The sequence below is a fragment of the Campylobacter sp. LMG 7929 genome, from assembly GCF_024723595.1.
GTDB lineage: Bacteria > Campylobacterota > Campylobacteria > Campylobacterales > Campylobacteraceae > Campylobacter_D.
Map to the genome: position 1 here is coordinate 1 of NZ_JANQCY010000005.1, position 57,671 is coordinate 57,671.

Sequence of the window (57,671 nt, forward strand, 5' to 3'; positions counted from 1 at the left end):
GGTGATGTTTTCATTAATGGCTTTTGCCATAGCACCAAGCTCATCATTTGTTTTAACATCTATCATAGCAGAATCTTTAGTTTTATGATTGATGAAGTCAAAGAAAGAACTAAGACCATTTTGTATAGCTTGTAAAGGTGATAACAATCTTGATGAAATAAAATAAACAATAAGACATGATAAAATTAAAATCACAATAGATGTTATAATTTGATCAAATACATCTTCAATAACTAATTTATCTAAATCATCTTGTTTTTGAATTGCACACGCTACATAGTTAACATGAGCATTTGAATTATTAATATTTGCACAAACTCCAAATCTTTTTTCTCTACTATTTATCCCAGTATATTCAAAAGTCTTATAATCACCTACTACTTTATGGTGATTTTTAATCTCATCGATGTTTGGGTATGATTTTAATATTAAAGACTTATCGTTAGATGCAAAAGGTATTGAACTAGTATTGTCAAAAACAAATACACTTCCTGGTAATTTTTCAAATGTTTTTTGTAGAGATGTTAAAAGTAAATCAACACCCAAAACGGCTATAAGTTTTCCATTTTTTTCAATAGGTACAGAATAAGTAAAACTAGGGAATTTTGTTACTGAATCTTCGTACACATCACTTACAAAAACACCTTTATTTTTTAATGCTCCCTTGTACCAATCTCGTGTGGTTGCATTATATTGAGGATCATCATAATAACTTATACCACCACCTCTTTTTCTAAAAGGTATTCCTTTCTTATCTGATTCTGCATCACTAACAAGCATAGTTCCATCAGGGAAACCAAGATATACTGCTAAAGTATTTGAACCGTCTTTAAATACTTTCAAATCCTTAGCAAAATATTCCCCTAGTTTATCAAAATTTTCTGTCTGGTATTTTGGTAATGAATCTATATATTTTTTTATAGATAATAGAATTTCAACATAACTTTCAATATAAGTTTCCACTTGAGCAGTAGTTACTAATAAATAATCTTTATTTGCATTTTTACTATTTATAATAAGATTTTCTCTACTTGAATAAAAAGCCATTGCCGTTACTATAAACAAAGCTAAAGCAACTATAATCCCTGTAGTATAAGAAAGTTTATTTTTTACACTAATAAAACTATTTTTAAAAAGCATTTATTTTCCTTGAATTTTATTATCATTATATTAATAATTCTATCAAAAAATTATAATAATAATTTTAAAAATTCATAAAAAAACAAAATATTTTTTAAAAATGTAAAATAAAGTGATAGATGTAGAAATTTTTTAGTAAAATAGCAGTGAAGTAAGACTTCACTGCTATAAAATTATAGTTTACTTTCGTTTTTGCTTAGATAATCAGCAACACCTTTAGGGTCAGCTTTCATACCATCATCACCTTTGTTCCAGCCAGCTGGGCAAACTTCACCATGTTCATTAGTAAATAACATAGTATCAACCATTCTAATCATCTCATCAATGTTTCTTCCAAGTGGTAAGTCATTGATCACTGCATGACGAATTGTTCCATCAGCATCAAGTAAGAAAGAACCTCTTAAAGCAACTGCCTCTTCAAATAAAACATCAAAATTTCTAGCAATTTGTTTAGTTAAATCAGCTACTAAAGGAAATTTAACTTGACCTATACCACCTTGATTTACTGGCATATTTTTCCATGCAAAGTGAGAAAATTCATTATCGCAAGATACGCCGATTACTTCAATACCTCTATCTTTAAAATCTTGATATCTTTTATCAAAAGCAATGATTTCAGACGGGCAAACAAAAGTAAAGTCTTTTGGATAGAAAAATACTACCGCGCCTTTTGGTCCTATATTTTTATAAAGATTAAAATCTTCAACTATTTGGTTATTTCCTAATACAGCTGGTGCTGTAAAATCAATAGCTTTTTTAGTAACTATCATTTTTTATCTCCTAATTAATAAATTTTATTTGTAACAAAATAATATCATTTGTAAATTTAAAAATTTATTAATTGTGTAAAATTATCCATAATTTAATTTTATTATCAAAATTAATAGATTTTAAGAATAAAATTAACACAATTTTGATAATCTTGCATTCAACATTAATATTAAGGAGTAAAAAATGGCAGTTAAAATTACTGATATTTGTATAGCATGTGGTTCTTGTATAGATGAATGCCCAGTAAGTGCGATCGTAGATGATGCAAATAATCCTGAGGGCGAAGACAGATATTATGTTTATGCAGATAAATGTGTTGAGTGTGTAGGACACAATGATCAACCAGCCTGTGCAAGTGCTTGCCCAACCGATGGTTGTATTGTATGGAGTGATGTAGTAGGTGGTCAACCAAGTCGTGATAACATCGGTAGTGATTTAAGAGACGGTTCAACTCCAGTATTTGCTTAATAAATTTAATGTAAGTATCTTGATTTCAAGTTACTTACAAACCCTTCAATAACTCTAAACTTTTATATAAATTTAAAGCATTTTTTGGTATAATTAGCTCTTTTATAAATATAAAACTTAATTTAAATTAAGGGGACGATTTTGGAAAAAACACTTTCTATTATTAAACCTGATGCAGTAAAAAAAGGTGTTATTGGTCAAATTTTAACACGCTTTGAAAACAATGGTCTAAGAATAGCAGCAACAAAAAAAATACAGCTTTCAGAAAAAGAAGCGCAAGAATTTTATGCTGTACACAAAGACAGACCTTTTTTTAAAGATTTAGTTGAATTTATGATCAGCGGTCCGGTTGTGGTTTCTGTTTTAGAAGGCGAAAATGCAGTGTTAAAAAACAGAGAATTAATGGGTGCTACAAATCCAAAAGAAGCAGCTCCTGGTACTATTAGAGCAGATTTTGCAGATAGTATTGATGCAAATGCGGTTCATGGAAGTGATAGCTTAGAAAATGCAAAAATTGAAATAGAATTTTTCTTTTCAAAAACTGAAATTTTATAATGAAAATTGCCTTTGCAAAACTTAGCTCTGTGGCTTATCCTTTTAAGCTAGATCTTGGTAATATAGTTTTTGAAGGAACTATTACAAAAGTTAATCCAAAATTAGCAAAAATAAAAGCTAATTTCAAAGGATTTACTTATAGAAACTGTGATCGATGTGGCGATGAAATGGAGCTTGAAATCGATCAAAATATAGAGCTTTTTGCAAGCGATGGAATTTTTAAAGATGAAAATAATACTTTAAGTGATACTATGGAGTTTTTTGACTCTCATATAGATTTAATTGAACTTGCCACAAGTGAGTTGCAATCTTATTTAAGTGATTATTTTTATTGTAATAAATGTTTAAATTAATAAAGGAGTAAAAAATGGCAGTACCTAAGAGAAGAGTGAGTAAAACTCGTGCAGCAAAACGCAGAACTCATTATAAAGTTACCTTACCTATGCCTATAAAAGACAAAGATGGTAGCTATAAAATGCCTCACCGTGTAAATCCAGTAACTAAGGAATATTAATAACGATGACAAGCATTGCTATTGATGCAATGGGTGGTGATTTTGGGGAAAAACCTATCATAGAAGGTGTGATTCAAGCTCTAAAAGAGCGTGAATTTAAAGCCATCTTGGTAGGGGATCCTCAAAAACTAAAAACCTTGATTCCTCAAGAATTAAACTCATACATAGAATACGAAGAAGCTTTTGATGTGTTTGCTATGGATGAAAATTCCACAGATGCACTAAAAAGAAAAGATAGTACTATTTACAAAGCCATTGATTTAGTAAGAAATCAAAAAGCAAAAGCTGTTGTTTCTGCTGGGCATAGTGGAGCTACTATGAGTTTAGCTACATTAAGGCTTGGAAGATTAGCAAATATTGCTAGACCTGCAATTGCTACTTTAATGCCAAATATCCATTCAAGAACACTTGTACTAGATGTTGGAGCAAATGTTGATTGTAAAAGTGAGCATTTATTTCAATTTGCTATTATGGGTGAAGCCTATGCTAAAGAGATTTTAAAAATTGCCAAACCTAGAGTTGCTTTACTATCAAATGGCGAAGAAGAATGTAAGGGAAATGAGCTTACTAAAGAAACTCATCAACTCTTAAAGCAACTTCCAAATTTTGTCGGAAATGCCGAAGGTAGAGATATCTTTAATGGTACTATAGATGTATTAGTATGTGATGGATTTAATGGGAATATTTTACTTAAAACCGGCGAAGGTGTAGCAAGTGTTATCACAAAGCTTCTAAAACAAGAAATTCAAAAATCTTTTTTAGCAAAACTAGGCTATCTTTTAGCAAAACCAGCTTTTAATGAACTAAAAACTCATATTGACTATGAAGAATACGGTGGAGCTCCGCTTTTGGGTGTAAAAGAATGTGTCATTATAAGTCATGGAAAAAGTGGTCCAAAAGCTATAAAAAATGCTATTTTTCAAGCATTAAATTTCGCACAATCAAATATAAATCAAACTATAGAAAAAGAACTTTCTAATTATGAAATCAACTAAAGCTTCCTTAAAAAGTATAGCTTCTTATATCCCTACAAAAACTCTGAGTAATTTTGACTTAGAAAAAATGGTTCAAACTAGTAATGAATGGATATTAAGAAGAACTGGTATAGAACAAAGACACATAGCAAATGATGATGAGAATACAAGCGATCTTGGTACTAAAGCAGCTATTAAAGCCATACAAAGAGCTAATTTAAATCCTCAAGATATAGATGCGATCATCGTAGCTACTTTAAGTCCTGATTATTTTACCATGCCATCAACTGCGTGTAAAATCGCTCATAATTTAGGCTTAAAAAATATCACTGCTTTTGATATTTCTGCTGCATGCTCGGGATTTATTTATCTTTTAGAGCTTGCAAAATCTATGGTTGAAAGTGGTGCTAAAAAAAATGTATTAATCATAGGGGCTGAAAAAATTAGTTCTATTATGGATTATACTGATAGAAGCATTTGTGTGTTATTTGGTGATGGAGCTGGGGCTGGAGTTGTATCATTAGATGATAATTTTCCTATTATAGACACTCATACTGCAAGTGATGGGGAATTTGGAGATTTATTAATGACTCAAAGAGCTCAAAAAAGCAGTATCTGCTCTCCACTTTCCATGCAAATGAAAGGAAATGAGGTATTTAAAATCGCAGTGAATACTCTAAGTAATGATGTTATTGAAATTCTTGCAAAAAACGATATAAAAAGCGAAGAAATTGATCTTTTTATACCTCATCAAGCTAATTTAAGAATTATCAAGGCCGTACAAGAAAAATTAAACTTCAAAGACGAACAATGCGTAGTTACTGTCCAAAAATATGGCAATACCTCAGCTGCTTCAATTCCTATGGCAATGAATGATGCTTACGAGCAAGGTCGTTTAAAACAAGGCTCACTAATATTACTTGATGCTTTTGGTGGTGGTTTCACTTGGGGTTCAGCATTGCTTCGTTTTGGTGGAGAAAATAACAAATAAGTAAAAACTTATTTGTTATTAAAAGCTCCAATTTGATCTAATACTGACTTTCTAGTTTGATTATCTGAAGAATCTACGCGGATATAAAATTCAACTCTATTGTTTATTTCATCTTCTTTGTTTGCACTCAAAGGATAATTTTCACCAAAACTAACCACTATAAGTTGAGCTGGATTAATTCCTCTAGCAATCAAATAATCAGCCACAACTTGAGCTCTTTTACTTGCTAAATCAAAATTTCTTTTAGGATCTTTATCACTTGCATCAGTATAACCTCTAAGTTCTATTTGAGCTTGTTTTGGCATTCTTTTTAAAACTTCACTAATACGTTTTAGAAAATCTTGCACATCAGCTGAATCAATTTGTGTACTACCTCTAGCAAATTCAACCCTTGCAGGCAAATTTAAAACGATATTATTTTCTCTTTGATCTAATGCTGCTTTTAATTTTTCTATATTTTCTTGTTGGGTGATACTTAATTTTTTAAGCTTTTCAAGCTCTTCAACATTTGCATTAGATGGTGCACTGTATTTATTATGCACTTCACTTTCTTTTTCTAAAGGATTTGAAGCAGTAAATTCAAAAATTTTAACAAATTCAGTTTTTAAAGCCTCAGTTTTAGCGGGGTTACTTTCAGAAATCGCCCAAAGAGCAATAAAAAGTGCCAAAAGCAAACTTAAAAAGTCTGCATAAGGCACAGCCCATTTTTCACCTGCTGGACATTCTGGACATTTATGTTTTTTTCCCATTTTTTAACTCTTACTTATCAAATTGAGAAATTCTAGGCTCACCTTGTCCAAGGTAATTAAACAATTTAGCCTCTAAATCTCTAGGGTTAGCTCCCTCTGCAATACTTACTATAGCATGTGAGATCACTATCCTTTCTTTAATGAGCTCATGAGCATTAGCTTTGATTTTATGACCCCAAGGTCCAAATAAAGCATAAGCACCAAAAATCCCAGTTACCGTTGCAGTAAATGCTCCTGCAATACCTGCTGCCATAGCTTGAGGATCATCTAAAAGTTGCAAAGCAAGCATAAGTCCCATAACCGCACCAACAAGTCCCATAGTAGGACAAGTCTCACCAAAACGGATCCAGTATTCTGCCGTTTCTTTGTAATATTCTTCCATTTCCTCTATTTGGATTTCCATGCTTTCTTTAATCTCTTCTACGCTCTTGCCATCAACCATCATCATCATGGTTTCTTTTAAAAACTCATTATCAATTTCATTAGTTTTTGACTCTAAAGCCAAAAGCCCATCTCTTCTTGCTATGATAGAGTATTCTACAAGCTCAGCTATCCTTTGACTTAAATTTACCCCCGCACCTTTAAAGGCGAGTTTTAATTCTTTATAAGCTGCTTTAACAAATTTTTTATGAGTTGCTGTCATCGCACAAAAAGCCGCAGTTGGAACCACGATCAAAAATGAACTTAAGTGCAAAACATGTAAAGGGTTACCACCCTCTAAAATATCCCCCACAGAAATACTAACAACAGCTAATACCATCCCAAGTATGGTTGAAAGATCCATTAATTATTCTCCTTATTTTAATGCGCCCCAATTTTTGGCAATACTTGATGAAGTTTTTAATTTAACTTTTAATTTTACAATATTTTCCATAATATCACTAGCATTTTTTGCAAATTCCTCACAAAGTTCATCTTTTACTTCAAAAATAAGCTCATCATGGATTTGTAAAATCAAGCGTTTGTTCTCATCTAAATCTTTTGCAATTTCTATCATTGCAAGTTTTATTATATCGGCAGCAGAACCTTGAAGTGTAGAGTTAATACTCTCTCTTTCATACATTGCCACATGCATAGGCTTTGCATTTTCAAAGTCAAAATAACGCTTACGGCCTAGTAAAGTCTTTATAAAACCATTTTGCTTAGCTTCATTTTTTACCTTTTCAAAATAAGTTTTTATACTAGTAAAATTCTCAAAATATTTTTCAATATATTCTTTAGCTAATTTTGCTTCTATTTTTAAATTTTGACTCAAAGTCTTATAACCCATACCATAAATAAGACCAAAATTTATGCTTTTAGCAATACTTCTTGTCTCATAATCACTACGGTTAAAAATCATAATAGCAGTTTTTGCATGAATATCCTCATCGTTTAAAAACGCTTCTAATAATTTCTCATCTTCACTAAAATGCGCTAGCATTCTAAGCTCAATTTGTGAATAATCAAGTGAGATAAAACTAAATCCTTCTTTTGCTACAAAACAGGATTTATAATCTTTAGCATATTGACCATGCGCAGGGATGTTTTGTAAATTTGGATCTTTTGATGAAAGGCGTCCTGTGGCTGTTCCTGTTTGTAAAAAACTTGAATAAATTCTTGAGTTTTCATCTTTTTTGGCTAATTTTAACAAAGGTTCACAATAAGTAGAAACTAATTTAGCAAGCTCTCTATAAGCTAAAATTTCTTTCACAATCGGATGTTCATCTAAAATAGCATTTAAAACCTTTTCATCAGTAGAATATCCTGTTTTGCTTTTTTTACCACTTGGTAGCTTTAGTTTTTCAAATAAAATATCCCCTACTTGTTTTGGAGAATTAATATTAAATTTTTCACCCGCTAAATCATATATTTTTTCACTAAGTATTTTAATATCTTGATTAAAACTTTGCATTAGGCTTTCAAGCTTTTGAATATCAAGTTTAATACCATTATTTTCCATCATAATAAGCACTTTGATAAATTCAAACTCACTTTTTTGCGCAAGCTCAAATAAAGGCTTTTCTAAATTTTTTAAAAAATACAAATAAAATCTTAAAGTAACATAAGCATCCTCAGCTGCATATTTACAAGCTTTTTCTACATCCACTCCTGCAAAGCTTTCTCCTTTTTTTACCAAGTCTTCAAAATGCAAAGTCTCATAATCAAACAATCTTTTTGCTAAATCATCCATATTTACACGCAAACTTGGCTCTTTAAGCCATGCAAGTATCATAGTATCAGCATAATTTTTTGGAGGAAGTAAATTAAAATTGTTTTTTATAATCTCAAAATCATATTTAAGATTATGACCTATAACCGTGCTTTGATAGATTTTTTCTATACCCTTTTTAGCCACTTGCATAGAAATTTGCTTACAAACTCCTAAATAATCATGCGCAAGTGGTACATAAAAGGCTTCACTTTCATGAAAACAAAAACTAAACCCTACTATCTTAGCTTCTTTAGTATCTAAGCCCGTAGTTTCGGTGTCAAAAGCAACAATGCTTTGATCATCAATTTTTTCTAAAATGTCAAATAATTCTTTCTCATCTAAAATTAATCTTGCATTAAATCCTAAATTTTTATCTTTATTAGTAGGATTAGTGCGTAGTTTTTTTAATAAAGCATTTAATTCATAATGCTCCAAAATATCCATAATCTTAAGCAAGGGCTCATCTTTTGGATACTCACAATTTAAAAGCATATCTTTTACATCTAAATTTTCATACAAAGAAGCAAGTTTTTTACTCAAAAAGGCATTTTCTTTGCCCTCAAGCAACAAATTACGACTTCTTTCATTACGCACTAGTGTTAAGTTTTCATAAATTCCCTCAATACTTTCAAACTCATCAAGTAAATTCTTAGCTCCCTTAGCACCAATTCCTTTTACACCTGAGATATTATCTGAGCTATCTCCACATAGAGCTAAAAAATCTCTTATTTGGCTAGGTTTTACCCCATATTTTTCTAAACACCCTGCTTCATTATAATCATTTTTTGAAATAGGACTATAAATACTAACTTTATCATCTTTTATAAGTTGATACAAATCTTTATCTTGAGTAATAATTCTTATAAAAATATCCTTATTTTCACACTCTTTAACCAAAGATGCGATGATATCATCAGCCTCATATCCTTCGCAAGAAAAACTTGAAAAACCCATTTTTTCTATCATTTGAATGCAAATTGGAATTTGAGCTAATAAATCAGGTGGAGGTGGAGTGCGGTTGATTTTATAATTTGGATCAATTTCACTTCTAAAAGTTTTTCCTTTACTATCAAGAGCAAAAATAATCATATCACTAGGATGATCATTTTTCAAACTATAAATAAAATTAGCAAAACCGCTTATCATATTACTAGCTTCGCCTTTTGAATTTTTCAAACCCTTTAAAGCATAAAAAAGCCTAAAGAAAAAGCCAAAAGTATCAATTATGGTTAAAGTTTTCATTTTTTTCCTATATTAAAAAATAATAATAATTATCGCCCAAAATTATTTAAAAGTCGGTAAAAAGTATTAAATTTCCATTTTAAGCATTTTAGATAAAATTATCATTTTGAAATTTCAAATAAAGGTTTAATCTTGCAAACAAAATCAATCGCGGATGAAAATTTTCAAACTCCACAAGGAAAAAAGGCTTTTAAAAAGGCTGTGTTTTCATGTTGGCTAGGAACTGCCATGGAATATGCAGATTTTGCACTTTATGGCTTAGCTGCAGCTACTGTTTTTTCAGAAGTTTTCTTTCCTGAGCAAACTCCTGTTATAGCATTATTGCTTAGTTTTGTTACTTATGGTATAGGTTTTATTGCTAGACCTATTGGAGCTTTATTTTTTGGATATTTAGGAGATAAATACGGAAGAAAAAATGTATTGATGAGTACCATTGCATTAATGGGCATTTCAACTACTTTAATTGGTTTTATACCAAGTTATGCAGTAATTGGAATTTGGGCTCCTATATGTTTGGTTATTTTGCGTTTTATGCAAGGCTTTGGCGCAGGCGCTGAGCTTTCAGGTGGAACTGTCATGCTTGGAGAATATGCTCCTAGTAAACATAGAGGTTTAATCTCTTCTATCATCGCTCTTGGATCAAATAGTGGAACCTTACTTGCAGCTTTTGTGTGGCTTTTAGTTACAAGCATGGATGATGCTAGTTTTAAAGAATGGGGATGGAGAATTCCTTTTATAGGAAGTATCTTCATAGCACTTTTTGCTGTTTATATGCGTTTAAATGTAAAAGAAACTCCTGTTTTTGAAAAGCAAAAAGAATTAATGCTAAAAATTCGTCATGAAAATGAAGCACATATGAAAAAAGATGAAAGAACTTTTTGGCAAAAAAGTCGTGCATTTTGGACTATGGTGGGCATAAGGATAGGAGAAAATGGACCATCTTATCTTGCACAAGGCTTTATAGTAGGTTATGTAACTAAAATTTTACTTCTTGATAAATCAGTAGCCACAACTGCTGTTGTTATAGCTTCTTTGGTGGGATTTTTGGTTATACCTTTAGCAGGATATTTAAGTGATAAATTTGGAAGACGCATTACCTATAGAACCTTTTGCTTGCTTTTAATGCTTTATGCCTTCCCTGCTTTTATGTTGCTTGATAGTAAAAATGAAATTATTGTAATTTTAACTATCATCGTAGGTATGTCTTTGGCATCTTTAGGAATTTTTGGTGTGCAAGCTGCGTGGGGTGTGGAGCTTTTTGGGGCAAAAAATCGCTATACCAAAATGGCACTAGCAAAAGAATTTGGCTCTATACTTTCAGGAGGAACCGCTCCTATGATAGCTTCAGCTTTGCTTGCTTATTATGGCACTTGGTGGCCAATAGCCTTGTATTTTGTTATCACCGCAGGAATTGGTTTTATCACAACTTTCTTTGCGCCAGAAACTAGAGGCAGAGATTTAAATTTAATAGAAGATGCGATATGATACGCCTTATTTTAGATACTGATATAGGCAATGGAATAGCAGGGGCTAATACCGATGATGGTTTAGCCCTTGGGCTTATTTTAGCCTCTAAAGAAATCAAACTTGAAATGATTAGCACTTTAAGTGGTAATGTACAAGCTTTAACCGCTTATAGCGTTGCTAAAGATTTATTAAATAAGCTTAATCTAGATATACCTTTGTATCTAGGTGCTCATGAAGCTTTATGTGAAGATAGTCATTTTTGGAGACAAAGACTAGATAAAAGCATAGAAGAGTTTAAGCTTACTCATCTTTGGGATCATATAAAACCTATAAAAATCTTAGAAAACATAAGCCCAAATGCTTGTATGAAAATGGGTGAGCTTGTTATGCAAAACCCAGGTGAAATTTCAATTTGCGCTATAGGACCTTTAACAAATATAGCCATAGCTATGAAACTTTTTAAAGACTTTGATAAAAATGTAAAAGAAATTTTTATCATGGGTGGAAGTTTTGATATGCCTTATCATATCAAAGATACAAATTTTGGTTTTGATCCTGAGGCTGCTAGTATAGTTTTAAACTCAAGAGCTAAAATCACACTTGTTCCTTACAATGCAACAATGCAAACTATGCTCACACATGAAGATTTAAATACTTTAGAAAATCAAAATCCACTTTGTGATTTTTTAATACAGACTTTAAGAGTTTGGATTGATTATGCAAGCAAAACAAGAGGTACAAATGGCACATGGATACATGATGCATTAACTATTGCTTATATGCTTGATCCTAATTTAGCAAATTTTGATGAGTATTTAGTAGATGTCATTTGTGATAGTACTTTTGCTAGAGGAAGCACGATAAGGTGTTTTAAAGATGCTAAAATGCCTATGAAAAATCATGAATTAAAAAACACTATAAAAGTTTTAAAAGATATTGATAATGCTAGACTTTTAAATCTTTTAAAATCAAGACTTTTAAATGGAATTTGCTATGAAAATTACAAAAGCATAACGGCTTAATTTACCCAAGGCTATAAAAATACTTGCTTTTAAAAAAGAATACTTAGCAAATCCAAGCCCTAGCGCAAAAAGATCTCCCGCTATGGGTAAAAAAGTAAAAAAAGCATACAAAGAGCCAAATTTTTTAAAGTTTGCATTGATTTTTTCTAATTTATGTAAAGAGTTTTTAAAATATTTTTCTAAAATTTGACTCTCTCCAAAATAAGCTAACGCATAAGTACTTAAACTACCCAAAGTATTTCCCAAACTTGCAACAAATAAAACCATATAAGCATTAAAATCTAATTTCACAAAAGCAAGCACAAAAGCCTCACTTGCCATAGGCAAAAGTGTGCTAGAGAGAAAACATACTATAAAAAGTCCTATATAGCTTATGTCATTATATAAAAAATCAAACATTACAAATTTTCTTAGTATTTATTTTCCAAATTATCATTTTAAAGAATTTTTAATAATAATTATCTTAGAATGTAAAGTCATTTGGCAATTTTTTAAAAGGAAAAGCTATGGAAAGGAAAAAATTTTCTAAACTAAATTTAGAATACTCATTTAACAAAGCTTCTTTTTCTTGGCGTTAAGCCTACTACTACATTTTCAATCATTTTTTATTTTACATTTTTAGTTTTAGTTGATCATTTTTGATTTTATATTGTTAATCATTTTAAGGAAATACTATGAAAAAATATTACGGAAAATTTGGTGGGCAATTTGTGCCAAATGAAGTAAAAATAGCATTAGATGAAGTAGAAAAAGCTTTTTTAAAACTCAAAAAAGATAAAGATTTTAACACAGAATTAAAAGAACTCTTAGTTAATTATGTAGGAAGACCTACACCTTTATACCATGCTAAAAATTTAAGCAAGCTTTATAATCATGAAATTTATTTAAAAAGAGAAGACTTAACTCACACAGGAGCTCATAAGATCAACAATGCCATAGCTCAAGCCTTAATGGCAAAGAAAATGAATAAGAAAAAAATTATTGCAGAAACTGGAGCAGGACAACACGGGCTTGCAACCGCTACTGCAGCAGCACTTTTGGGACTTGAATGTGAGATATTTATGGGAGCTATTGATGTAAAAAGACAAGCCTTAAATGTCTATAAAATGGAGCTTTTAGGAGCAAAAGTTCATGCGGTAGAAAGTGGAAGTAAAACTTTAAGTGATGCGGTGGATGAAGCTTTAAATTTTTGGGTTAAAAACACCAAAGAAGTATTTTATGTAGTAGGAAGTGCAGTGGGGCCTTATCCTTATCCGCAAATTGTTACGCATTTTCAAAGTATTATAGGTAAAGAATGTAAAATGCAACTTAGAAAATTAAATAAAAAAGTAGATTACATCATAGCAGCAGCTGGAGGTGGTAGCAATGCTGCTGGAATTTTTCATGCATTTTTAAAAGATGAAAAAGTTAAACTCATAGGCGTTGAAGCAGCAGGTTTAGGAAAAGATACACCTTATCATGCAGCTACACTTACTAAAGGTAAAGAAGGTATTATCCATGGTATGAAAACTAAGGTTTTACAAGATGATAAAGGCAATATTGCTCATACTTTTAGCATCTCTGCTGGGCTTGATTACCCTGGCATAGGTCCTTTGCACGCATATTTACAAGAAAGTAAAAGAGCAAGTTATCATGCTATTAGCGATGATGAGTGTATCAATGCTTTAAAATTATTATGTAAAGAAGAAGGTATTATACCTGCCATTGAAAGCTCACATGCATTAGCTTATCTAGAAAAACTTTGTCCGACTTTAAAGAAAAAAAGTGTGATAGTTGTAAATCTTTCAGGAAGAGGCGATAAAGATATGCAAAGTATTTATGAGTATAAAAAAGGTGAAATTTATGGTTGAAGGATAACTTCAACCAATTTATTTTTTTGTGTTTTTTAACTCTAAATTTAGATAATACCCCGTATAAGAACCACTTTTTTCATGATTTTTTGCAAGCTCTTCCACGCTACCTTTAGCTATAACCTTACCACCTTTAACTCCACCTTCAGGTCCCATATCGATGATATAATCAGCATTTTTAATCACATCTAAATTATGCTCTATCACAAACACACTATTTCCAAGATCGACTAAATGTTGCAAAACTAAAATAAGCTTATTAACATCTTCAAAATGAAGTCCTGTTGTAGGTTCATCTAAAATATAAAGAGTTTTTCCTGTATCGCTTCTGCTTAATTCTTTGGCTAGCTTAATACGCTGAGCCTCTCCGCCACTTAAAGTAGTTGCATTTTGTCCTAAGGTAAGATAATCAAGCCCAACTTTTACCAAAGTATCAAGTTTTTGCTTTATCTTTGGCACAGAAGTAAAAAACTCACTTGCTTCAATAATACTCATATTTAAAACATCAGCTATGCTTTTACCTTTATATTTGATCTCTAAAGTTGCATCATTATATCTTTTGCCATTACAAACATCACAAGTTACCATCACATCAGGCAAAAAGTGCATTTCTATTTTAATTTCACCATCTCCACTACACTTTTCACATCTTCCACCTTTAACATTAAAAGAAAAACGCCCTGCTTTATAACCTCGCATTTTAGCTTCTTTGGTAGCTGCAAAAAGATTACGAATTTCATCCATAGCACCTGTATAAGTAGCAGGATTTGAACGCGGGGTTCTTCCTATAGGACTTTGATCAAGATAAATCACCTTATCAAGTTTTTCTAAACCTTCTATTTTAGCCCCACTTAGTTTTTTAACTTTTTTAGCACGGTTAAGCTCTTCTTTTGCAAATGGAAGCAAAGTTTGTAAAATCAATGAGCTTTTACCACTTCCTGAAACGCCTGTAATTGCTACAAGATTGCGTAGTGGAAAATCTACGCTTAGATTTTGAATATTATTAATACTCACATCTTTTAAACTAATAAAATCTTTTTGTTCTCTATTTTTTTGATGGGCAATTTGCTTTTTACCGCTCATATAAAGGGCGGTTTGGCTTTTGCTTTTTAATAATTCTTTATAAGTTCCACTAAATACAACCTCACCACCAAATTTACCAGCATTTGGACCAATATCTACGATAAAATCTGCCTCTTCTATAGTCATTTTATCATGCTCAACCACGATTAAAGTATTACCCTTTTGCTGAAGATTTCTTAAAGTTTTAATGAGTTTTGCCGTATCTCGCTCATGTAAACCAATGCTAGGCTCGTCTAAAACATACATCACTCCACTTAAACCACTACCAATTTGAGATGCTATACGAATTCTTTGAGCCTCACCCCCGCTAATGGTTCTTGCATCACGCCCTAAAGATAAATACCCAAGTCCTACATCATAAAGAAAAAACAATCTTTCATTAATTTCTTTAAAAATAGGCTTAGCTATCAATCTTTCTTGCTCACTTAAATACGCAAAATTAGCTTCTTTTGAAAAAAATGCAGTGGTATTTTCTATGCTCATATCTAAAATTTCACCCAAATTTTTCTCAGCTACTTTTACAGCTAAACTCTCAGCTCTTAAACGATGGCCATTGCAATCTTTGCAAGTTTTTTCGCTCATATACTCGCTTAAATCTTTTTCATCTTTTAGCATTTCATAGGCATATTTAACCGCACCTTCAAATTTACGACTTAAGCGATGTCTTTTCCATAAAAAATTAATTTCCTTGGCATTGCCATAAAGCACTAGACGCTTTTCTTCTTCACTTAACTCATTATATGGAATTTTTACCCTGATATCATTTTGTTCACAAAAGGCCATTAAAAACTTATAATAATAACTTTTATTAAACCCATATAAAAGCTTTATAGCTCCTGCTTCTAAGCTTAATTCTTCATTGATAAGTTTTTTCATATCTAGCGTATATCTTATACCAAGACCATCACAACTTGGACAAGCACCTTTTGGAGAATTAAAAGAAAAACTCAAAGGCTCAAGCAAAGGAAAAGAAATTTTACAATCAAAACAAGCATTATGTTCACTATAATGAAAATGTTTTGCTATGTTTAATTCTTCATTATTTAAAACTTCAATTTCCACTTCACCAAAGCTCTCGCTAAGACCTTTTTCTATATCGCTTGCAAGTCTTGCTAGCATATCATCTTGTACTTGGAGTCTATCTATTACAAGTTTTATTGTATGTTTTTTGGTTTTAGCAAGCTCAATATCCTCATCAAGACGCGTTAAAACCCCATCAATTTGTGCTCTAACATAGCCTTTTGCGACTAAATTTTCCAAAAGATCTGCAAAAGTTCCTTTTTTTTCTTTAATCAACGGCGCATAAATGATGATTTTAGCTCCTTTTGGAAGCTTTAAGATTTCACCTACGATATCTGCTGCACTCATAGATGAGATTTTTTGGCCACATTGATGACAATGTTGTGAGCCAATCCTTGCGTATAAAAGTCTTAGATAATCATAAATTTCAGTAATAGTCCCAACAGTTGATCTAGGATTTTTAGAAGTTGTTTTTTGATCAATAGCAATAGCAGGAGTTAAACCTTCTATTTTATCAACATTTGGCTTACCCACTTTATCTAAAAACTGCCTTGCATAAGCACTTAAACTTTCAATATAGCGACGTTGTCCTTCTGCATAAAGCGTACCAAAAGCTAAAGTGGATTTACCACTTCCACTAAGTCCTGTAAAAACTATGAGTTTATTTTTAGGAATTTCTAGGTTGATATTTTTAAGGTTATTCTCTTTAGCACCAATGATATTTATTTTGTCATTATTCATAAAAATCCTCTTTTTACCTAATCAAGCATGTTTTTTAGCAAAATCTTTCATAAATTCACTTAACTTTTGCACCTTTTCAATGCTGATAGAATTATAAATACTAGCGCGAATTCCACCTAAAATTTTATGCCCTTTAAGACCTATCATACCATTTTCTTCAGCTTCTTTTACAAAAACTGGTTCTAAATTTTTATCATGAGCTATGTTAAAACTAACATTCATTAATGATCTATCCTCTTTTTTAGCATGACCTTTATAAAAACCATTACTCTCATCAATCACATCGTATAAAATTTTAGCCTTTTGTATGTTTTGCTCATTGATTTTATCTAAGCCGCCTTGATTTAAAAGCCATTTCATTTCAAGATTAAACATATATATAGCAAAGGTTGCTGGAGTATTAAATAAAGAATTATTTTCAGCATAAACACTGTATTTTAACATACTAGGTATATTTTTGTTTTTACTACGCTCTATCATATCTTTGCGGATAAATGCACAAGCAAGTCCTGAAATTCCCGCATTTTTTTGCACTCCACCAAAAAGCATAGCAACATTAGAAAAATCTATCTTTTTAGAGAAAAAATCACTAGAAGCATCAATTATCAAAGGGCTTTTAGTTTTTGGATAGTTTTTATATTGGGTTCCATAAATGGTATTGTTAGAGCATATATAAGCATAATCTGCATTATCACTAAATTCAAATTGTGGGATATGATCAAACTCACTTTCTTGGCTACTTGCTACTATTTTTGTATTTACTCCTAAAATTTCAGCCTCTTTAATAGCTTTTTTAGTCCAAACACCAGTATTGGCAAATTCACAAACTCCACCCATATATAAATTCATAGGTATCATAGCAAATTGCAAACTAGCTCCACCTTGCATTAAAAGCACTTCATAATCATCATTTACACCATAAAGATCTTTTGCTATTTTAATAGCTTCAAAATGCACTTCTTCAAAAACCTTTCCACGATGAGAAACTTCCATAATAGAAAAGCCTTTACCATGATAATCAAACAAATGCTCCTGTGCTTCTTTTAAAACCTCATCAGGCAGATTTGAAGGACCTGCACTAAAATTCATTACTCTCATTTTGTCTCCTTTTTATAGTATTTGGGCTTCTTTACTCTCATTTATTGAGCAAAGTTTTATAATATCTCCTTTTTTTAGTTTTTCAAGAGAGATATTTTTGCCATCTTTTTGTAAATTTATCAAATTTTTACTTTTATCAAAGAAATTTTTATGCTGAGTTAAAAGCTCTTCAAAATTATTAAGTTTGTTTTCATAATTTAATAATTTTAAATTTAAAACGCTCTTTAGTTGACTTTGTAAAAAATCAAGCTTTTGTTTTCTAAGAAAAAAAGCATTTTCTAAAGATTTCGCTTTGGCTAAATTTTGTAAATGATCGATTTTATTTTGATAAAACTTAAGATGATTTAACATTTGGTTTTTAAAACGCATAGCAAGCTCATCAAGTCCTTGTTCTAAGCTGAGTTTATTTGGAAAAATCATATCAATAGCCGCACTTGGAGTTGGTGCTCTTAAATCTGCTACAAAGTCACTAATAACATAATCAATCTCATGTCCAATAGCAGAAACAATAGGCGTTTTTAAAGAAAAAATACATCTTGCAAGTTCTTCATCATTAAAACAAAACAAATCTTCTCTGCTTCCACCACCTCTTGCTAAAATAATCGCATCTAAATTAAACTCATCAGCTTTTTTTAAAGCATTTATCAAAGAATTTGGAGCGCTTTGTCCTTGAGTGAGGGCATTAAAAATAGTTATTTTGCAAAGATTGTATTCTTTTTGTGAAATTAACTTTAACATATCTTGCAAAGCAGCTGAAGTAAAAGAAGTGATTATGCCTATTTTTTTAGGAAATTTAACAATGCTTTTTTTAGCATTTGTATCAAACAAACCTTCTTTTTCAAGCTTTTCTTTTAGGGCTAAAAATTTAGCTTCTAAATCCCCAAGGCTTGTTTTTTGCATACTTTTAGCGATAAATTGATACCTACCACTTGCTTCATACAAACTCACATAACCTCTTAGATCAAGCATATCGCCAACCTTAGGTTTAGCTTGAACAAATTGATTAAAGCCTTTAAACATCACGCAAGCTATGCTTGATTTTTCATCTTTTAAATCAAAATACCAATGTCCTGAACTATGAATGGTAATTTTAGAAATTTCTCCACTAAGCTCTATATCATCAAGATGAAATTCTAATAAACTTTTAGCCTTTAAATTAAGTTCTGAAACTTTCATTTTTTTCTTGCAATAAACATAGAGCAAACACCAAAGCTAAAGTTTTTGTACTCTAGCATTTCAAAGTGCACACTCAATTCTTTAATAAATTCTTCTTTGCTTAAAAAATCTTCTATAGAATTTGGCAAATACTCATAAGCACTATAATTTTTACTAATAAATCCACCCACTTTTGGCAAAATATTTTTTAAGTAAAAATCTCTACAAGCAGCTATAAAACCACCCTGCTCTCTTTTGGTAAATTCAAGCACAAGTAAAATCCCATCCTTTTTTAACACTCTTGCAAATTCTTTTATAGCTTCTTTCCTATCTACCACATTGCGTATGCCATAACTTATACTTATGATGTCTGCACTTTCATTTTCGAGTGGAAGTTCTTGTGCTTTTGCTTGTACAAAAGTCGCATCAGGAATTTTTTTCCTAGCCACTTCAAGCATGCCCGCACTTGGATCAACCCCTTTTATACTAATGATATTTTTATTTGCTCTTAAGGCTTGATTTTGCCATTCTATAATCATATCGCCCGTACCACAAGCTACATCGATAATATCAAATTCATTATTAGAAAATTTAAAAACATCCAAACAAGCTTTTTTTCTCCAACTCACATCACTTCCAAAACTTAAAATTCTATTAGCCTTATCATAAGTTGGTGCTATATCATCAAACATTTTAACTATTTTTTCTTGTTTTTGCATGTTTTTCCTAACTATATATTTTTAATTTTTTGATGCTTTTTTCAATTTGTTTTATTATATTTTCATCATAAGAATTTTGGTCTAAATGATTATATTTAAAATAATTTTTCAACTTTTTAATGCTTTTTTCTTCAAACATAGTTGCAAAATAGCATAATAAAAATTTTATTTTTTCTAATTCTTCTTCAAGATTTGTTTGAGATTTTACAATTTTTTTCTTTAAAAAAACTAATTCTTTTCTTAGTTTAAAAGCTATTAAAGACTTTAAAATTTGATTTTTTCCTTGATAAAATTCATAATCATTTTTTAAAATAAAATCCATATCAAGAAAAATATCATTAATTTTTTCATCGCTTGAAATAAAAATATATTTTTCTAATTCAAACTCATGGTATTTTTTCATATTAATTTGATTTATCAAAAATGAAAATTGTTGTTTTAGCTTATTTTGAATATTTTTTTCAAAAAGAGTATCAAAAACATCAAAACAAAAACAAATTTGCTTAAGGCTTATAAAACATTGTTCCAAGTTTTTTTCACTTGAATTTTTTAAAAAATTTAATCTGTCATTTTTTAAGTTTTTTAAAAGAACAAAAAGTAAAATTTTACCAGCTGAAAAACTTTGAATTTGATTTGGAAAATGCAAGTTAATATCTTTTTGTTTATCTAAAATTTTAATACATCTAGCACTATCAAAAACTTTAGAAAGATCCCCATATAATGCTAAATTTTTACTATAAAAATTCTCATCATCTGTAATTTCTTTATAATTTTTTAAAAAATGAGGTAAATCAAACCGCTTTGCTTCTTCAACGGTGGAAAAAATCACTTTTAAAATGACCAAATTTTTTAAATTGTTTTTAAAATTATAAAGGAAAAATTGGGTATTATCAATCTCAAAACTAATTCTTGTTTTTTTTATTATATTGGTTATAGCATTTTTACTTTGATGTTTAAATTCTTTTTTAGATATTTTATGAGTTTTTTTATCTAAAATATCATGTAATTTATAAAATGTAAATTGATAATAATCTTGATTGATTTTTTTATATTTGATATCACAAAAAGGATTTATACGTGTAAAAAATACACGTATTTTATCCTTAGAATAAGCAAGTTTTTCTTCTTTTAAAATTTTGATAAAATCATCGTTTTCAATTAAAAAGCGTCTTTGTACTTCACAAATCATTTTACTTGCAAAATTTACAACCATTCACATAAGCAAACACGCCAAGATAGTCAATAATATTACCAATCTTTTTCTCAAGATCTTCTTGGTATTTATTAATCCCACTATCTTCATAGCGCACATCTTCTATGTGATTGCATTTACTACAAATTACATGAATATGTGGATATTCATAAATGTCATAACAAGTTTTTTGATTTGGAGTATTAATTTCTACTACCAAACCTTGTTCTTTTAAGGTATTTAAATTTTTATATACCGTAGCTAATGAGATAGAAGGATATTCTTCTTTAATACTTTCATACAAAGATTCTATATTAGGATGCTCGTGGCGTTTTAAAATTTTTAAAATACAAAGTCTTTGTGGAGTAGCTTTTAAATCACAGTTTTTAAGCATTTGAATAAGTTCCATAGTCTATTCTCCAAATATTTTTACTTATAGTATAACTCTTTTTTTATAAAAAAATGATTATATTAAAAGATATTTTTTATCTTTTAATAAATTTTAATTTTTTGACACAATGAATCAATATCAAGCTCTAAAAATTTTTCCACTTCACTTGTTTTGCCATGGGCTATAAATTGATCTTCAAATTCAAAACTTGCTAGTTTTATATGATAAAGATTTTCTTTTTGTAAAAAATTTGCAATCAAACTTCCCACTCCACCTATTTTAGCACTATCTGAAAAAACAAACCAAGTTTTTGTATCTTTTGCCAACTCTTTTAAAAGCTCTTCATCTAAAGGCTTTGCAAAAATCAAATCTATTAAGCTCGCATAATCTAATCCAAGTTTATCTAAAGCTAATTTTGCCTTAGCCACACCTTGACCAAAACCTAAAAATACTTTATCGCTTTGTACTTTAGATAAAATTTGAGCTTTAGCAAGTTTTATCTCACATGGATTAAAATCATCATTTAATAAAAAATTACCCCTAGGATAGCGAAAAGCAAAAACGCCTTGATGAAAATATGCATATTCCATAATATTTTCCATCATAGCCTCATCTCTTGGAGCTGCTAGAGTAATATTTGGTATAGCACTTAAAAAGCTAATATCAAAAACACCCTGATGAGTTTCTCCATCTTCTCCTACAATTCCTGCTCTATCCATAGCTATAACTACATTTAAATTCATAATAGCACAATCATGAATTACTTGATCATAAGCTCTTTGCATAAAAGTACTATAAATTGCTATAAAAGGTTTAAAACCTTCTTTTGCCATAGCCGCCATAGAAGTAACTGCATGTTGTTCTGCAATTGCGACATCCCAAAAACGTTCAGGATATTTCTCTATTAATTTATCAAGTCCAGTACCACTTGGCATAGCAGCAGTTACACCCACTATATTCTCGTATTTTTGAGCTAAATTTAATAGGGTATTTGAAAAAATTTCTGTGGCGCTTTTTTTACTTATATTTGCCTTTAAACTCTCCCCGCTACTTCTATCAAAAGCACCTACTCCATGCCATTTAGCATTTTTTCCCTCGGCCAATGCATAACCTTTACCTTTGATAGTTTGCGCATGCACAACGCAAGGTTTTTTCATAGCTTTTGCTTGATTGAGCGCATTAATAACCTCATTTAAATTATGTCCATCAATGGGACCAATATACTCAAGCCCTAATTCTTCAAACAAAAGTCCAGGTGTGATAAGTCTTAAGCCCTCTTCAAAACGCTTTGCCATATAAGAAGCGCCTTGAGGAAAGTACTCTAAAAGATTTTCTATGCGTTTTTTAAATTTTTGATAAAACTGCGTTGCCATTGCCTGAGAAAGGTATTTTGAAATAGCTCCAATTGGCCTTGAAATACTCATTTCATTATCATTTAAAATGATCACACAAGGGTATTCTCTATCGCCAAGCTCATTTAAAGCTTCATAAGCCATACCCGCACTTAGCGCTCCATCACCTATTAATACAACAGGCAAACGATCTTCATTTTTTAATCTTATAGCCTTGCAAGCTCCAACTGCTAAAGATATAGAAGTGCTTGAATGTCCTGCTACAAAATAATCTCCCTCATCAGGCTTTGTATAACCACTTAAACCATTAAACTGTCTTAGAGTATGAAAATTATTTATTTTGCCACTTAAAAGCTTGTGTGGATAAGATTGGTGTGAAACATCAAAAATAAAAGGATCTTTTTTTACATCAAAAACATAATGCATAGCTATACTAAGCTCAACTACACCTAAATTTGAACTTAAATGTCCACCATTTTTACTCACTGTGTCTATAATAACTTCACGCAAATTGTTAACTAAATTTTCTAACTCTTTAATTTGCATATTTTTAATATTTAAGTTATTTAAGTCTATCATTCATTAACCATATTTTTGATTTTTTGCAAACGATTATTAAGGTTTGATTCTATATTGCCTGCATCACTTAATATTAAAATACTCCCCTTATTAATCGCATCATCAAGGCTAAATTTGATATTACTTTGCTCTTGTTCTAAATGTGATTTTACATATTCAAAATCATCAGGGCTAAGTTTTAATTCTATTTTAGTAGCATTTTTAAGCTCATTCATAAGCTCTTTTGCTAAATTTAATGCTATAAGTGAGGAATTTTCCTCAAGTTCTTTTGCAATCACTTCTTTTGCGATGATTACAGCTGTATCGGCTAATTCTTTTTCATTTTTAGATAAAAACTCATTTAAATTTTGCACTGTATTTTCAAGTTTTTCTACACTTTTTAAGTATTTTTCTTTTAAAGCTTCTAATTCACTTTCAAAATTTTTTTGAGCTTGCTCATAACCTTCTTTGGTAAATTTTTCTTTTGCATGTTCTAATTCTGTATTTAAGCGATTATTAAATTCAGCCTCTTGGCTTTCTATTTGCATTTGTAATTTAATAATATTTCCTGACATTTCATCAGTTTTTTTAAGCAAATCTTCTACAAAATCAGGTTGGATTTGTGGTTGTGGGACTTGTGGGGTAGTTTCTACTGTTTGATTTTCCACTGCTTGCTGAGTAGCATTTTGAGCCAGAGGAGTTTGATTTATAGTTTGAGTTTCTTCTTGTTTTTGCTCTTCATTAGAAGACATTTCACTCATAACTTTAAAATGATATCCCTCAACTACATGAGCAGAAATGTTTTCAGGTGAAATTACATTAGTTAATTTAGCCATAATCTTACTCTATCATCTCATCGGCCTCACCCACTTGGATAAGACCTTGTTCTGCAAGTTTTTGCACCACTTCTACAACTTTTCTTTGAGCCTCTTCAACATCTTTTACACGTACAGCACCCAAAAAGCCCATTTCTTCTACAAAAGCTTCAGCAGCACGCGTTGACATATTTGCCATAAATTTTTGTTTTAAATCCTCACTTGCACCCTTTAAACCTATCATCAAATCACGTTTATCAGCAGCTTTTAAAACTTCTCTAATCGCATTAGTACTAAGCTGAGAAATATCATCAAAAGTAAACATTAAATCTTTAATGGTTGTAGCAAGTTTTTCATCACTTTGCTCAATATAAGAAAGTGTTGTTTTGGATGCTTTTTGACCCAAGCGATTAAGCACTTCAGCAACCGCTCTTGGACCACCCACTTCAACTTTATAAGAAGTAAGACTTTCAAGTTTACTTTCAAGCACAGCAGATACTCTTTTGATAATTGAAGGTGAAATATCCCCAAGATTTGCCATTCTTATTACAACCTCAGCTCTTAATTCATCACTAAAATACTCCAAAGTTTCAGCAGCTTGAGTAGTATCCATATGAGCTAAAATCAAAGCTATAGTTTGAGGGTGCTCTTTAATGATAAAGTCAGCAAGCTGTTGTGGTTTGATTTGAGAAAGATAAGCAAAATTTTGGTTATTTTCCATACTTTTGGTAAGTTTTTCCAAAATTTTATTGGCAATTTCAGGACCAAAAGTTCTAAATAAAATTTCTTTTGCATATTCCAAACCGCCACTTTTTAGATATTGGTTTGATTGTAATAAAGTATAAAATTCTTCTAAAACTGCAGTAGCAACTGGTTTGTCAACATTTTTTGCTAAAGCGATATAGCGAGAAATTTCAGTGATGACATTAATATCCATATGAGAAAATAAAACTGTCGTTACATCTTCTCCAAGTTGAATTAAAAAAATTGCGACCTTTTCTGGCATAGAAAGGTCATCATAGACCATTTTTTGTTCTTCACTAAGCTTTATCATCAGATATCCTTCTCACCAAATTCAGCTTCATTTTCAACAAGTTTTTGTAACAATAATGCCACTTCTTCACCTTTTTCATTAGCCACTGCTCTTAATTTTTCGAGCAAGACATCATATTGAAGCGCATCTTCATCAAAATTATCCCCAAAGCCAAGTTGTTCTTCAACTTTCTTACGTGCTGCGTTGAATTTTTCAATAGCATCTTCAGCCTCGTCAATGATTTGCCCGTCTTTTCCTTCCATCTCTTCTTCAAGCTTAATATCTGCAAGCATTTTTTGTGAAAATGGCACAATAACTTTTTTATAAAAGATGAAAAGTAAAATCGCAGCAAAGACATACTTAACAGGTGGGATAAATGGCTCAACAAATCTTGAATAGAAAGTTTGAACCTTATTTTCAACTTTAGCTGTTCTATGAAATTCCAAATTATTTACTTCAACCGCATCACCTCTAGCAAGATTAAAACCTATAGCGCCTTTAGTGAGATTTTCAATAGCTTGAATTTCCTTATCGCTCAAAGGAATGTATTCGTTTGTGATATTTCCCTGATCATCAGTAATTACTTTGTATTTTCCATCTACTACAACGGCCGCAGAAATTCTTTTAACGGTTGCAAATTGCTTAGTGGTATTGGTAATTTTTTTAGAAATTTCATTATTAGTTGTAGTTTGGTTTTTAGTATAAACCTCGCGTGCACCTTTATCATCTAAACCTTCTACAGGACCTATATTTGAAACAGCACCTGGCACACCTTGAATTTCTTTATCTTTATAGCCTTCTCTATGTTCTTCTAAAGTTTGCTCACTACGCACGACTGTGTTTGGATCATATACTTCACTTTGTGATTCTTCTTTAGAAAAATCATAATCAATACTAACCTTTGCCACTACTCTATCATAACCACCCGCAAATGGAGCAATAGAAGCAACAATTTTTTGCTCTAATTCATATTCTTGATCTCTTTTATATTTAATTTGAGCAGCGATTAAATCACTCTCAAAAGCACCCTCATCATCTAAAGGAATACCTTTTTGATCCATGATTTTTACATTTTCAGGGGTAAGTTTTGTCACTGAAGAAGCAATTAAGTTTTTAATCCCCATAATTTGCTTTTTATTAAGCTTTAAGCCTTCTTTTATCGTCAAAGCTACTGAAGCAGTTGGTGGGACTTGTTGTTGAGTAAAAAGTGTATCTTTAGCAAAAGCAATATGCACTGTGGCGCTATGAATAGGCTCTAAACTTTCAATTGTTCTAGCAAGTTCACCTTCTAATGCTCTTTGGTATTTTACCTTTTGCTCAGCTTCTGTTGCGCCAAATTCTTGTTTATCAAAAAGCTCAAAACCTACTTTATTATCTTTTGGCAATAACCCTGCAGAAGCAATAGCCAAACGCTGTTTATACACTTGTTCATTAGGTACTAAAATAGTTCCCTCATCACGCAAAATATAAGGAACCCCGCTTTTTTCAAGTTGCGTTACTATCATCGCTGAATCACTAGTATTAGCATTTTCAAACAATACTGAATATCCAGCCTCACTAGCTACTGTAGAACCACTTCTAAAAAGGGTTAAAAATACTAAAAATCCAACTACAACAACAATAGAAGCAGCAATGATAATACGCTGTCTTAAACTTAAATTTTGATAAAGCTGACCTACTTGGTGCAGTATAGTTTTATAATCCATTTATTTCCTACAAACTAAAAATTTTTAGAAAACTCTTCAAAAAACCTTGAATTTTCATACTCTGTACCTATACTTATACGCACAGCATTTAAACCATAACTTTGTAAATTTCTTATTATTATACCGTTTTTAAGCAATTTTTCAGATAAATCTGTGCTATTTTTTTCATCAAAAAAATAAGTAATAAAATTTGTATAGCTTGGAATGTATCGAATTTTATAATTTTTAGCAAAATCTTCATAAAGTTTCATTTGTGAAAAATTATTTTCCAAAGTTTTTTGCACAAACTCATCATCATCTAACACAGCAACAGCAGCTTTTAAACTCAAATTAGTCACATTAAAAGGTGCTCTTAATTTATAAAACGCATTAATAATTTCCTTGCAAGCTATACCATAACCCACTCTCATACCACCCAAACCATAAAGCTTAGAAAAGGTTCCTAGATATACTGCATTTTGAAATTTATGGATTAATTCTTTAGGATTAATATGCTTTTTACTATCTTTAAATGAAGCAAATTCATTATAAGCTCCATCAATGGCTACCAAACAATCCTCATCAATTTTTTCTAAAAACTCAAAAACCTCACTTGCGTCTAAACACTCACCCAAAGGATTATTTGGCAAGCATAAAAAAATTACTTTGATTTCATTTTTATGCTTTTGATATAACTCATACAACTCATTTAAATCATGGGTTAAGCTTGGGGTTTTATAAACCTTAACTCCTAGTTGTTTTGCATAAATTTCATACATAGCAAAGCTAACCCCGCATTGCAAATAAGCCTTAGAATGATCAAGTTTTGCATGCACTATATATTCTATGATTTGATCACTCCCACTACCTATGATGAGATTTTCTTTTAAGATATCATATTTTTGTGCTAAAGCTTGTTTTAATTCACTCATAGTATCATCAGGATACAAATGAGCTAAATGTGCATTATTTATAATGGCTTCTTTAGCTTTTTTGCTTGTACCATAAGGATTTTCATTACTCGCTAGTTTAATAACTTCTTTTAAACCATATTCTTTAGCAATTAAATCCATATCCTTGCCACTTTCATAAGTTTTAATAGCTTCTAAAAAAGGATTAAATTTCATTACTTTCTCCTGATAAATACGATCCAAGCCATTTTATATGCTCAGCTTTTTTTAATACTCTTTGGACATTTTCATCATCAATATGTCCTTCAAAATCTATATAAAAACTATGTACAAATTCTCTTGTTTTTATAGGGCGTGATTCAAGTTTTGTTAAATTTATCCCCTCTTTTTTAAACTCATATAATAAATCACTAAGCCCACCTGGTTTATGTGCAGCAAGTGCTAAAATAGAAGTTTTACAATGAGGCATTTGAGGTATTTTTATATCACTTAAAATCAAAAACCTAGTGCGATTTGCCAAATTATCCTCAATCGTTTCAAATAATATAGGCACATTATAAAGTTTTGCTGCAATTTTAGAGCAAATCGCAGCTGAAGTAACATCTTGCGAAGCTAAGTAAGCTGCATGAGCTGTGGATTTACTTGCTACAAATTCCACTTCGCTTAAATCATGACTTTCTAAAAAATTTCTACATTGATTATAACCTTGTGGATGAGAATATATGCGTTTAATATCTTTTAAATTTTCACTCATACTTACAAAAGAATGATGAATGTCCATATAAATTTCAGCAAAAATCTTTACATCTTCATATTTTCCAAGACAATCAAGCGTCACACCCACTGCACCTGCTGTATTATTTTCTATAGGTACTACTCCATATTTTGCTTCTTTGTGAGCTAATTCTTTAAAAACATCTTCTATATTTGCAAGTGGAGTATAACGACTCATAGCACCAAAACGCGTTCTTGCTACTTGATGCGTATAGCTTCCCTCAGGTCCTAAATAAGCTATGCTTTGGGGCATTTCTAAATTTCTTGATACAGCAAAAATTTCTTGATAAATTGCTTCGATTGCATTTTGATCTAATAAACCATGATTATAATTTTTAAGTCTATTTATAATAGCTCTTTCGCGCTCAGGTCTATAAATACTTCCACCTAAATTTTGCTTAATAACTCCTATATCTTTAACATGAAGCATTCTTTCATTAAGTAAAGCCAAAATTTTATCATCGATAGTATCGATTTTATTGCGTAATTTTTCTATCTCTTTCATTTAAACCTCGATATGTAGTAATCCTTAATACTATCATATACAAAATTAAGTTTAGTTGTATCAAGACCTTGAGTGTTAGAAATTTTACCGCTTAAAACTAAGCCTGTTTGCATGCCAAGCTCATAAGCACCAAGCAAATCACCTTTAAAATCATCACTAATGATTAAAGTCTTTTCAAAACTCACATTACAATCTTGTTGTTTTAATAAATTTAAAGCACTTGCATAAAAAGCCTTACTAGGTTTTCCTATCACCTTATAATCAAACTCGCATGCATTTTTAAGCATAGACATAATACTTCCAACACCTGGATAAAGCCTTGAGTTTTTCTTATAAATACTACTTTCATGCATTGCTATAGCTTGCACACCATTTTTAAGATACTCTATCATACTAGCAAAATCTTGAAATTTAAAATCATCATAACTTGCTAGTAAAAATGCTTTTGGGTTTTTATAATCAAGCTCATAACCTAACTCTTGAAGTGAATCTAAAAATTCTTTTGCTCCAAAAGCTGCTATTTTACAAGGTTTTAAATGATCTTTTAAAACACAAAAAGGATCAATATAAACTTTTTCATTAATTTCAAAACCCAAATTTTGCAAATAATTTAAAAAATCTAATTTTTTGGTATTATTGGTAATAATCACATAAGGAATTTTTTCTTTATTTAAAGATTTAATGAGTTCTAAAGCACCATCTATAGGACTTTTATCATGATCTGAAATCAAAGTCCCTTGTACATCTAAAAATAACATTTCAATCCTTTAAAAAATCAAGCTCTAAAGCAATTTGATCCTCATAACTTTCTCTTTTTCTAATCATTCTTACTGTACCGTTTTCACAAGCTAGCTCACATACTCTATTGCGAGTATTATAATTACTACTCATGCTAAAACCATACGCACCTGCGCTTTTAACTATGATCAAATCTCCTGCTTTTGTCTTAGCTAGTTTTCTATCTTTAGCTAAAAAATCTCCACTCTCACAAACCCCACCAACAATATCACAAAGGCTCTCTTCTTTATTTTCACCCAAAAGCTTAATTTCATGATAAGCACTATATAAACTTGGACGTAATAAATCATTCATCGCCCCATCAACAATCACAAAACGCTTTTTATCATTAAATTTTTCATATAAAACTTTAGTAACAAACTCACCTGCATTTGCCACTAAAAATCTACCAGGTTCCATACCTATACACACATCAAGACCTTGTAAACTTGCTAAAATTCCTTGAGCATAATCATATAAATTTGGTTCTTGCTCATCTTTATAACAAACCCCTAAACCCCCACCTATATCAAAGAATTTAATATTAATTTTTAAAGCCAAAAGTTCTTTTACTAATTTTGCAACAATCATAGAAGCTTCATGAATACTGCTTATATCAAGAATTTGCGAGCCTATGTGAAAATGCACACCAACTGGCTCTAAAAATTGTGAGTTTTTAGCATAAAGATACATTTTTTTAGCACTTTCTATATCTACGCCAAATTTATTTTCATGCAAACCTGTAGAAATATAAGGATGTGTTTTAGCATCTACATTTGGATTTACTCTTATGCTTATACGAGCTATCTTTTGATTTTCTTTAGCAATTTGTTCTAAAAGAAGCATTTCTTCATAGCTTTCTAAATTTACATAAAGTATGTTTTGCTCTAAAGCATATTTTAACTCATCAGCACTTTTACCTACCCCACTAAAAATAATTTTATAATTTTTAGCTCCTGCTTTTAAAGCTCTATAAATCTCACCCGCACTAACACAATCAAACCCACTATCCAAAGAAGCTAAAAGTTTTAAAACACTTAAATTAGAATTTGCTTTAACTGCATAAAAAATTTGTGACTTTCTTGCTTTAAAAGCATCTTTTAACATTGTAAAGCGTTCTTTGATTTTATCAAAATCATAAATATAAAATGGTGTGTTATATTCTTTTGCTAGTTTTAAATAATCCATAAAAACCTCACTTGTAGTTATTTGTGTTTAAAATAATAAAAACTTCCTATACTCATTAAAATAAATACTGGTAGCATTATACCAAGCTCTGGAAGTAAAATTTCATTTTCACTCAATCTTGTTAATAAAAACAACAAGCCCCAAACCAAAAGTATGCACACAAAAAATACAAAAGCTAAAAGTGCGAGATTAAAAAATCTTGCTGTTAAAGGGAAATAATAATACACAATAAGCATTAAAAATGGTGCAAAAAATGGTGTAAGAACTAAAGAATACAAGCTTGTTCTAAGTGTATTAGTAGAAATATTTTGTTTTGCAAAAATTACCATACTTTCTAGTGCGTCTAAAATAGAATAAGAAGGATTGCTCTCTACTAAAGAAATTCTTTCTAAAATTTTTGGAGAAAAATCTTCTAAACCTTTAATATTTTTAAATTCTTCTATACTTAAACCCTCTTTTGAAACAATCAAATTTTGTGGTACATTAGTAGCTTTAGCATCATTTAAATCCCAAGAATCTCCATTAAATTTAGCAGTTTTTGCATGGATTATACTTTGAATGTCTAAATTTTTTACATCAAAGATTTTTACATTATATAGGGTTTGAGAACTTGTTTTTTGTATATAAATAAATTTATCATTATATTTAATCAAAACTTCCCCACCCTCTCTATCTACAACGCCACGCTTAAGAATATTACTTTTATATTCATCTGCATAAGCAAAGGAGCTAAAATTAAGTCCTACATAAACACAACAAAAAAACATAGCCCATAAAAAAGGATAAAAAATCACTTGATTTTTACTTAAACCCAAAGCATATAAGCTAACAAATTCATTCGAGCGTATCATATTAAAAATACACAAAACCAAAGCAAGGACTATAGCTAAAGGTAGTATATAAGAAGCTGCTGAGCATGTTAAGAAAAATATATATAAAAGCTCTAAATTTGCACTTTTTGGCAGTCTATTGAAATTTAGCAAAAAATCAATCGCTACAAAGAAAAAAGTCAAAGAAAAAAATAAAATAAAAAATGATTTTAAATACAAAGATGAAATATAGCGAAAAAATATACTCATCGTTTAACTTTTTAAAGAATATTTTGAAGCGATTTTTTCTATATCAGAATTTAAAAGCTCAAGTAAGGCTTTTTTGCTATGTTCTAAAACCTTAGTTAAGCTTTCTTGCTCTTCTTGTTTAAATTTCCCCAAAACATGAGAAACTACATCTTGTCCTTTTCCTACTCCTATGCGTACTCTCTCATAAGCATTACCACAAAGATTATCTATACTTTTAAGTCCATTATGCCCACCACTTGATCCACCTATTTTAAATTTCAAAGCACCTAAATTTAAATCTATATCATCATGGATTACAATAATTCTATCACATTTATAGTATTCACTAACAGCTTTTACGCTTTCTCCGGATAAATTCATATAAGTGGAAGGTTTTAAAAAAAGAGCAGAAGAGCTTTTAAAAAGCTCTCCTTTAAATTTAGCATTTGAAAGCTTTGTTGTTTGCAAGTCTTTCAAAATTAAGTCAATTAGCATAAACCCTACATTATGACGGGTTTGGGCGTATTGTTCTCCTATATTACCAAGTCCTACGACTAAGGTCATTTTATCTTGCTTTTTCTACGCCAACTACAGCTACTCTATCAGCATCAACCATAGTTACACCCTCAGGTACAACTACATCGCGGATTAAAAGTGCATCACCAACATCAAGTTTGGTTACATCTAATTCAAAATAATTTGGTAAGTTTTCAGCTGCACATTTTACTTTTAATCTTCTTTTTGATTGGATTAAAACACCTTTATTTTTAAGACCCATAGCTGTTCCTACGATTTTTACAGGAACCATATATTTAGAAATAACACCTTTTTGTGCTACTTTTAAATCTACGTGTTTTAATTCTGCGGTTACAGGATCTTTTTGATAATCAACTACCACAACATTTAATACTTTGTCTGCTACTTTTACATCAAAAGCTAAAGTAGTTTTTTTGCGTACTTCTTTAATAAATTCATTTACTTTAAAAGCAGCATTGATGTTTTCTAATCCTTTTCCGTAGATGTTTGCGATTAGATAACCATCTCTTTTTAAAGCTTTAGCAGCTTTTCTACCGATACTCTCTCTAACGATACCTTCTAACATCTGTTTCCTTTCTAAAAAAATAAACGCTAATTATAGCTAAATAAGTTTATAAAGATTTTAAAATATCTTCATAAGCTATGCAAAATTGTTCTAAACCATCATCAAGCAAATCTTTACAAGCTTTACTTAAAGCATCTTTTGAAATATTTGCATTCAATTTTTTCTCTATACATTCATCTTTCAAAGGCTCTTTAAATACGATTTGCTTACCTTTAAAAGCCTTAATAGCATCTAGTGGTGCAGTATTAATAGCTTTATCATAGAGTAATTCTTTAATATAATAATCTTTTTCTAAATCATCACCCTTAACACCCGTACTTGCAAATAAAGCTCTAATATTTGCTTCATTTTGTTTAATGATATAATTATAAGCCTTTGTTGCAGTAAGAATTCCTATATAATTTTTATCTAAAACTTGATTATTTAATAATCTATCAAAACGGCTTACAAAAATACTAATAACTGCTCGAGGCTCTTTTTTGGCTGCAATATTATTTTTTCTAAATTCTTTTAAACCTAAATTTAAAGCTTCAAAGCATTTTTTAGTTTGCTCAAAATCAAAAATCAAAGTAGCATTTACACTAATACCATTTTTCATTAATTCTTGCATTACTTCATAAGAAGCTTCTGTTGCAGGAATTTTCATCATCACATTTTCTTTTGCAATTTGCGTGTATAATCTTTTTGCCTCAGCCAAAGATAAGCTAGTATTATCTTTTAATCTCGGGTCAATTTCAATACTAATAAAACCATCATTATTTTCATAATAATTAATAGCTAATTTATCTGCAGCCTTAGCAATATCTTCTACCGCAAGATACTCATATAAGGCTTTTTTATCTTTGAGATTTGATTTTTTGATTTTTTCTTTATAAATAGCTGAGTTTAAAATCGCATTTTTAAAAATAGCAGGATTTGAAGTAGCACCATTGATTGTTCTTGAGTATATTAAATCCAAAAATTCATGATCTAAAAATTCATTTTCTATAAAATCACACCATAGTGAAAATTTTTTCATTGTATTACCTTTATTATTTCTTTTAAATCTTTTTTATCTATACAAATATCTGCATGAGATCTTAAAATTTCTTTGGCGCAAAAAGCTATTTTTAATCCACATTCTTTAAACATAGAAATATCATTAGCTCCATCGCCCACACACATAATTTCTTCTGTTTTTAAATTTAAAAATTTCTTAAGTCTTTGTAGTATAATACCTTTTGAGTTGTTAAACATAATTTCTCCACCAACTTTTCCCGTTAAAACACCGTTTTTACTATGCAAAAAGTTAGCAAAACCAAAATCAAAATGAAGTTTATTTTGTATTAAGTCAATTCCCTCATGAAATCCACCACTAAAAACAATAATTTTTATATTTTTATTTTTTAAATACTCGCATAATTCTTTAGCGCCATTCATCAAAGGTAAATTTTCACAGCACTTTCTTACTTGATCAACTGGCATTCCCTCAAGCAAGGCTACTCTAGCACTTAAGCTTTCAAAAAAATCAAGCTCACCATTCATTGCTTTATCGGTGATACTTTTAACAGCATCACCGACATTATACTCTTGTGCTAAAATGTCGATGGTTTCTCCATCCATTAGCGTAGAGTCAAAGTCAAAGGCACAAAGCTTTATCATTAAAACTCACGCTTTAATAAAGCTTCGGCTTTTAATATAGTTAAAATATTTTCTTCTCTTTTACCTATACCAAAAATCATACCTTTTTCTTTTAGTAAAGTTTCAGGTGGCGGATCAATTCTGCTTCTGTGAATTTTGATAGCCTCTGTTAATCTATCTATCACAAAACCCGCATTACCCGCAGGAGTTTGATTTCCATTTGCTACGCCTTTTAAAACAATATATCTAGTTTGAGGTGTCATTTTAGAACTACCTTGATTAAATCTTTTTGCAAGATCTATCAAAGGCATAACATTACCCCTCATATTAAACACACCTAAAACATAATCAGGTACACTTGGAACCCTAGTATATTCTATAGGTTTAATAATTTCTTGAATATTAAGAATAGGAATAGCATATTCCTCATCTCCTACCACAAAACCAACAAGCTGAATAATATCCTCTTCTTTATCCACATCTGGTTCTGCAATTTGCGCTTGTTGTTTTTGCAAAACCTGGCTTAATTTATCATTCATCTTCTTATCCTAGTTTTAAATTTTTTCTAACTACATTTTCTAAGTACTCTGGAGAGTAAGGCTTAGTAATATACTCAGTCATTCCTACTTCCACACCTCTTAGACGGTCTGATTTACTAGTTCTTGAAGTTACCGCAACAAGTGGAAGGTTTTTGTATTTAGAATATTTTCTAATTTCACCTGCTAAGGTATAACCATCCATTCTTGGCATTTCAATATCAATCAGCACTGCATCAATATCATGCTCACCTGATTTAATTGTATTTAATGCCTCAACGCCGTTAGTTGCTTCTATAATACTCACACCTAGTGGTTCTAGCGATTTTTGCATGATATTTCTATCCATCTTAGAATCATCCACTATAAGTACTGTATAATCGCTTGGTTTTTCTTTCACAACTTTTTTAGCTTGCGCTTCAATTTGTGCTTTAATATCTACTTTGATCTCTTTAGCTATATCCATCATAGCAGCAACATCAATAATCAAAGTAACTCTACCATCACCACGAATCGTCGCTCCTGCTATACCTTGGATGTTTTGTAAATATTCACCCATAGACTTAATAACGATTTCTTCTTGACCTACTAAAGTATCTACTATAATACCAAGCTTACTTTCTGCTACACCTATAACAACTACATAAGTTTGATCAGTATTTTCAAGCACTTGTTTTACACCAAATACATCTGAAAGTCTTACTAAAGATAAAACCTCATCTCTTAAGCGAAGTACGTTTTTACCTTCAATGGTATAAATATCATCAATTGGCACTCTAACCGTCTCAAGAACACTTGCAAGAGGAATAGCATAAAACTCTTCTTGTGTACCTACAAGCAATGATTGAATAATTGCTAAAGTAAGTGGGATTTTAAGCTTCATCACAGTGCCTTTACCAAGTTCACTGTCAATCTCAATCACACCATTTAGTTTTTCAATATTAGTTTTAACAACGTCCATTCCAACACCACGACCTGAAACATTAGTGATTTTAGCAGCAGTTGAAAAACCTGGTTTGAAAATCAATGCAAACGCTTCTTTATCGCTCATTTGATCAGCTTCGCGCTCTGTGATTAAGTTTTTCTCTATAGCTTTTGATTTTAAAGCATCCGCATCAAGCCCTTTACCATCATCAGCAATTTCCACTACAATGTGGTTTCCTTCATTGTATGCTTTAAGATTAACGGTTCCTTTTTCTGGTTTACCATTAGCCACACGTGTTGCTGGATCTTCTATACCATGATCACACGAGTTTCTAATCATATGCATAATAGGATCGCCAATTTCTTCCACAATAGACTTATCAAGTTCAGTTTCTTCCCCTGAAATTTCAAGCTCCATTTGCTTGCCAAGTTCACGGCCCAAATCACGTACAACTCTTGGGAATTTGTTGAAAACTTTTGCAATAGGCTGCATTCTTGTTTTCATAACTGCTAATTGAATATCTGTAGTAACAATGCTAAGTTGCGATACTACTTGGTTTAATTCTTCTAAGAATTTTTCCCCATCATATCTTTCTTCAACATCATCATAAATTTTTAATAAGCGGTTTTTACCAAGAACAAGCTCACCAATTAAGTTCATCAAATGATCAAGTCTTTTTACTTCAACCCTAATGGTTTGATCCATATTTGCACCACTGCTTCCACCACCTGCTGCAGGAACTTTTTTCTCAGCAGTTGCATTTTGCGCTTGAGCAGCTGGTTTACTTGGAGCTGGATTCGCTTCTTGTGTTTTTTTCTTTTCAGCACGTCTTGCTTGGTCTTCAGCTTTTCTTACTTTTAAAAGTCTTTCAATTTCAGCCTCAACCTCATCATCGCTGAGTTTATTTACATCAACTTCAGGTTCTTCGGCCTTTGGCTCTTCTTTTACTTCTTCTTTTGGCTCTTCAGCTTTAGCCGGTGCAACAGACTCTAAACTTTCACCCTCTGAAATAGCGGTTAATCTTGTACAAATTGGAGCTATATCAAGTCCTATTGCTGTATCATTTCCATTATCTCTAATAGAATTTAATAAGGTTTTCATCATATCAATAGACTCTAAAACCACATCCATTACTTCAGGAGTAATTTTAAGCTCATTGTGTCTTGCTTTATTTAAAACATCTTCCATGTGATGAGTAAGTTTTGTTAAAATATCAAAATTTAAAAAGCTTGATGAACCTTTAACAGTATGTGCAACACGGAAAATTCTATTTAATAGTTCTAAGTCTTCAGGATTTGCTTCTAATTCAACCAAATCATGGTCAATTTGCTCAACTAGTTCAAAGGCTTCAACTAAAAAATCCTCAAGTATTTCTTGAATATCTTCCATTTTTACTCCTCACCTTTTTCATGTTTTTTAATAACACGAGAAATTTCAGCAAAGAAATCACTTGCGTTAAATTTAACCAAATACCCCTCACCACCTGCTTCTTTAACACCTTTATCACTCATAAACTCATTTGATAAAGAAGAGTTAAACACGATAGGAATATTTTTAAATCTCTCATCTTCTCTTACTTTAGCTGCAAAGTGGAAACCATCCATTTGAGGCATTTCAACATCACTTACGATGATTTTTAGATGTTTATTTAAATCATCACCATATGCCCCATATAACTCTTGAAGTTTTTGTAAACCTTCAACCCCATCTTTTGCTTCTACAACTTTTAAGCCGATTTTATTAAGTAAATCTTTAACAAGTTTTCTTGCAGTAGAACTATCATCAAGTGCTAAAGCTATACCCTCAATTTTTTGAATCTTATCATCTTCAATATCAGTTTGTGGAGTATAAATTCCAAGCTCTTGCACTATACTTTCTAAATCTAGGATAAGTAAAACCTCATCACCCTCGATTCTAGTTACACCTGTTATTTTGCTTTTATCCAAACTACCTGCACTTGTAGCAAAATTAGCTGGCTCGATATTTTTCCAATTAATTCTACGAATTCTTTTTGCCTCATGTACGATAAAACCGATTAATACATTACTAAATTCAGTAATGATAACTCTAGGTTTTATATTTGTCATTTCTGGCTCTTGAATTTGCATCCATTTAGCTAGATTAATCACAGGAATCACCACACCACGAAGATCAAAAATACCTTCAACATACTCAGGCACCCCTGGAATTTCAGTCAAAAAAGGAATTTTTATGATTTCTCTAACCTTAGAAACATTTACACCATAAATTCCCTCATAGACTTTATCTTGGCCTTGCTTAAAGATGCGAAAATCAACAAGCTCCATTTCATTTGAACCTGTTTTAACGACATTCTCATCAAACATTATGCCTCCTTAAGTTCTATTTTGTGAAATCTGATTTCTGGTTCATATTTTACTACAAAAAAACTTTCCTTGTATGCAAAAGTAGGTAAATTTAAATATTTTGTATTCTCAAATTCTAAAAATACATCTTGATGATAATGTCCTTCTATTATAAATTTTACATTGTAGTGTTTTATACGCTCTTTTACTAAAGTAGCAAATTGAGGAATTTTTCTAATAAGTTGTTTTTTATTTTGATTTTTTAAAATTTTTTGAGTAATTTTTTCTTTACTAGTAACATTTAAAAAATTTAAAAAAAGTAGTAAATAATGATTTCTCAAACTTTTTAAGCAAAATTGCAAAAAAGGTTTTAAAAAAATATCCCCATGGGCTAATTTTACTAAGGTTTTATCTTTAAATTCGCAAAGCAAAGGCTGTTGTTTTATGCTAAAAACCTTCACTTTTTTAAAAAATTTAGCCAAATTAAAATCGTGATTACCTTCTAAATAAATGATTTCAATCTCATCAGCAAGCTCTTCAAGTAAGTCTATATAAGCTTTTGCAAAATCATGCGTGGCTTTTACTTCATAAATTAAAAGATCAAAAATATCACCCATTAAAAAAAGCTGTGGAGTTTGAATTTTTTTATCTTTTAAGGCTTGTAAAAAATCCCAAAAACCACGCCTATTTTCATTTTCATGTGCATCAGCAATGAAAACAGCATTTTCTTTTATAATTATTTTTTGCAAAAATTAAAATTCCAAAGCTTTGTATTCTATAGAAATGATTTCAAATTCACTCTCGCCTTTTGGCAAACGCACTTTAAAATCATCACCCTCTTTTTTACCAAGCATTGCTTTTGCAATAGGCGAACTAATGGAAATATAGCCTTTTTCTAAATTTCCCTCATTTACCCCTACTAAAGTATAAGTGCTTTGCTTTTCACTTTCTAAATCTTCCACCACAACAGTTGAGCCAAATTTCACACTATCATGCTCGTAAGAAGATGGATCGATGATTTGTGCTCTTGAGATCAAATCCCCAAGTTCAGCTATCTTTCCCTCTATAAAAGCTTGTTTTTCTCTAGCTGCGTGATATTCTGCATTTTCTTTTAAATCTCCATGACTTCTTGCTATGTCTATTTCTTCTACTACTTTTGGGCGTTCAACTTTTTTTAAATGTTCTAATTCTTTTTCTAATTTCTCATAGCCATATTTACTCATAGGTTCTTTTTGCATGATTTATCCTTATTTGATTTCATAAAGTATTTTAGCTAATTTTTTTGCACTTGCAAATTGCAAATATTCTTTTAAAAAATCTACTTTATCAAAAAATGCCTTATAATCGTATTTAAGATAAGCTTGATATAAATTTTCCACATTCACTTGCTCTTGTAAAAATTCAGGATTAAGCTCGCTTTTTCCTGCAAAATCTAAAAAGATATTTGCAAGGCCTATGTGTTTGAGTTTTACAAAACATCTTGCGATAAATACATCAATAGCTTTAGCCTTATAAGCAAGTACAAAAGGCGTGCCGACCAAAGCTGCTTCAAGCGTAGCTGTGCCACTACAAATAAAAGCAAAATCAGCATTTTTAAGCACTTTTGGGGTATTGCTTTGAATTTCAAAACCATTTATATCCCCATAAAGATCTAATCTTTTTAAATTAAACTCAGGTACACAAAGGATTTTTTTACCTTTAAATTTAGTGCTTAATTCTCTAAAAATAGGCATCAAACGCTTTATTTCACTTTTTCTTGAGCCTGGCAAGAAAGCGATGATTTTTTCATCATCTTTTTTTGAAAATATAAAATTTATATCTTCTTGGTTTTTAAACTCTTTTATCTCGTCTAAAAGTGGATGACCCACATAAGTGCTTTTGCTAAAAAACTCACTATCAAAAGGCAAGATAGAAGCTAGCACATCAAAATGACTTTCTATGATGGGTATGCGACCTTTTTTCCATGCCCAAACTTGAGGTAAAATATAATAAATTCTTTTTGCTCTGGAATTTGCTTTTTTTAAAGCCTTTGCAAAAGGTATATTAAAAGCAGGTGAATCTATACACAAAATCGCATCAATTTTTTGAGTAAGGCTTAAATTTACCAGCTCTTTTATAGCTCTTTTGGCTTTTAAAATGAGTGGCAAAACCTCTATAAAACCCATAGCACTAAACTCATGTGAGCTATAAAGTGGCTTGGAATTTAGACTAAATTCTTCACATAAATTCTCATCATAAATTCCCACTAAATCAAATTCTTTATACTCATTTTTATAAGCTTTTAAAACTTCTTTTAAATGCAAATTTGCTGAAGGCTCTAAGGCGCAAACTAAAAAGGTTTTCATTAACCTACCTTATATCAATTTTAAAGACATTCTAACAAATTTTAACTTAGAGTTTAAACCCGCAAAGCGGGTTTAGTTTAATAAAGCGGAGTTGCTTCAACGATAGCAGGGGCAAAGAAAAATAATTCTTTTAATTCTATAGGTACAGAAGGATTTACGGTACAATCATCTAAACCAAAGCGATTTTCTATAGGTATATATGCATCATAAAAAGTACTCATACATTTTACCCCGCCATGCGTTAAAGACCTAATTTGCACAGCAGAACTTGTAGTAGGCATGATGGAAAAAACCGTTTGCATTTGTCCATCTTGTAAATCTTGCTTGCAAGATTTTGTTCCAAAAGTTTTTTCATCTAAAACAGCCAAACATACATCAGCACCTCTAGGATTTATAAACTGCACATAACCAAAAGGGCGTTGCACAGCATACCTGTCTTTTTCTTTTAACTCATCACTAAGTATTATTTCTTTTAAAAACCAATTTTGCTCTTCTAATATTTCAGAGCTATATCTAAAAGGACTTAGCGAAATTCCTGTTTCTAAAGATCTTATAGCAAACATAGGTGTAAAATCTTCTAATTCATCTAAACTAACCTCAGCCCTTAAAAAGCTAAAAACCATAAAAAATAAAATACCAATTTTTTTCATCATTTACTCCTAAGGTCTTCTAAAATTCACAGGAAAATGATCAGAAGCTAAAAAAGTTCTAAGTCCTGCTACAGCTAAAAGAGCAATGATTGGCGGTGGATTATACAAAGAAGCTGTATTGGAATTTCCTGTGATAGCATAGTCAATAATCCTTCCGCTAGTTTGAGTATTCGTATTTGGAGGGATCACTCGTGTACGCGCTCTTAAATCTGGATCAAGTAAAGAAACCAAAGATCCTGCTTCTCTATTAAAATCACCCAAAATCATCCAATTAATCTCTGGTCTATTTCTAAAAAAACTATCCACAGCACTCACAATAGCTCCACCATCATTACCTCCACTTGCTAAAGCATGTATGCTAAAAAACGCATCATTTCCTATGCGAATTCCTATAATAGGTCTTGAAGCAACAGTTGGAGGTGGTAAAACAAAAACCTCATCAGCTTGCACTCTACTTACTATAGCCATATTTACACGATTTGCTCCAACATCCACTCTTGAATAATATATAAAAACAGAATTTGGACGACTTGATGAGCCCAAATTCCACTCATACTCATGTATAGGAATTCCAATTCCTACAGGTTGAACTTGTCTTGGAGTCATTATAGCTGTACTTGGCAAAACTCCTGCTTCTTGAACAGCCAAAATATCCATAGGATTAGCACCCGTTACAAGCTGTCTTATGCTAATATTCCATTTGCTTTCAGTAGAAGCTGATGAGCCTTGTAAATTCCAAGTACCACTGTTATAATTTTCTAAAGCTCCAAATAATAAATTAAAACCTAAAATTAAAAATATTATCTTTTTCAAAATACCCCTCCTTCAGCATAAGGTGATCTTGTTTGAAAAGCAGGTGCACTTATACTCCATTGTCTATCTAAATTTTTTTCTTTTGATTTCAAACAAGGTGTCAAATAAATACTATAATAGTTAAAATAAAACTCCTCCATTACATTTCCAACCGTTGTTTGTATGCATTGTTGGGTAGCATAATTTTGAATTTGATAAGCACCATTACTCATAGGAAAAAGACTCCAAAATTGCGCAAAATTGCTTTGATCGCAAGGATAATGCACTATACCATTTCCATAAGCATTTAAACATGTTAAAGTTTTTGTATTTTTAATCATAACTTTATTATTTGGAAATTCAATGAGCTGCCAAACTCTTGCATCGCCAAAAGGTTTGCTATCAAATAAATTATAACCCCATATCCAATTACCTGGATTTAACGCCCAAACAGTTAGCGCAGCACCGTTTGGATTCATAATGGTTACAAAATCACTCGCAATGCCTGAATTTTCATACAAAGCATTTGAAGTAAATTTATTATCCGAAGTTAACCTTGGCAAGGGTCCTTTTATGGGATTATCCCCTTTAAAAGTATTTGTAGTAATTACTGGTGGTACAAGCGGTATAGCAGGAAAATACTTACCTTCTATCAAAGCTGGTGTTTTTTGCTTAGCAGGTGGTGTTGGATTTTTACCTATTTTTAAAGGATCAATATCATTTACACCGCCCAAAGAACGTGCCAAAGGATTAAATTGCTCTTTAGAAGAACATCCAATAAAAAAAACTACAAATACACTAAATATCATTATGAATTTAATTTTTTGCATTTTTCCTCCTTGAATTAAATTTAAATATACTATCATAATTATAAATAAATTATAATACAAAACACCACTAATAATTTTTCTTTATTTTAAAAAATATTTTATCACTTGTGTTAAAATCTAAAAAAAGGAAAAAACATGAAAGAAATTTTAATAACAAACGATGATGGCTATGAAAGTGAAGGTTTAAAAAAGCTTATAAAAATGCTAAAAAAGCATTTTAAAGCTAAAATCACCATAGTAGCTCCTGCTAGTGAAAAATCAGCATGCTCACACTCCATAACACTAACCAAACCTTTAAGATTTCACAAGGTTGGTAAAAGATTTTACAAGCTTGATGATGGCACGCCTGCGGATTGCGTTTATCTTGCTTTGCATGCTTTATATAAAAAGCGTTTGCCTGATCTTGTCATAAGTGGGATCAATAAAGGTGCTAATGTAGGCGAGGATATAACTTACTCAGGAACTTGCGCAGGTGCTATGGAAGCTGTGCTTCATGGAATTCCTGCCATTGCTTTATCGCAATTTTACAAAGATAGCCAAAAAGAGCTTGATTATAAACTTGCTTTAAAACTTACTAAAAAAATAGTCAAAAATATCTTTGAAAAAGGCTTTCCTTTAGATAAAAAAGAATTTTTAAATATCAACTTTCCTTCTAGCAAAACAGCCTTTCAAGGCTTAAAAATTTGCAAAGCAGGTAAAAGAATTTATAGTTATGAAGCACACTCAAATACAAATCCAAGAGGTGTAGAATACTACTGGCTAGCTGCTGCTAATCTTGATCATGAAAATGAAAAAGACTCAGACATAGCACTTTTAAAACAAGGCTATGCCACAATAACACCTATAATGCTTGATCTAACAGCTTATAATCAAATGAAAAATCTCAAAAAATGGATGAAAAATGGATAGATACACGCGTATAAAATGGCTTGTTAATGAAGAAAATTTTATTAAATTTCAAAATACTAAAGTTTTAGTTTGTGGTTTAGGTGGAGTTGGTGGAATTTGTGTTGATGCGCTTTTTAGAAGTGGCTTTAGCAATCTAACATTAATTGATGCGGATAAATTTGAAACTACCAATCAAAACCGCCAACTTCATAGCGAAAATATAAGCGTAGAAAAAGCTAAGGTTTTTGAACGCATTTACAATGCCAAAGGTATAGTTAGTAAAATCGATGATGAGTTTTTAAAAAGTTTTGATTTGAGCGAGTTTGATTTAATCATTGATGCGATTGATGATATACCTGCTAAGGTTGCTTTGGCTAATTTAGTTGATTTGAAAAAGCAAATTTTTATCTCATCAACCGGTGGAGCTAGAAAGCTTGATCCAACGCGTATTAAAACAACAAGCATATTTAAAACACACGGCGATGCTTTAGCTAAAAAATTCCGTTATGAACTTAGAAAATCAGGCTTTAAAGGAGACTTTGATGTGGTATTTTCAGATGAAGAAGCTCATTGTAAAGATCTTGGCTCATTTATGGGTGTAACAGCCTCTTTTGGACTTGCTTTAGCTTCTTTGGCTTTAAGGAAAGTGCTTGATAAGAAAGCTTGATATAAAAGACTTAGCTTCTTGTATCAAGCTTTTTAAGCAAAGCGTATTCACTCTTTGTAAAAATGATTACACAAAAGAACAAATTCATGCATGGATTAATATAGACCAAAAAGCTTGGAAGGAAAAATTTCAAAATCAACTAGGCTTTGTTTATGAAGAAAAAGGTCAAATCATATCTTTTATAAGTATAAATTTAGAAGAAAAAACTCTCGATCTTTGCTTTACTCATGCAAACTATGCTCATCAAGGTTATGGTAAAGCTTTATTAGAATTTGCTCTTAAAAACTATCCTTATAGTGAAATTTATACTTTTGCTAGCCTTAGTGCTAAAAAATTTCTTTTTAAAAGCAGGATTTAAAATCATCAAAGAAAACATTGCTATAATAGATCAACAAGAATTAAAAAATTTTTAATGAAAAAGGAAATAAATTGAAAAAATTACTTTTACTTTTTAGTCTTTTTTGCTCTTTTGCTTTGGCAAATGAAAATTTAAAAGATCTTTTTAAAGATTACAATGAAAGTGGAGTTTTTATAGCTTATGATGGCAAGGATTATTATAGTAATAATTTTACAAAAGCAAACAAACGCATCCTACCTGCCTCTACTTTTAAAATTTTCAATTCCCTAATCGCACTTAATGAAGGCGTTGTGAAAAATACTAATGAGATTTTTTATCACTACAAAGGTGAAAAAGTATTTTTACCCTCTTGGAAAAATGACGCAAATTTAGCCCTAGCTATGCAAAGATCACAACTACCTGCTTATAAAGAATTAGCTAGAAAAATCGGCTTAGAAAAAATGCAAAAAAACTTAAATAAACTTAATTATGGTAATCAAAAAATAAGTAAAATCGATGAATTTTGGATAGATGATTCTTTACAAATTAGTCTTAAAGAACAAGCAAACTTACTTTTTGAACTAGCAAATCTAAAATTAGATTATCCTAAAAATATACAAAAAGAAATTATAAATATAATAAAACTTAGCGAAAATGAACATTATGAGTTCTTTGCAAAAACAGGCTGGGGTAAAGAAAAATACGGACAAATCGTAGGTTTTATAAAAGATAAAAAAACTCATCAAATTTATGCTTTTGCTTTATGTATGGATATAAGTGATTTTAACAAACTTTATCTAAGAGAAGAATTAGCAAAAAAATATCTATCAAATTTAATAAACTTGACACATAAAAAATAAAGGATGATAAGTCAAGGTATTTTGAAATTCTTTTTCATAGTTTTTTAAAAATGCCTTGCTTATGAAAAATTTTTCACTCAAAGCATTTACCCCGCTTAATTTCAAATGCCTAAAAAGCTCTAAAGTATAATCAAATTTTAACTCTTTTAATTCTTCTTTTGCTTTTATGATCTTAAATTTTTTAGAAAGCTTTTGTGTAATTTGCTCTAAAGTTAAATATTTAAGTGATAAATTGGCACTTTGCTTTATTTGAGTGAAATTTTTTTCTCCAAAAGTAGAAAAAAGCAAAATCCCATTTTTATTTAACATGCTTGCAAAATTTTCTAAAAGCTCATCTATCTTTAGCCACTGCATACAAGCATTTGAAGCTATAAGGTCAAATTTTTTCGTATAAAAATGATGATTTTTAAGCTCATTCATATCAAAAACACCAAATTCATCAAACTTACAAGGATTTTCAAAAGGATAAATATCATTTAAAAAATAATGCTTAAATTTAATACACTCTTGCAAAGCCTTGCTAAAAACCCCTACTCCACAGCCAAATTCAAACACCGCTTCAAAATCGCTCAAATCATTCTCAACAAGCATTTTACAAAGCTCTTTAGCCATTTCTTTTTGCACAGGTGTATTTGCGCTATAAGTGTCTTTTGCTCTTATGAAAGTTTGCAAAGTGCTTCCCAAGTGTGGTATTTAAAAAATATAAAATGTGGCTCATCAACAAACATTGCCTTTTCTTTGAAAAAATTCAAAACATGCTTTGGTGGAAAGATTTTATCCTCTTTGCTAATTATGGCTTTATCCCAAGTGAAATTTTCGTTTAAATCTTTAGTGCAAAACTCATATAAGCTTAGAAGTTCTGCTTTTAAATGCTCGTTTTTTTCAAAATAAAATCCATCACTTAAATTCATTCTTTTTTCAAGCAAATTTGCTTTAAAATCCTCTAAAGCAAATCTTTTCATTGTAAGTTTAAAAATGGCTTTTTTAATCCCAAATTCATCATTTATAGGTAAATTTGTGCCATTTATGGCTATTTTTTTATCAAATTTTATATCTTTTAAAATTTTACTCACTACACAAACTCCCATAGAAAAGCCAACAAGAGTAATTTTTTCAAAATTATGAAGATCAAATTCCCAATCAAAACTCGTATAATCATACACCATTAAAACATTTACATCACTTTTTAAATGCGTAAAATGACTAAAATGTGAGCAAAAACCTGAAAAAAATAAAATCAACTCGCGCGAATTTGCATTTTCATGTAAAAAATGAGTTTTCAAAGTACCTCCAAAACCTTTTCTAAGTCTTTTTTCACTAGCCCAGCATGCAAAGAAAAGCGAATTCTAGCTGTATTTTTAGCTACGGTTGGCTCTTTAATAGCAGGTGCAAAAATACCTTTTTCTAAAAGCTTTTGTGAAATTTCACTAGCTAGTGCATTTTGCCCTAAAATAAAAGATATCACATAAGCCTCGCCCAAAACTGCGCCTTTACTTGCTAAAGCATTTTTAAACCAAGCACTTAACTCTAAAAGCTCTTTTCTTTGAGCGCTAAATTCATGCAAATGCTTAAAAACATGCAAAGTCCAAGCTACATTGATAGGTGCAATGGCGGTTGAGTATATAAAAGCTCTTGCTTTGTTGATGAAAAAATCTTTTTCATTACTTATCATGCAAGCTCCCATAGAAGCTATAGCCTTACCAAAGGTAAAAACTAAAAAATCCACTTCCTTTTCTAAGCCCAAAAATCTCACATAACCCAAACCATCATCATTAAAACACCCTATGCTATGAGCTTCATCAATGTAAATTTTGATATTTTTAAACTCTTTTTTTAAATTTATAAATTCTTTTATAGGTGCAAAATCTCCATCCATGCTAAATAGTGCTTCACTTACTATAATGATATTTTCAAATTCTTTATAATGTTTTTGCACTAAGCTTTGTAAATGCTTTATGTCATTGTGTTTAAATCTTATAAATTTAGCTCCGCCAAGCCTTAAACCATCGATGATACTTGCATGCACTTGCTTATCTGCTAAAAACAAAGTATTTTTAATGCTTGCTAAAGCTTGTAAACAGCTAACATTTAAAGCATAACCATTGTTAAAGTGTAAGATTTTTCTGCCTAATTTAGCTTCTAAAAAGCTTTCAAATTCATCAAAAATCGCATAATTTCCACTCAAGCTTCTAGAACTTGAACTAGAAAATTCAAATTCTTTTAAATGTGTTAAAAAATCTTGCTTTAATGTTTTTTCATTGCTTAAATTTAAATAATCATTGCTCGCTAAATTTAGTAATTTTTGCTCATTATAAATAACATATTTTCCCTCATGTTTTAATGAGCGTAGAATTCTAAAATTATCTTGTTGTTTTAATGCATCTAAAATTTGTGCAATTTGCATTATTGTTTAAGCCTTGCGTAGTTTTGACAACCCTCATCGCTTTTTAAATCACAAGCCTTGCCAAAATATTCTAAAGCTTTAGAAAGATCCTTTCTAACACCAGATCCATTTACATACATAATCCCGAGATTATTGCAACTACTTCCATTATTCAAATCGCAAGCTTTTTGATGAAACTCAACTGCTTTCAAATTATCCTTTTTTACACCTTGTCCATTTGCATACATGAAACCAAGATTAGAACAACCTAAACCATTTTCTAAGTCACATGCTTTTTGATATAATTCTACTGCTTTGAAATTATCTTTTCTTACACCTTTTCCATTTTCATACATAGCTCCAATACCAAAACAACCGATTCCAATATTTAAATCACAAGATTTTTTATAAAACTCAACTGCTTTAAAATTATTTTTTTTAACACCTTCCCCTCTTTCATACAAAGCTCCAATACCAAAACAACCGATTCCAATATTTAAATCACAAGCTTGTTTGTAATACTTCATAGCATTTATATAATCACCACTTTCATAGGCTTTAATCCCTTTTTCAACCAAATCCTCTTGTGAGTATGCAAAATTTAAAAATAAAATTGTTAGAACAACTAATATTTTTTTCATTATTTTTCCTTTTGAAATTTTAAAATAAAAAAACTAATTATATAAATATTTTCTAAATAATCCTTTTTCATTTTAAAGCATAAATTTGAGTAAAAATTGTAGTATCATTAGTAATAAAAATCAAAGAAGTAAAAATGAATTTAAAAGAACTAGACTTAAAACACATTTGGCACCCTTGCACGCAAATGAGCGATCATGAGTTTTTACCTTTAATACCTATAAAAAAGGCTAAGGGAGTGTATTTGTATGATTTTGATGAAAAATCCTACATAGACTGCATTAGCTCTTGGTGGGTAAATATCTTTGGCCATTGTAATGAATACATCAATGAAAAAATCATAGATCAACTTCAAAATTTAGAGCATGTCTTGCTTGCTGGTTTTTCGCATGAGCCTATCATAAAGCTTTCACAAAGACTTTGCAAGCTTTTGCCTTTTGATAAATGCTTTTTTGCAGACAATGGTAGTTCAGCCATAGAAGTGGCTTTAAAAATGAGCTTTCAATACCACTTAAACAATGGCTCTAAAAAGGATAAATTCTTAGCTCTTAGCAATTCTTACCATGGAGAAACCTTAGGTGCATTAAGCGTTGGCGATGTAGCACTTTATAAAAAAACCTATGAGCCTTTACTTTTAAAAAGTATCACAACACCTGTGCCAACAAACAAAGACTATACAAAAGAACTTGAAATTTTAGAAAGTATTTTAAAAAATCATCATTATGAAATTTGCGCTTTTATACTTGAGCCTTTGCTTCAATGTGCGGGCAATATGCACATGTACGAGCTTGGGTATTTAGATGAGGCGATTAAACTTGCTAAAAGTTATGGTGTGCAAGTGATATTTGATGAGATAGCCACAGGTTTTGGACGCACGGGAGAGATGTTTGCGCTAGATTATTGCTCACAAAGTATTGATTATATATGTCTTTCTAAAGCTATCACGGGTGGGTATTTACCACTTTCAGTGGTGCTTACTAAAGATGAAATTTATGAGAAATTTTATGATAGCTATGAGAGCCAAAAGGCCTTTTTACACTCTCACTCTTACACGGGTAATGCCCTAGCTTGTGCAGCGGCTAATGCGACTTTGGATATTTTTGAAAAAGAAAATATCATCGCAAAAAATAAAATCAAAAGTGCTTTTATAAAAACACAATGGGAGAGTTTAAAAGAATTTGACTTTTTAGGAAATTTTAGAAATTTAGGCATGGTAAGTGCATTTGATATACAAAAAAGCAAATACCAAAGAGCAGGACTTGAAGTCTTTCAAAGAGCCTTAGAAAAAGGCTTACTTTTAAGACCACTTGGAAATACAATTTATTTCATGCCACCATATGTTATAAATGAAGATGAGATTACTTATGTAGTGCAGTCTTTAAGAGAGATTTTCAAGGATTTTTGAAAGTTTCTCACACACTTTATCATCAAATTCTATGATAGGAATTTTAGCGTAATTACTTATAAAATCCTTGCTAAAAGTATCTTGGGTTTTTAAGATTAAAGCAAGGATTTTAATATCTCTTTGTTTTAGTGCTTCTATACTTAAAAGCGTGTGATTGATACTTCCTAGATAGTCTTTTGCTACTAAAATCGTAGGGTGCTTAAACGCACTCATATAATCAATCATTGTTTTTTCATCATCAAGGGGCGAAAAAAGCCCACCAGCTAGCTCGATAATGAGTTTTTCACTTTGTGGAATTTGTATATCAAAAGCTTTATAGCTTAAATTTTCTAAAATCCTGCCTTTGTGCGGGGAAGCAGGAGTTTGTAAAAACACACCTTCTTTAAAAATCTTAGTTTTTGGACTAAACTCAGCTACTACCTCACTATCTTTTGGCGTGCCTGCTTGGATAAGCTTAAAATAATCAAAACCCAATTCTTTACAAATTCTAGCACTTAGATAAGTTTTGCCAACATCTGTGTCTATGCCGCTAATATATATTTTCATTTTAAACCTATGAAAGTATTTTTAAACCCACAGTACAAGCAATGATAAGAGCAATTAAAAAAAGCTTTAAAAAGCTTTTACTTTCTTTATAAAAAAGCACTCCGATGATAACCCCGCCTGCAGTTCCAGCTCCTGTCCATATAGAATAAGCCACACTCATAGCAATGCTTTGCATACTAAGGCTTAAAAACCCAAACGAAAAACCAAAACACACTATCAAAGCTAAAAGATAAAGCTTATTTTTAGTGCTTACAAGTTGTTTCATGATAATCACACCAAAAATTTCAAAAGCAGTCGCTAAAAACAAAAAGAACCATTCCATTATTTAGCTTCCTTGCTAATGATTTTAAGGCCTATGATACTTAAAAGTAAAATAGCTATTAAAGTAAGCTTGGTGATAGAACTTGGCTCATTGAAAATAAACATCTCATTAAGCACTACCCCAACCGTGCCAATACCTACAAAAACACTATAAGCAATGCTTACTTCAAGTCTTTCACAAGCTTTTAAAAAACATGTAAAAGATATGCAAACCCCAATGGCTGTTAAAGCATAATGCCAAATTTCAGTTGAGTATTTTAAACCACTCACCCAAAAACACTCAACCAAACCACCTAAAATCACCATAAACCAACCAAAATTAGAGCTTATTTTTGTTCTTTCTATCATAATCTACCTTTTTTCAAAAGCGCAAATTATAACTAAAATTACAAAAATAAAACTTTAATCAAAAACTAAACATATAATAATAAAAAATATCATTATTATAAATATTTTTATAATATTAATTTATATTTAATTTTTATTATTATAAAATCAAAAGCTTGTAACAAGGAGATAAAAATGAGTTTTTTAACAAATAGTAAAAAGGCTTTATTAATATTAGCTAGTTTAGCATTTTTAACAAGTAATAATACTTTTGCAAAAGATTTTGAACCTATCATCGTGATACACGGTGGTACAAGTGGCTTAGGACTTACTAAAGAAGAATTTGCTAAAAGAGAAAAGGTAATGAAAGAATCTTTAAAAGCAGGTCAAAGCATACTTGAAAAAGGTGGAAGCTCTGTTGATGCAGTTATAGCTGCCATTAAAGTAATGGAAGATAGTCCTGAATTTAATGCTGGAAAAGGTGCTGTTTTTACTTCTGATGGATTTAACGAACTTGATGCATCTATAATGGATGGAAAAAATTTAAGAGCAGGTGCAATTGCTATGGCTAGGACAATTAAAAATCCTATAGAGGCAGCAAGACTTGTTATGGAAAAAACACCTCATACTTTAATAGCGGGCGAGGGTGCTGATAAATTAGCCAAAAAACATGGTTTAGAAATAGTAGGACAAAAATATTTTTTCACAGAGCACAGATACAAACAACTTCAAGAAGCTAAAAAAAGCAAAGAAGTATTACTAGATAGCGATAAAGCAAAGGCTCATCTTGGTGTAAGCACAGAGCCATATTTAGGCACAGTAGGTGCGATAGCTTTAGATAAAAATGGCAACCTAGCAGCAGGCACAAGCACAGGTGGCACTACAAATAAAATGACAGGACGCATTGGGGATTCTCCTATCATAGGAGCAGGAAATTATGCAAATAATGACTCAGTTGCGATTTCTTGCACAGGAACAGGTGATATTTATATAAGAGTGGCTGTGGCTCATGAAGTTGCGTCTTTGTATAAATACAAAAAACTTTCAGTACAAAAAGCAGCCGAAGAAACTATCAAACAAGTAGCTAAACTTGGTGGCACAGGTGGAATCATCTCAATAGATAAAAATGGAAAAGTTGGCTATGCTTGGACTAAAGATAAACTTGGGATGTATCATGGACAAGCAAAAATAGGTGAAGAACCAAAAGTATTTTGGCCACTTGAAAAATAATTAGCGTAACTTAACTTTTTTAACGCCTCGAAGTTTAAAAATCTTTGAGGCTCCGCTTTCAAAAAACTTTTCATCTACTATTTTATCTGCATTTTGCATAGCCCAATTTAGATCAAATTTTTTTCCATGAAGATTTGCAGAAGTAGAATAAAGCCAATCAAACTCTTTTAAAAATTCCTCATGAGCACAATCTTTCACGACGCGTATTGCTTTAGAATTAGGATATAAAAAAGTAGTTTTTTTGGATTTTCTAATAGTGTTTTTAAAATGACTTGGCACTCTTGTAAGTTTTTTAAGCTCACTAAATTTAGCTGTGGTAATCAAACAATCTTGGCTTAAAGGTCTTTTCTTTAAAGTATTAAGGGTTTTTAAGTCCTTGCTTAAAAACCCTGCTGTTGTATCAGTTTGAGCAAGATAAATCATGCTTTTAAGTATTCTTGCAAGCTCTTTACTTCAAGGCATGATTTATTTTGTATAGCTTTAATCGCTTTAGCACCTGCATACGCTGCTCTTAGGTTTGTAAAATATGGAGTTTTAAAGCGTAAAATATTTGCTCTAATTTTTTTAGTATCACCTTTAAAACTATGCTCATCGCTAGTATTAATGGCAAGTTGAATTTGAGAATTTTTTAACTTATCCTCTACATTTGGGCGTCCTTCAGAAATTTTATGCACAAACTCACACTCTAAACCTGCTTCTTGTAAAATTTTATAAGTACCGCTTGTAGCAATGATTTTAAATCCTAGCTTAATGTATTCGTTAGCTAAATCTACTGCGTATTTTTTATCTTGTTCTCTTAGTGATAAAAATACATTGCCACTTTCTGGTAAGAAATTTGAAGAAGCAAGTTGGCTTTTTGCATAAGAGTTTTCAAAATCTTTGCTTACACCCATAACCTCACCGGTTGAGCGCATTTCAGGTCCAAGCTCAAGGTCACTTCCGCTAAGTTTAGCAAAAGGAAATACCACTGATTTTACACTAATATGTTTTGGTTTTTTAGCTCTTAAAATTCCATTTTTTTCCTCTACCACTTTAAAAGTATCATAAAATTTCAAACTTTCTCTTAAATTTCCTTGCCACATCACGCGTGTTGCAACCTTAGCTAAAGGAATTCCTGTAGCCTTACTTACAAAAGGCACAGTTCTACTAGCTCTTGGATTTACTTCTATCATATAAAGTTTATTATCATGGATAGCAAATTGTATATTTAAAAGCCCTATTACACCTAAATTTAAAGCAATATCTTTTGTTTTTTGCTCAATCATTTCAAGCATAGCTTCATCAATATTTACAGCAGGTAAAGAGCAAGCACTATCACCTGAGTGAATTCCTGCTTCTTCAATATGCTCCATAATACCTGCTACATAAACTTCTTTTCCATCACTTATCGCATCTACATCAAGCTCAGTTGCATTGTCTAAAAATTGATCAATTAATACCGGAGATTTATCACTCACATCTACTGCTTCTTGCATATAAAGTCTAAGCTCGCTCTCATCATGCACCACACGCATTGCACGACCACCCAAAACATAGCTTGGTCTAACAAGCACAGGATAACCTATCTCATTTGCCTTTATAATCGCTTCTTCAACGCTTATGGCTGTGCCGTTTTTAGGTTGATTTATGCCTAAATCCTCAATAAATTTCGCAAATTTCTTTCTATCTTCAGCTAAATCTATTACCCTTGCACTCGTTCCTATAATCTTTGCTCCAAAAGCACTAAGACGTTTTGCAAATTTAAGCGGAGTTTGACCACCAAAATGCACTATCACTCCATCTGGTCTTTCTCTATCAATAACCGCTCTTAAATGCTCAAAATCAATCGGCTCAAAATATAAAATATCACTTGTATCATAATCTGTCGAAACCGTTTCTGGATTACAATTATACATTATAGTTTTTACGCCCATATCTTTTAGAGCAAAAGAAGCATGCACACAAGCATAATCAAACTCAATGCCTTGTCCTATGCGGTTTGGTCCACCGCCTATAATCATCACTTTTTTATCTTTTTTATCTTTACTTTCTTTTACTTGTGTAGCTTCATTTGCATTAATACTTGAGTATAAATACGGAGTTAATGCTTCAAATTCGCCTGCACAAGTATCTACTTCGCTATATTGAGCAATGATTTTATGTTTAATTCTTGCATAATAAATATCATTTTGGCTTAACTCAAGATTATCTTTTTGATTAATTAAGCTAGCAATTTTTTTATCTGAAAAACCTAAAGTTTTAGCTTTTCTTAATAGTTGCTTATTACTTAAAATATCCATATCAATTTGATTTTCAAATTCCACTATTTCTTTGATTTGATTTAAAAACCAAGGATCTATTTTACAAAGCTCAAAAAGCTCTTGTGTGCTAAAACCTTCTCTAAAAGCTTGTGCTATATAAAGTAAGCGTTTTTCATTAGCTTGACGAATTTTTGCCAAAAGCTCATTTTTATCACATTCTATAGTATCAAATCCACTTAAATTTCTCTCAAGTGAGCAAAGTGCTTTTTGAATGCTTTCTTTAAAAGTTCTCCCTATAGCCATAACCTCACCCACACTTTTCATGGCAGTGCCTAGCTCTGTGTTTGCATTTGGGAATTTTTCAAAAGTAAAACGAGGAATTTTGGTTACGATATAATCAATTACTGGTTCAAATGAAGCAGGAGTGCCTGTGATATCGTTTTTGATTTCATCTAAACTAAATCCAACTGCTAAAAGCGTAGCTACCTTAGCTATAGGATAACCCGTTGCTTTACTAGCTAAGGCTGAAGATCTTGAAACCCTAGGATTCATTTCAATAACTATCATTCTACCATTAGTTGGATTGATAGCAAATTGCACATTTGATCCACCTGTATCTACTCCGATTTCTCTTAAAATAGCAAAAGAGGCATTACGCATTGCTTGGTATTCTTTATCAGTCAAAGTTAAAGCAGGAGCTATAGTGATAGAATCGCCCGTATGAACCCCCATAGGATCAACATTTTCAATAGAGCAAACGATAATACAATTATCATTTTTATCTCTAATGACTTCCATTTCATATTCTTTCCAACCAAGTAAACTTTCTTCGATTAAAATTTCATGGATAGGGCTTAGCGCTAAAGCAGTATTTGCAAGCTCTGCAAACTCATCCATATTATACACCACACCACTTCCTGCACCACCTAAGGTAAAAGAAGCCCTAATCATCAAAGGAAAACCAATCTCATCAACAGCTTTTAAAGCCTCTTCATAATTATACGCATACATAGATTTTGGCAAATCCATGCCAATTTTTTTCATACATTCTTTAAAAACTTGTCTATCTTCACCTTTTTTTATCGCTTCAGGATTTGCACCTAAAAACTTGACATCTGCAAGCTCACCACTTTCATAAACTTCCATAGCAACATTTAATGCAACTTGGCCACCCATAGTAGGTAAAATCGCATCGATTTTTTCTTTTTTGATTATACTTAGAATACTTTCTTTGGTAATTGGTTCTATATAAGTTGCATCAGCAAATTCAGGATCTGTCATAATAGTAGCTGGGTTAGAATTGATCAAAACTACTCTATAACCTAGCTCTTTTAAGGTTTTTGCTGCTTGAGTTCCTGAGTAATCAAACTCGCAAGCTTGACCTATAACGATAGGCCCACTGCCTATTAATAATATATTTTTTATATCTGTTCTTTTTGGCATGTATTTTCCTAAGCTGAATTTTTAGCCAAATTATAACAAATATAAGTTTTTTAGAAGTTGAAATTAATAAAGAATTTAGCTCTTAAAGAGCTAAATTTTATTGACGCTTACCAAAAGTTATAGCATAAGCTTCATTTCTTACATCAAATAAAGGATCTTGTGGTGGATTAACCCCTTGAGGTACATCTGAAGGAAAATATACATCAAAATTACAATCTTCCTTGCTCAAAGCATTAACTTTAAAAGTCCCAACTAAACTTTCTTTGTGTTTACCACTCCACAAAGCCGTTGTATCATTAGTAATATCATTTTTATTTGCATATACTAAATACATCTTATACTCAACTGGCTTATTAGTCTCTATACGATTTTGAAAATCTTCTTTTAAAAAATCACTACTTGCACTTTTCATTTGTGCCTCATTTAAATACGCCACACCTTCGCTTGGAACTAATTTCCATCTTGCTGGTAGATAATTTTCTCCATTTGCTTGTTTAAAATAAAAAGTATGGATACTAAAAAATGGAGTATTTGCTACGCTTTTACTGATACCAATTTTATCCGTATATGCAGCAAAATTTCTATAAGAATCAACCTCTTTCAACATCTTGCTTATTTTTTCTTGATCGACTTTACCATTTACAGGAAGTCTCATTTCAAAAAACTGACCAAACTCTTTAGGATTTTTTGCAAAATTTATTTCTGTATTTAGCATAACCATAGTCCAAGAGGCAGAATCTTTAGGATCAGTAATTCTAATAGCCATACCCCTTGTTTTACTTTTATCATCTTTAAAAGCGCCACCCAAAGAATATCTTACTTGAATCGGCAAGCTTTTTTGTGTTAATAAAGGCACATCAACTTCTTTATTGATAGACAAAGCTGGCTCAAAAGTTCCCATAGCACAAAAACCCTTTGCATGATTAACCTTTGCTTTCGGATTTTTAGGGTCTGCATTAAGTTGATAAAAAATATCTGCTATTTTTTGCGCATCATATTCTACTTCGTTTGCATAAATAGCACCACTTAAACAACAAATAGCCAAACAACTGCTGATATATTTTTTCATTAAAGCTCCTAGTTTTAAACTTAGAAGCTATTGTAATATTTAATTCTAAATAATAATTTATATTAATTAAAATAAATAATTTTTTACTATAAATTTTCTACCATATAAAAATAGTTTGGCACTTTCATCTTAGCATAAGGTTTAACATAAGCATTTTGATAAGCACCTTCTTCTTCTATTTTAAAAATTTCTCCTACTGG

The 57,671-nt window shown here is 31.0% G+C and carries 59 protein-coding genes and 1 pseudogene (1 of these 60 running past the window's edge); 15 read left to right on the forward strand and 45 right to left on the reverse strand.

Annotated elements, in window-relative coordinates:
- On the reverse strand, nucleotides 1-1,140 hold a 1,140-nt coding region (locus CAMP5118_RS03235), incomplete at its 3' end, for a PDC sensor domain-containing protein (protein ID WP_337216600.1).
- Between the two features lie 173 nt (nucleotides 1,141-1,313).
- The gene (locus CAMP5118_RS03240; RefSeq protein WP_337216601.1) at nucleotides 1,314-1,910 is read right to left on the reverse strand and encodes a peroxiredoxin; all 597 of its coding nucleotides are present in this window, start codon (nucleotides 1,908-1,910) and stop codon (nucleotides 1,314-1,316) included.
- A 184-nt stretch (nucleotides 1,911-2,094) separates the two neighbouring features.
- Between CAMP5118_RS03240 and CAMP5118_RS03245 the strand changes: the two genes are divergently transcribed.
- The 6 genes from CAMP5118_RS03245 (at nucleotide 2,095) to CAMP5118_RS03270 (ending at nucleotide 5,413) form a co-directional block, all read left to right on the forward strand.
- Complete coding sequence (locus tag CAMP5118_RS03245) at nucleotides 2,095-2,379, forward strand: DUF362 domain-containing protein (RefSeq protein WP_173786825.1); 285 nt, start codon at nucleotides 2,095-2,097, stop codon at nucleotides 2,377-2,379.
- Nucleotides 2,380-2,520: 141 nt separating this feature from the next.
- Nucleotides 2,521-2,934, forward strand: a complete 414-nt coding sequence (gene ndk / locus CAMP5118_RS03250) for a nucleoside-diphosphate kinase (protein WP_173786824.1) — start codon at nucleotides 2,521-2,523, stop codon at nucleotides 2,932-2,934.
- Complete coding sequence (locus CAMP5118_RS03255; RefSeq protein ID WP_337216602.1) at nucleotides 2,934-3,287, forward strand: hypothetical protein; 354 nt, start codon at nucleotides 2,934-2,936, stop codon at nucleotides 3,285-3,287. Before ndk ends, CAMP5118_RS03255 begins: the two co-directional genes overlap by 1 nt.
- A gap of 14 nt (nucleotides 3,288-3,301) precedes the next feature.
- A complete protein-coding gene (gene rpmF, locus CAMP5118_RS03260) occupies nucleotides 3,302-3,448 on the forward strand; it encodes a 50S ribosomal protein L32 (protein WP_012662034.1) in 147 nt (48 codons plus the stop codon).
- Between the two features lie 5 nt (nucleotides 3,449-3,453).
- The gene (plsX, locus tag CAMP5118_RS03265; RefSeq protein ID WP_263669153.1) at nucleotides 3,454-4,443 is read left to right on the forward strand and encodes a phosphate acyltransferase PlsX; all 990 of its coding nucleotides are present in this window, start codon (nucleotides 3,454-3,456) and stop codon (nucleotides 4,441-4,443) included.
- Entirely contained in the window at nucleotides 4,430-5,413 is a 984-nt protein-coding gene (locus tag CAMP5118_RS03270) for a beta-ketoacyl-ACP synthase III (protein ID WP_337216603.1), read from the forward strand. Before plsX ends, CAMP5118_RS03270 begins: the two co-directional genes overlap by 14 nt.
- 8 nt (nucleotides 5,414-5,421) lie before the next feature.
- Here the strand turns inward: CAMP5118_RS03270 and motB are convergent, their stop codons facing one another.
- The 3 genes from motB to polA are packed head-to-tail and all read right to left on the reverse strand — an operon-like array spanning nucleotide 5,422 to nucleotide 9,598.
- On the reverse strand, nucleotides 5,422-6,162 hold the full coding sequence (gene motB, locus CAMP5118_RS03275; RefSeq protein WP_263679464.1) for a flagellar motor protein MotB: 741 nt from the start codon (nucleotides 6,160-6,162) through the stop codon (nucleotides 5,422-5,424).
- Between the two features lie 10 nt (nucleotides 6,163-6,172).
- Nucleotides 6,173-6,946, reverse strand: a complete 774-nt coding sequence (motA, locus tag CAMP5118_RS03280; protein ID WP_039619177.1) for a flagellar motor stator protein MotA — start codon at nucleotides 6,944-6,946, stop codon at nucleotides 6,173-6,175.
- 12 nt (nucleotides 6,947-6,958) lie between these two features.
- Nucleotides 6,959-9,598, reverse strand: coding sequence for a DNA polymerase I (polA, locus tag CAMP5118_RS03285; protein ID WP_337216604.1), 2,640 nt, complete (start codon nucleotides 9,596-9,598; stop codon nucleotides 6,959-6,961).
- 129 nt (nucleotides 9,599-9,727) lie between these two features.
- Between polA and CAMP5118_RS03290 the strand changes: the two genes are divergently transcribed.
- On the forward strand, nucleotides 9,728-11,083 hold the full coding sequence (locus CAMP5118_RS03290; protein WP_263684051.1) for an MFS transporter: 1,356 nt from the start codon (nucleotides 9,728-9,730) through the stop codon (nucleotides 11,081-11,083).
- The gene (locus CAMP5118_RS03295) at nucleotides 11,083-12,087 is read left to right on the forward strand and encodes a nucleoside hydrolase (protein ID WP_263708479.1); all 1,005 of its coding nucleotides are present in this window, start codon (nucleotides 11,083-11,085) and stop codon (nucleotides 12,085-12,087) included. The genes CAMP5118_RS03290 and CAMP5118_RS03295 overlap by 1 nt, the downstream gene beginning before the upstream one ends.
- On the opposite strand, the gene CAMP5118_RS03300 is transcribed toward CAMP5118_RS03295, so the two are convergent.
- A complete protein-coding gene (locus CAMP5118_RS03300; protein ID WP_263708428.1) occupies nucleotides 12,043-12,486 on the reverse strand; it encodes a YqaA family protein in 444 nt (147 codons plus the stop codon). The two genes, CAMP5118_RS03295 and CAMP5118_RS03300, sit on opposite strands and share 45 nt — an antisense overlap.
- A 275-nt stretch (nucleotides 12,487-12,761) precedes the next feature.
- Between CAMP5118_RS03300 and trpB the strand changes: the two genes are divergently transcribed.
- Entirely contained in the window at nucleotides 12,762-13,937 is a 1,176-nt protein-coding gene (gene trpB, locus CAMP5118_RS03305) for a tryptophan synthase subunit beta (RefSeq protein WP_337215013.1), read from the forward strand.
- An 18-nt stretch (nucleotides 13,938-13,955) separates the two neighbouring features.
- On the opposite strand, the gene uvrA is transcribed toward trpB, so the two are convergent.
- The 28 genes from uvrA to CAMP5118_RS03445 all read right to left on the reverse strand — a co-directional run bounded on the left by uvrA (nucleotide 13,956) and on the right by CAMP5118_RS03445 (nucleotide 43,116).
- A complete protein-coding gene (uvrA, locus tag CAMP5118_RS03310; protein WP_337216605.1) occupies nucleotides 13,956-16,781 on the reverse strand; it encodes an excinuclease ABC subunit UvrA in 2,826 nt (941 codons plus the stop codon).
- A 21-nt stretch (nucleotides 16,782-16,802) separates the two neighbouring features.
- Nucleotides 16,803-17,879, reverse strand: a complete 1,077-nt coding sequence (gene serC / locus CAMP5118_RS03315) for a phosphoserine transaminase (protein ID WP_337216606.1) — start codon at nucleotides 17,877-17,879, stop codon at nucleotides 16,803-16,805.
- A gap of 12 nt (nucleotides 17,880-17,891) precedes the next feature.
- A complete protein-coding gene (gene xseA, locus CAMP5118_RS03320; protein WP_337215010.1) occupies nucleotides 17,892-19,055 on the reverse strand; it encodes an exodeoxyribonuclease VII large subunit in 1,164 nt (387 codons plus the stop codon).
- Nucleotides 19,052-19,753, reverse strand: coding sequence for a bifunctional demethylmenaquinone methyltransferase/2-methoxy-6-polyprenyl-1,4-benzoquinol methylase UbiE (gene ubiE, locus CAMP5118_RS03325; protein ID WP_337216607.1), 702 nt, complete (start codon nucleotides 19,751-19,753; stop codon nucleotides 19,052-19,054). Before ubiE ends, xseA begins: the two co-directional genes overlap by 4 nt.
- A gap of 7 nt (nucleotides 19,754-19,760) precedes the next feature.
- Nucleotides 19,761-20,966, reverse strand: a complete 1,206-nt coding sequence (locus CAMP5118_RS03330; RefSeq protein ID WP_337216608.1) for a hypothetical protein — start codon at nucleotides 20,964-20,966, stop codon at nucleotides 19,761-19,763.
- Nucleotides 20,944-21,354 (reverse strand): peroxide-responsive transcriptional repressor PerR, encoded by a 411-nt coding sequence (perR, locus tag CAMP5118_RS03335; RefSeq protein ID WP_263663926.1) that lies wholly within the window; start codon nucleotides 21,352-21,354, stop codon nucleotides 20,944-20,946. The genes CAMP5118_RS03330 and perR overlap by 23 nt, the downstream gene beginning before the upstream one ends.
- Before the next feature lie 83 nt (nucleotides 21,355-21,437).
- Nucleotides 21,438-23,234 (reverse strand): 1-deoxy-D-xylulose-5-phosphate synthase, encoded by a 1,797-nt coding sequence (gene dxs / locus CAMP5118_RS03340; protein ID WP_442863225.1) that lies wholly within the window; start codon nucleotides 23,232-23,234, stop codon nucleotides 21,438-21,440.
- A gap of 29 nt (nucleotides 23,235-23,263) precedes the next feature.
- Complete coding sequence (gene fliH / locus CAMP5118_RS03345; RefSeq protein WP_263663924.1) at nucleotides 23,264-24,082, reverse strand: flagellar assembly protein FliH; 819 nt, start codon at nucleotides 24,080-24,082, stop codon at nucleotides 23,264-23,266.
- Nucleotides 24,083-24,086: 4 nt separating this feature from the next.
- Nucleotides 24,087-25,115, reverse strand: a complete 1,029-nt coding sequence (gene fliG / locus CAMP5118_RS03350) for a flagellar motor switch protein FliG (RefSeq protein ID WP_012662055.1) — start codon at nucleotides 25,113-25,115, stop codon at nucleotides 24,087-24,089.
- Entirely contained in the window at nucleotides 25,115-26,800 is a 1,686-nt protein-coding gene (gene fliF / locus CAMP5118_RS03355) for a flagellar basal-body MS-ring/collar protein FliF (RefSeq protein ID WP_257396547.1), read from the reverse strand. The genes fliG and fliF overlap by 1 nt, the downstream gene beginning before the upstream one ends.
- 14 nt (nucleotides 26,801-26,814) lie before the next feature.
- Entirely contained in the window at nucleotides 26,815-27,906 is a 1,092-nt protein-coding gene (gene hisC, locus CAMP5118_RS03360) for a histidinol-phosphate transaminase (RefSeq protein ID WP_263663922.1), read from the reverse strand.
- Complete coding sequence (gene pheA / locus CAMP5118_RS03365; RefSeq protein ID WP_070255253.1) at nucleotides 27,896-28,969, reverse strand: prephenate dehydratase; 1,074 nt, start codon at nucleotides 28,967-28,969, stop codon at nucleotides 27,896-27,898. Before pheA ends, hisC begins: the two co-directional genes overlap by 11 nt.
- Nucleotides 28,966-29,727 carry an HAD-IIA family hydrolase gene (locus CAMP5118_RS03370; RefSeq protein ID WP_337216610.1) on the reverse strand — a complete coding sequence of 254 codons (762 nt, stop codon included), beginning with the start codon at nucleotides 29,725-29,727 and terminating at the stop codon, nucleotides 28,966-28,968. Before CAMP5118_RS03370 ends, pheA begins: the two co-directional genes overlap by 4 nt.
- 1 nt (nucleotide 29,728) lies before the next feature.
- Entirely contained in the window at nucleotides 29,729-30,934 is a 1,206-nt protein-coding gene (gene lysA / locus CAMP5118_RS03375; RefSeq protein WP_337216611.1) for a diaminopimelate decarboxylase, read from the reverse strand.
- Nucleotides 30,935-30,951: 17 nt separating this feature from the next.
- Nucleotides 30,952-32,013, reverse strand: coding sequence for an LptF/LptG family permease (locus tag CAMP5118_RS03380; protein ID WP_263679478.1), 1,062 nt, complete (start codon nucleotides 32,011-32,013; stop codon nucleotides 30,952-30,954).
- Between the two features lie 3 nt (nucleotides 32,014-32,016).
- On the reverse strand, nucleotides 32,017-32,556 hold the full coding sequence (gene pth / locus CAMP5118_RS03385; RefSeq protein WP_337216612.1) for an aminoacyl-tRNA hydrolase: 540 nt from the start codon (nucleotides 32,554-32,556) through the stop codon (nucleotides 32,017-32,019).
- Between the two features lies 1 nt (nucleotide 32,557).
- Entirely contained in the window at nucleotides 32,558-33,094 is a 537-nt protein-coding gene (locus CAMP5118_RS03390; protein ID WP_133319540.1) for a 50S ribosomal protein L25/general stress protein Ctc, read from the reverse strand.
- 46 nt (nucleotides 33,095-33,140) lie between these two features.
- On the reverse strand, nucleotides 33,141-34,112 hold the full coding sequence (locus CAMP5118_RS03395) for a transaldolase (protein ID WP_263679480.1): 972 nt from the start codon (nucleotides 34,110-34,112) through the stop codon (nucleotides 33,141-33,143).
- Nucleotides 34,109-34,735 (reverse strand): phosphoserine phosphatase SerB, encoded by a 627-nt coding sequence (gene serB / locus CAMP5118_RS03400; protein WP_263679481.1) that lies wholly within the window; start codon nucleotides 34,733-34,735, stop codon nucleotides 34,109-34,111. Before serB ends, CAMP5118_RS03395 begins: the two co-directional genes overlap by 4 nt.
- Complete coding sequence (locus CAMP5118_RS03405) at nucleotides 34,735-35,253, reverse strand: chemotaxis protein CheW (RefSeq protein ID WP_039668837.1); 519 nt, start codon at nucleotides 35,251-35,253, stop codon at nucleotides 34,735-34,737. Before CAMP5118_RS03405 ends, serB begins: the two co-directional genes overlap by 1 nt.
- A 4-nt stretch (nucleotides 35,254-35,257) precedes the next feature.
- Nucleotides 35,258-37,564 carry a hybrid sensor histidine kinase/response regulator gene (locus CAMP5118_RS03410; protein ID WP_263679482.1) on the reverse strand — a complete coding sequence of 769 codons (2,307 nt, stop codon included), beginning with the start codon at nucleotides 37,562-37,564 and terminating at the stop codon, nucleotides 35,258-35,260.
- A 2-nt stretch (nucleotides 37,565-37,566) separates the two neighbouring features.
- A complete protein-coding gene (locus tag CAMP5118_RS03415; RefSeq protein ID WP_263663913.1) occupies nucleotides 37,567-38,520 on the reverse strand; it encodes a chemotaxis protein in 954 nt (317 codons plus the stop codon).
- The gene (locus tag CAMP5118_RS03420; protein WP_412175508.1) at nucleotides 38,520-39,248 is read right to left on the reverse strand and encodes a UDP-2,3-diacylglucosamine diphosphatase; all 729 of its coding nucleotides are present in this window, start codon (nucleotides 39,246-39,248) and stop codon (nucleotides 38,520-38,522) included. Before CAMP5118_RS03420 ends, CAMP5118_RS03415 begins: the two co-directional genes overlap by 1 nt.
- Nucleotides 39,249-39,251: 3 nt before the next feature.
- Complete coding sequence (gene greA / locus CAMP5118_RS03425; RefSeq protein WP_039619215.1) at nucleotides 39,252-39,737, reverse strand: transcription elongation factor GreA; 486 nt, start codon at nucleotides 39,735-39,737, stop codon at nucleotides 39,252-39,254.
- A gap of 9 nt (nucleotides 39,738-39,746) precedes the next feature.
- Nucleotides 39,747-40,844 carry a lipid-A-disaccharide synthase gene (gene lpxB / locus CAMP5118_RS03430; RefSeq protein WP_337216613.1) on the reverse strand — a complete coding sequence of 366 codons (1,098 nt, stop codon included), beginning with the start codon at nucleotides 40,842-40,844 and terminating at the stop codon, nucleotides 39,747-39,749.
- Between the two features lie 77 nt (nucleotides 40,845-40,921).
- A complete protein-coding gene (locus tag CAMP5118_RS03435) occupies nucleotides 40,922-41,494 on the reverse strand; it encodes a cytolethal distending toxin subunit A (protein WP_337216614.1) in 573 nt (190 codons plus the stop codon).
- Nucleotides 41,495-41,503: 9 nt separating this feature from the next.
- Nucleotides 41,504-42,307: a cytolethal distending toxin subunit B family protein gene (locus tag CAMP5118_RS03440; protein ID WP_263679485.1), complete on the reverse strand. Its 804-nt coding sequence runs from the start codon at nucleotides 42,305-42,307 to the stop codon at nucleotides 41,504-41,506.
- On the reverse strand, nucleotides 42,304-43,116 hold the full coding sequence (locus CAMP5118_RS03445) for an RICIN domain-containing protein (RefSeq protein ID WP_263679486.1): 813 nt from the start codon (nucleotides 43,114-43,116) through the stop codon (nucleotides 42,304-42,306). The genes CAMP5118_RS03440 and CAMP5118_RS03445 overlap by 4 nt, the downstream gene beginning before the upstream one ends.
- 135 nt (nucleotides 43,117-43,251) lie before the next feature.
- On the opposite strand from CAMP5118_RS03445, the gene surE reads away from it, so the two are divergent.
- The 4 genes and pseudogenes from surE to blaOXA all read left to right on the forward strand — a co-directional run bounded on the left by surE (nucleotide 43,252) and on the right by blaOXA (nucleotide 45,868).
- On the forward strand, nucleotides 43,252-44,025 hold the full coding sequence (surE, locus tag CAMP5118_RS03450) for a 5'/3'-nucleotidase SurE (protein WP_337216615.1): 774 nt from the start codon (nucleotides 43,252-43,254) through the stop codon (nucleotides 44,023-44,025).
- Nucleotides 44,018-44,671, forward strand: coding sequence for a ThiF family adenylyltransferase (locus CAMP5118_RS03455; protein ID WP_263679488.1), 654 nt, complete (start codon nucleotides 44,018-44,020; stop codon nucleotides 44,669-44,671). Before surE ends, CAMP5118_RS03455 begins: the two co-directional genes overlap by 8 nt.
- Nucleotides 44,655-45,104 (forward strand): annotated as a pseudogene (locus CAMP5118_RS03460) (GNAT family N-acetyltransferase). Before CAMP5118_RS03455 ends, CAMP5118_RS03460 begins: the two are co-directional and overlap by 17 nt.
- Nucleotides 45,101-45,868, forward strand: coding sequence for an OXA-493 family class D beta-lactamase (blaOXA, locus tag CAMP5118_RS03465; RefSeq protein WP_263679490.1), 768 nt, complete (start codon nucleotides 45,101-45,103; stop codon nucleotides 45,866-45,868). Before CAMP5118_RS03460 ends, blaOXA begins: the two are co-directional and overlap by 4 nt.
- Here blaOXA and CAMP5118_RS03470 read toward each other — a convergent pair.
- From CAMP5118_RS03470 to CAMP5118_RS03485, 4 genes are read right to left on the reverse strand one after another with little or no spacing between them, the layout of a single operon-like run.
- Nucleotides 45,842-46,540, reverse strand: a complete 699-nt coding sequence (locus CAMP5118_RS03470; protein ID WP_337216616.1) for a methyltransferase domain-containing protein — start codon at nucleotides 46,538-46,540, stop codon at nucleotides 45,842-45,844. The two genes, blaOXA and CAMP5118_RS03470, sit on opposite strands and share 27 nt — an antisense overlap.
- Nucleotides 46,525-47,151 (reverse strand): pimeloyl-ACP methyl esterase BioG family protein, encoded by a 627-nt coding sequence (locus CAMP5118_RS03475; protein WP_337216617.1) that lies wholly within the window; start codon nucleotides 47,149-47,151, stop codon nucleotides 46,525-46,527. Before CAMP5118_RS03475 ends, CAMP5118_RS03470 begins: the two co-directional genes overlap by 16 nt.
- Nucleotides 47,148-48,272 carry an aminotransferase class I/II-fold pyridoxal phosphate-dependent enzyme gene (locus tag CAMP5118_RS03480; protein WP_337216618.1) on the reverse strand — a complete coding sequence of 375 codons (1,125 nt, stop codon included), beginning with the start codon at nucleotides 48,270-48,272 and terminating at the stop codon, nucleotides 47,148-47,150. Before CAMP5118_RS03480 ends, CAMP5118_RS03475 begins: the two co-directional genes overlap by 4 nt.
- Nucleotides 48,272-48,892, reverse strand: a complete 621-nt coding sequence (locus CAMP5118_RS03485) for a tetratricopeptide repeat protein (RefSeq protein ID WP_337216619.1) — start codon at nucleotides 48,890-48,892, stop codon at nucleotides 48,272-48,274. The genes CAMP5118_RS03480 and CAMP5118_RS03485 overlap by 1 nt, the downstream gene beginning before the upstream one ends.
- Before the next feature lie 134 nt (nucleotides 48,893-49,026).
- Here CAMP5118_RS03485 and CAMP5118_RS03490 point away from each other — a divergent pair, with 134 nt between their 5' ends.
- Nucleotides 49,027-50,295: an adenosylmethionine--8-amino-7-oxononanoate transaminase gene (locus CAMP5118_RS03490; RefSeq protein WP_337216620.1), complete on the forward strand. Its 1,269-nt coding sequence runs from the start codon at nucleotides 49,027-49,029 to the stop codon at nucleotides 50,293-50,295.
- Here CAMP5118_RS03490 and bioD read toward each other — a convergent pair.
- Genes bioD through CAMP5118_RS03505 form a run of 3 tightly spaced genes read right to left on the reverse strand, consistent with a single transcriptional unit; the run spans nucleotide 50,269 to nucleotide 51,510 of the window.
- A complete protein-coding gene (gene bioD / locus CAMP5118_RS03495; protein WP_337216621.1) occupies nucleotides 50,269-50,841 on the reverse strand; it encodes a dethiobiotin synthase in 573 nt (190 codons plus the stop codon). The two genes, CAMP5118_RS03490 and bioD, sit on opposite strands and share 27 nt — an antisense overlap.
- A 7-nt stretch (nucleotides 50,842-50,848) precedes the next feature.
- Complete coding sequence (locus tag CAMP5118_RS03500) at nucleotides 50,849-51,163, reverse strand: DMT family transporter (protein ID WP_039619256.1); 315 nt, start codon at nucleotides 51,161-51,163, stop codon at nucleotides 50,849-50,851.
- Complete coding sequence (locus tag CAMP5118_RS03505; RefSeq protein ID WP_087699708.1) at nucleotides 51,163-51,510, reverse strand: DMT family transporter; 348 nt, start codon at nucleotides 51,508-51,510, stop codon at nucleotides 51,163-51,165. Before CAMP5118_RS03505 ends, CAMP5118_RS03500 begins: the two co-directional genes overlap by 1 nt.
- A 174-nt stretch (nucleotides 51,511-51,684) precedes the next feature.
- Between CAMP5118_RS03505 and CAMP5118_RS03510 the strand changes: the two genes are divergently transcribed.
- Nucleotides 51,685-52,719: an isoaspartyl peptidase/L-asparaginase family protein gene (locus CAMP5118_RS03510; RefSeq protein WP_337216622.1), complete on the forward strand. Its 1,035-nt coding sequence runs from the start codon at nucleotides 51,685-51,687 to the stop codon at nucleotides 52,717-52,719.
- Here CAMP5118_RS03510 and CAMP5118_RS03515 read toward each other — a convergent pair whose 3' ends face one another.
- The 4 genes from CAMP5118_RS03515 to mreC all read right to left on the reverse strand — a co-directional run.
- On the reverse strand, nucleotides 52,720-53,142 hold the full coding sequence (locus tag CAMP5118_RS03515; RefSeq protein ID WP_337216623.1) for a Sua5 YciO YrdC YwlC family protein: 423 nt from the start codon (nucleotides 53,140-53,142) through the stop codon (nucleotides 52,720-52,722).
- The gene (gene carB / locus CAMP5118_RS03520; protein ID WP_337216624.1) at nucleotides 53,139-56,402 is read right to left on the reverse strand and encodes a carbamoyl-phosphate synthase large subunit; all 3,264 of its coding nucleotides are present in this window, start codon (nucleotides 56,400-56,402) and stop codon (nucleotides 53,139-53,141) included. The genes CAMP5118_RS03515 and carB overlap by 4 nt, the downstream gene beginning before the upstream one ends.
- Nucleotides 56,403-56,499: 97 nt before the next feature.
- Nucleotides 56,500-57,471 carry a catalase gene (locus CAMP5118_RS03525; RefSeq protein WP_337216625.1) on the reverse strand — a complete coding sequence of 324 codons (972 nt, stop codon included), beginning with the start codon at nucleotides 57,469-57,471 and terminating at the stop codon, nucleotides 56,500-56,502.
- An 86-nt stretch (nucleotides 57,472-57,557) separates the two neighbouring features.
- Nucleotides 57,558-57,671, reverse strand: partial view of a rod shape-determining protein MreC gene (gene mreC, locus CAMP5118_RS03530; protein WP_337216626.1) — the final stretch only. 630 nt of this gene lie beyond the right edge of the window; only the last 114 of its 744 coding nucleotides appear in the window; its start codon lies off the right edge, out of view; its stop codon occupies nucleotides 57,558-57,560.

Coding starts and splice junctions, on each gene's coding strand:
- CAMP5118_RS03240 (WP_337216601.1), bottom strand. CDS start 1,910: ATGATAGTTACTAAAAAAGCTATTGATTTTACAGCACCAGCTGTATTA.
- CAMP5118_RS03245 (WP_173786825.1), top strand. CDS start 2,095: ATGGCAGTTAAAATTACTGATATTTGTATAGCATGTGGTTCTTGTATA.
- CAMP5118_RS03255 (WP_337216602.1), top strand. CDS start 2,934: ATGAAAATTGCCTTTGCAAAACTTAGCTCTGTGGCTTATCCTTTTAAG.
- rpmF (WP_012662034.1), top strand. CDS start 3,302: ATGGCAGTACCTAAGAGAAGAGTGAGTAAAACTCGTGCAGCAAAACGC.
- plsX (WP_263669153.1), top strand. CDS start 3,454: ATGACAAGCATTGCTATTGATGCAATGGGTGGTGATTTTGGGGAAAAA.
- CAMP5118_RS03270 (WP_337216603.1), top strand. CDS start 4,430: ATGAAATCAACTAAAGCTTCCTTAAAAAGTATAGCTTCTTATATCCCT.
- motB (WP_263679464.1), bottom strand. CDS start 6,162: ATGGGAAAAAAACATAAATGTCCAGAATGTCCAGCAGGTGAAAAATGG.
- motA (WP_039619177.1), bottom strand. CDS start 6,946: ATGGATCTTTCAACCATACTTGGGATGGTATTAGCTGTTGTTAGTATT.
- polA (WP_337216604.1), bottom strand. CDS start 9,598: ATGAAAACTTTAACCATAATTGATACTTTTGGCTTTTTCTTTAGGCTT.
- CAMP5118_RS03300 (WP_263708428.1), bottom strand. CDS start 12,486: ATGTTTGATTTTTTATATAATGACATAAGCTATATAGGACTTTTTATA.
- trpB (WP_337215013.1), top strand. CDS start 12,762: ATGAAAAAATATTACGGAAAATTTGGTGGGCAATTTGTGCCAAATGAA.
- uvrA (WP_337216605.1), bottom strand. CDS start 16,781: ATGAATAATGACAAAATAAATATCATTGGTGCTAAAGAGAATAACCTT.
- serC (WP_337216606.1), bottom strand. CDS start 17,879: ATGAGAGTAATGAATTTTAGTGCAGGTCCTTCAAATCTGCCTGATGAG.
- xseA (WP_337215010.1), bottom strand. CDS start 19,055: ATGAAAGTTTCAGAACTTAATTTAAAGGCTAAAAGTTTATTAGAATTT.
- ubiE (WP_337216607.1), bottom strand. CDS start 19,753: ATGCAAAAACAAGAAAAAATAGTTAAAATGTTTGATGATATAGCACCA.
- CAMP5118_RS03330 (WP_337216608.1), bottom strand. CDS start 20,966: ATGGTTGTAAATTTTGCAAGTAAAATGATTTGTGAAGTACAAAGACGC.
- perR (WP_263663926.1), bottom strand. CDS start 21,354: ATGGAACTTATTCAAATGCTTAAAAACTGTGATTTAAAAGCTACTCCA.
- dxs (WP_442863225.1), bottom strand. CDS start 23,234: ATGCAAATTAAAGAGTTAGAAAATTTAGTTAACAATTTGCGTGAAGTT.
- fliH (WP_263663924.1), bottom strand. CDS start 24,082: ATGGCTAAATTAACTAATGTAATTTCACCTGAAAACATTTCTGCTCAT.
- fliG (WP_012662055.1), bottom strand. CDS start 25,115: ATGATAAAGCTTAGTGAAGAACAAAAAATGGTCTATGATGACCTTTCT.
- fliF (WP_257396547.1), bottom strand. CDS start 26,800: ATGGATTATAAAACTATACTGCACCAAGTAGGTCAGCTTTATCAAAAT.
- hisC (WP_263663922.1), bottom strand. CDS start 27,906: ATGAAATTTAATCCTTTTTTAGAAGCTATTAAAACTTATGAAAGTGGC.
- pheA (WP_070255253.1), bottom strand. CDS start 28,969: ATGAAAGAGATAGAAAAATTACGCAATAAAATCGATACTATCGATGAT.
- CAMP5118_RS03370 (WP_337216610.1), bottom strand. CDS start 29,727: ATGTTATTTTTAGATGTACAAGGGACTTTGATTTCAGATCATGATAAA.
- lysA (WP_337216611.1), bottom strand. CDS start 30,934: ATGGATTATTTAAAACTAGCAAAAGAATATAACACACCATTTTATATT.
- CAMP5118_RS03380 (WP_263679478.1), bottom strand. CDS start 32,013: ATGAGTATATTTTTTCGCTATATTTCATCTTTGTATTTAAAATCATTT.
- pth (WP_337216612.1), bottom strand. CDS start 32,556: ATGACCTTAGTCGTAGGACTTGGTAATATAGGAGAACAATACGCCCAA.
- CAMP5118_RS03390 (WP_133319540.1), bottom strand. CDS start 33,094: ATGTTAGAAGGTATCGTTAGAGAGAGTATCGGTAGAAAAGCTGCTAAA.
- CAMP5118_RS03395 (WP_263679480.1), bottom strand. CDS start 34,112: ATGAAAAAATTTTCACTATGGTGTGATTTTATAGAAAATGAATTTTTA.
- serB (WP_263679481.1), bottom strand. CDS start 34,735: ATGATAAAGCTTTGTGCCTTTGACTTTGACTCTACGCTAATGGATGGA.
- CAMP5118_RS03405 (WP_039668837.1), bottom strand. CDS start 35,253: ATGAATGATAAATTAAGCCAGGTTTTGCAAAAACAACAAGCGCAAATT.
- CAMP5118_RS03410 (WP_263679482.1), bottom strand. CDS start 37,564: ATGGAAGATATTCAAGAAATACTTGAGGATTTTTTAGTTGAAGCCTTT.
- CAMP5118_RS03415 (WP_263663913.1), bottom strand. CDS start 38,520: ATGTTTGATGAGAATGTCGTTAAAACAGGTTCAAATGAAATGGAGCTT.
- greA (WP_039619215.1), bottom strand. CDS start 39,737: ATGCAAAAAGAACCTATGAGTAAATATGGCTATGAGAAATTAGAAAAA.
- lpxB (WP_337216613.1), bottom strand. CDS start 40,844: ATGAAAACCTTTTTAGTTTGCGCCTTAGAGCCTTCAGCAAATTTGCAT.
- CAMP5118_RS03435 (WP_337216614.1), bottom strand. CDS start 41,494: ATGAAAAAAATTGGTATTTTATTTTTTATGGTTTTTAGCTTTTTAAGG.
- CAMP5118_RS03445 (WP_263679486.1), bottom strand. CDS start 43,116: ATGCAAAAAATTAAATTCATAATGATATTTAGTGTATTTGTAGTTTTT.
- surE (WP_337216615.1), top strand. CDS start 43,252: ATGAAAGAAATTTTAATAACAAACGATGATGGCTATGAAAGTGAAGGT.
- CAMP5118_RS03455 (WP_263679488.1), top strand. CDS start 44,018: ATGGATAGATACACGCGTATAAAATGGCTTGTTAATGAAGAAAATTTT.
- CAMP5118_RS03480 (WP_337216618.1), bottom strand. CDS start 48,272: ATGCAAATTGCACAAATTTTAGATGCATTAAAACAACAAGATAATTTT.
- CAMP5118_RS03485 (WP_337216619.1), bottom strand. CDS start 48,892: ATGAAAAAAATATTAGTTGTTCTAACAATTTTATTTTTAAATTTTGCA.
- CAMP5118_RS03490 (WP_337216620.1), top strand. CDS start 49,027: ATGAATTTAAAAGAACTAGACTTAAAACACATTTGGCACCCTTGCACG.
- bioD (WP_337216621.1), bottom strand. CDS start 50,841: ATGAAAATATATATTAGCGGCATAGACACAGATGTTGGCAAAACTTAT.
- CAMP5118_RS03500 (WP_039619256.1), bottom strand. CDS start 51,163: ATGGAATGGTTCTTTTTGTTTTTAGCGACTGCTTTTGAAATTTTTGGT.
- CAMP5118_RS03505 (WP_087699708.1), bottom strand. CDS start 51,510: ATGATAGAAAGAACAAAAATAAGCTCTAATTTTGGTTGGTTTATGGTG.
- CAMP5118_RS03510 (WP_337216622.1), top strand. CDS start 51,685: ATGAGTTTTTTAACAAATAGTAAAAAGGCTTTATTAATATTAGCTAGT.
- CAMP5118_RS03515 (WP_337216623.1), bottom strand. CDS start 53,142: ATGATTTATCTTGCTCAAACTGATACAACAGCAGGGTTTTTAAGCAAG.
- carB (WP_337216624.1), bottom strand. CDS start 56,402: ATGCCAAAAAGAACAGATATAAAAAATATATTATTAATAGGCAGTGGG.
- CAMP5118_RS03525 (WP_337216625.1), bottom strand. CDS start 57,471: ATGAAAAAATATATCAGCAGTTGTTTGGCTATTTGTTGTTTAAGTGGT.